50 protein-coding genes and 1 tRNA gene (2 of these 51 running past the window's edge) are annotated in these 56,390 nt (G+C 64.3%); 40 read left to right on the top strand and 11 right to left on the bottom strand.

The window, feature by feature from the left end:
* Positions 1 to 393, bottom strand: partial view of a LysR family transcriptional regulator gene (locus AAFG50_RS24355; RefSeq protein ID WP_028171593.1) — the beginning only. It extends 498 nt beyond the left edge of the window; the window shows 393 of its 891 coding nt (coding positions 1-393); it begins with the start codon at positions 391 to 393; its stop codon lies off the left edge, out of view.
* A 97-nt stretch (positions 394 to 490) separates the two neighbouring features.
* On the opposite strand from AAFG50_RS24355, the gene AAFG50_RS24350 reads away from it, so the two are divergent.
* The 9 genes from AAFG50_RS24350 to AAFG50_RS24310 all read left to right on the top strand — a co-directional run bounded on the left by AAFG50_RS24350 (position 491) and on the right by AAFG50_RS24310 (position 8,636).
* Complete coding sequence (locus AAFG50_RS24350; RefSeq protein ID WP_028171594.1) at positions 491 to 1,471, top strand: nitronate monooxygenase; 981 nt, start codon at positions 491 to 493, stop codon at positions 1,469 to 1,471.
* Between the two features lie 17 nt (positions 1,472 to 1,488).
* Positions 1,489 to 2,565, top strand: a complete 1,077-nt coding sequence (locus tag AAFG50_RS24345; protein ID WP_028171595.1) for a nitronate monooxygenase family protein — start codon at positions 1,489 to 1,491, stop codon at positions 2,563 to 2,565.
* Between the two features lie 77 nt (positions 2,566 to 2,642).
* Positions 2,643 to 2,930, top strand: a complete 288-nt coding sequence (gatC, locus tag AAFG50_RS24340; protein WP_011087850.1) for an Asp-tRNA(Asn)/Glu-tRNA(Gln) amidotransferase subunit GatC — start codon at positions 2,643 to 2,645, stop codon at positions 2,928 to 2,930.
* 18 nt (positions 2,931 to 2,948) lie between these two features.
* Positions 2,949 to 3,161 carry a hypothetical protein gene (locus AAFG50_RS24335; RefSeq protein WP_027547180.1) on the top strand — a complete coding sequence of 71 codons (213 nt, stop codon included), beginning with the start codon at positions 2,949 to 2,951 and terminating at the stop codon, positions 3,159 to 3,161.
* Complete coding sequence (gene gatA / locus AAFG50_RS24330) at positions 3,158 to 4,633, top strand: Asp-tRNA(Asn)/Glu-tRNA(Gln) amidotransferase subunit GatA (protein ID WP_028171596.1); 1,476 nt, start codon at positions 3,158 to 3,160, stop codon at positions 4,631 to 4,633. Before AAFG50_RS24335 ends, gatA begins: the two co-directional genes overlap by 4 nt.
* Positions 4,624 to 4,926, top strand: a complete 303-nt coding sequence (locus tag AAFG50_RS24325) for a hypothetical protein (RefSeq protein WP_028171597.1) — start codon at positions 4,624 to 4,626, stop codon at positions 4,924 to 4,926. Before gatA ends, AAFG50_RS24325 begins: the two co-directional genes overlap by 10 nt.
* A complete protein-coding gene (gatB, locus tag AAFG50_RS24320) occupies positions 4,923 to 6,401 on the top strand; it encodes an Asp-tRNA(Asn)/Glu-tRNA(Gln) amidotransferase subunit GatB (protein ID WP_028171598.1) in 1,479 nt (492 codons plus the stop codon). Before AAFG50_RS24325 ends, gatB begins: the two co-directional genes overlap by 4 nt.
* 1,562 nt (positions 6,402 to 7,963) lie before the next feature.
* Positions 7,964 to 8,230, top strand: coding sequence for a hypothetical protein (locus AAFG50_RS24315; RefSeq protein WP_028171599.1), 267 nt, complete (start codon positions 7,964 to 7,966; stop codon positions 8,228 to 8,230).
* A 196-nt stretch (positions 8,231 to 8,426) separates the two neighbouring features.
* Complete coding sequence (locus tag AAFG50_RS24310; protein WP_011087842.1) at positions 8,427 to 8,636, top strand: hypothetical protein; 210 nt, start codon at positions 8,427 to 8,429, stop codon at positions 8,634 to 8,636.
* 133 nt (positions 8,637 to 8,769) lie between these two features.
* On the opposite strand, the gene AAFG50_RS24305 is transcribed toward AAFG50_RS24310, so the two are convergent.
* Positions 8,770 to 8,862 (bottom strand) — tRNA-Ser (locus AAFG50_RS24305).
* Positions 8,863 to 9,358: 496 nt separating this feature from the next.
* On the opposite strand from AAFG50_RS24305, the gene AAFG50_RS24300 reads away from it, so the two are divergent.
* The 4 genes from AAFG50_RS24300 (at position 9,359) to AAFG50_RS24285 (ending at position 17,446) form a co-directional block, all read left to right on the top strand.
* Positions 9,359 to 11,974 carry a tetratricopeptide repeat protein gene (locus tag AAFG50_RS24300; protein ID WP_162185840.1) on the top strand — a complete coding sequence of 872 codons (2,616 nt, stop codon included), beginning with the start codon at positions 9,359 to 9,361 and terminating at the stop codon, positions 11,972 to 11,974.
* Between the two features lie 853 nt (positions 11,975 to 12,827).
* A complete protein-coding gene (locus AAFG50_RS24295; RefSeq protein ID WP_028171600.1) occupies positions 12,828 to 14,435 on the top strand; it encodes a porin in 1,608 nt (535 codons plus the stop codon).
* A gap of 306 nt (positions 14,436 to 14,741) precedes the next feature.
* The gene (locus AAFG50_RS24290; protein WP_039184646.1) at positions 14,742 to 15,734 is read left to right on the top strand and encodes a formylglycine-generating enzyme family protein; all 993 of its coding nucleotides are present in this window, start codon (positions 14,742 to 14,744) and stop codon (positions 15,732 to 15,734) included.
* Between the two features lie 29 nt (positions 15,735 to 15,763).
* Positions 15,764 to 17,446, top strand: a complete 1,683-nt coding sequence (locus AAFG50_RS24285) for an arylsulfatase (RefSeq protein WP_162185865.1) — start codon at positions 15,764 to 15,766, stop codon at positions 17,444 to 17,446.
* Between the two features lie 17 nt (positions 17,447 to 17,463).
* On the opposite strand, the gene AAFG50_RS24280 is transcribed toward AAFG50_RS24285, so the two are convergent.
* Positions 17,464 to 19,875 carry a lytic transglycosylase domain-containing protein gene (locus tag AAFG50_RS24280; RefSeq protein ID WP_039184643.1) on the bottom strand — a complete coding sequence of 804 codons (2,412 nt, stop codon included), beginning with the start codon at positions 19,873 to 19,875 and terminating at the stop codon, positions 17,464 to 17,466.
* A 281-nt stretch (positions 19,876 to 20,156) separates the two neighbouring features.
* Between AAFG50_RS24280 and dapA the strand changes: the two genes are divergently transcribed.
* From dapA to AAFG50_RS24260, 4 genes are read left to right on the top strand one after another with little or no spacing between them, the layout of a single operon-like run.
* On the top strand, positions 20,157 to 21,047 hold the full coding sequence (dapA, locus tag AAFG50_RS24275) for a 4-hydroxy-tetrahydrodipicolinate synthase (RefSeq protein WP_028171604.1): 891 nt from the start codon (positions 20,157 to 20,159) through the stop codon (positions 21,045 to 21,047).
* A gap of 57 nt (positions 21,048 to 21,104) precedes the next feature.
* A complete protein-coding gene (gene mscL, locus AAFG50_RS24270) occupies positions 21,105 to 21,521 on the top strand; it encodes a large conductance mechanosensitive channel protein MscL (RefSeq protein ID WP_027547170.1) in 417 nt (138 codons plus the stop codon).
* 58 nt (positions 21,522 to 21,579) lie between these two features.
* Complete coding sequence (smpB, locus tag AAFG50_RS24265; protein WP_011087830.1) at positions 21,580 to 22,053, top strand: SsrA-binding protein SmpB; 474 nt, start codon at positions 21,580 to 21,582, stop codon at positions 22,051 to 22,053.
* 4 nt (positions 22,054 to 22,057) lie between these two features.
* A complete protein-coding gene (locus AAFG50_RS24260) occupies positions 22,058 to 22,639 on the top strand; it encodes a peroxiredoxin (protein WP_028171605.1) in 582 nt (193 codons plus the stop codon).
* An 8-nt stretch (positions 22,640 to 22,647) separates the two neighbouring features.
* On the opposite strand, the gene AAFG50_RS24255 is transcribed toward AAFG50_RS24260, so the two are convergent.
* Positions 22,648 to 23,322 (bottom strand): uracil-DNA glycosylase, encoded by a 675-nt coding sequence (locus AAFG50_RS24255; protein WP_028171606.1) that lies wholly within the window; start codon positions 23,320 to 23,322, stop codon positions 22,648 to 22,650.
* Positions 23,303 to 23,947 (bottom strand): NYN domain-containing protein, encoded by a 645-nt coding sequence (locus tag AAFG50_RS24250; RefSeq protein WP_011087827.1) that lies wholly within the window; start codon positions 23,945 to 23,947, stop codon positions 23,303 to 23,305. The genes AAFG50_RS24255 and AAFG50_RS24250 overlap by 20 nt, the downstream gene beginning before the upstream one ends.
* Before the next feature lie 326 nt (positions 23,948 to 24,273).
* Here AAFG50_RS24250 and rpoZ point away from each other — a divergent pair, with 326 nt between their 5' ends.
* The 15 genes from rpoZ to AAFG50_RS24175 all read left to right on the top strand — a co-directional run bounded on the left by rpoZ (position 24,274) and on the right by AAFG50_RS24175 (position 40,538).
* Positions 24,274 to 24,666 carry a DNA-directed RNA polymerase subunit omega gene (gene rpoZ, locus AAFG50_RS24245; RefSeq protein WP_008133017.1) on the top strand — a complete coding sequence of 131 codons (393 nt, stop codon included), beginning with the start codon at positions 24,274 to 24,276 and terminating at the stop codon, positions 24,664 to 24,666.
* A 208-nt stretch (positions 24,667 to 24,874) separates the two neighbouring features.
* Complete coding sequence (locus AAFG50_RS24240; RefSeq protein WP_271612323.1) at positions 24,875 to 27,163, top strand: bifunctional (p)ppGpp synthetase/guanosine-3',5'-bis(diphosphate) 3'-pyrophosphohydrolase; 2,289 nt, start codon at positions 24,875 to 24,877, stop codon at positions 27,161 to 27,163.
* 44 nt (positions 27,164 to 27,207) lie between these two features.
* A complete protein-coding gene (locus tag AAFG50_RS24235) occupies positions 27,208 to 27,960 on the top strand; it encodes a pyridoxine 5'-phosphate synthase (protein WP_011087825.1) in 753 nt (250 codons plus the stop codon).
* Positions 27,957 to 28,376, top strand: a complete 420-nt coding sequence (gene acpS / locus AAFG50_RS24230) for a holo-ACP synthase (RefSeq protein ID WP_028171608.1) — start codon at positions 27,957 to 27,959, stop codon at positions 28,374 to 28,376. The genes AAFG50_RS24235 and acpS overlap by 4 nt, the downstream gene beginning before the upstream one ends.
* A gap of 249 nt (positions 28,377 to 28,625) precedes the next feature.
* Entirely contained in the window at positions 28,626 to 29,390 is a 765-nt protein-coding gene (gene lepB / locus AAFG50_RS24225; protein ID WP_011087823.1) for a signal peptidase I, read from the top strand.
* Positions 29,387 to 30,208, top strand: a complete 822-nt coding sequence (gene rnc, locus AAFG50_RS24220) for a ribonuclease III (RefSeq protein ID WP_011087822.1) — start codon at positions 29,387 to 29,389, stop codon at positions 30,206 to 30,208. The genes lepB and rnc overlap by 4 nt, the downstream gene beginning before the upstream one ends.
* Positions 30,198 to 31,124: a GTPase Era gene (era, locus tag AAFG50_RS24215; RefSeq protein ID WP_028171609.1), complete on the top strand. Its 927-nt coding sequence runs from the start codon at positions 30,198 to 30,200 to the stop codon at positions 31,122 to 31,124. The genes rnc and era overlap by 11 nt, the downstream gene beginning before the upstream one ends.
* A 21-nt stretch (positions 31,125 to 31,145) precedes the next feature.
* On the top strand, positions 31,146 to 31,526 hold the full coding sequence (locus AAFG50_RS24210; protein ID WP_011087820.1) for a hypothetical protein: 381 nt from the start codon (positions 31,146 to 31,148) through the stop codon (positions 31,524 to 31,526).
* A 137-nt stretch (positions 31,527 to 31,663) separates the two neighbouring features.
* Entirely contained in the window at positions 31,664 to 32,416 is a 753-nt protein-coding gene (gene recO, locus AAFG50_RS24205) for a DNA repair protein RecO (RefSeq protein ID WP_011087819.1), read from the top strand.
* A 100-nt stretch (positions 32,417 to 32,516) separates the two neighbouring features.
* The gene (locus AAFG50_RS24200; RefSeq protein ID WP_028171610.1) at positions 32,517 to 32,801 is read left to right on the top strand and encodes a hypothetical protein; all 285 of its coding nucleotides are present in this window, start codon (positions 32,517 to 32,519) and stop codon (positions 32,799 to 32,801) included.
* Between the two features lie 60 nt (positions 32,802 to 32,861).
* Positions 32,862 to 35,117 carry a DNA topoisomerase IV subunit A gene (gene parC / locus AAFG50_RS24195; protein WP_011087818.1) on the top strand — a complete coding sequence of 752 codons (2,256 nt, stop codon included), beginning with the start codon at positions 32,862 to 32,864 and terminating at the stop codon, positions 35,115 to 35,117.
* Between the two features lie 350 nt (positions 35,118 to 35,467).
* The gene (locus AAFG50_RS24190) at positions 35,468 to 37,018 is read left to right on the top strand and encodes an ABC transporter substrate-binding protein (RefSeq protein WP_028171611.1); all 1,551 of its coding nucleotides are present in this window, start codon (positions 35,468 to 35,470) and stop codon (positions 37,016 to 37,018) included.
* A 4-nt stretch (positions 37,019 to 37,022) separates the two neighbouring features.
* Positions 37,023 to 38,567: a GMC family oxidoreductase N-terminal domain-containing protein gene (locus tag AAFG50_RS24185; protein ID WP_028171612.1), complete on the top strand. Its 1,545-nt coding sequence runs from the start codon at positions 37,023 to 37,025 to the stop codon at positions 38,565 to 38,567.
* Positions 38,568 to 39,575: 1,008 nt separating this feature from the next.
* A complete protein-coding gene (locus tag AAFG50_RS24180; RefSeq protein WP_028171613.1) occupies positions 39,576 to 40,124 on the top strand; it encodes a 2'-5' RNA ligase family protein in 549 nt (182 codons plus the stop codon).
* Between the two features lie 156 nt (positions 40,125 to 40,280).
* Positions 40,281 to 40,538, top strand: coding sequence for a hypothetical protein (locus AAFG50_RS24175; protein WP_028171614.1), 258 nt, complete (start codon positions 40,281 to 40,283; stop codon positions 40,536 to 40,538).
* A 128-nt stretch (positions 40,539 to 40,666) separates the two neighbouring features.
* Here AAFG50_RS24175 and AAFG50_RS24170 read toward each other — a convergent pair whose 3' ends face one another.
* The gene (locus tag AAFG50_RS24170; RefSeq protein ID WP_049832399.1) at positions 40,667 to 41,488 is read right to left on the bottom strand and encodes an alpha/beta fold hydrolase; all 822 of its coding nucleotides are present in this window, start codon (positions 41,486 to 41,488) and stop codon (positions 40,667 to 40,669) included.
* A gap of 328 nt (positions 41,489 to 41,816) precedes the next feature.
* Between AAFG50_RS24170 and AAFG50_RS24165 the strand changes: the two genes are divergently transcribed.
* Both AAFG50_RS24165 and AAFG50_RS24160 read left to right on the top strand, forming a co-directional pair.
* Positions 41,817 to 42,458 carry a hypothetical protein gene (locus AAFG50_RS24165; RefSeq protein ID WP_028171616.1) on the top strand — a complete coding sequence of 214 codons (642 nt, stop codon included), beginning with the start codon at positions 41,817 to 41,819 and terminating at the stop codon, positions 42,456 to 42,458.
* A gap of 199 nt (positions 42,459 to 42,657) precedes the next feature.
* Positions 42,658 to 43,728, top strand: a complete 1,071-nt coding sequence (locus AAFG50_RS24160; protein ID WP_074076892.1) for a c-type cytochrome — start codon at positions 42,658 to 42,660, stop codon at positions 43,726 to 43,728.
* Positions 43,729 to 43,753: 25 nt separating this feature from the next.
* Here AAFG50_RS24160 and chrA read toward each other — a convergent pair whose 3' ends face one another.
* Positions 43,754 to 45,139, bottom strand: a complete 1,386-nt coding sequence (gene chrA, locus AAFG50_RS24155) for a chromate efflux transporter (RefSeq protein WP_028171618.1) — start codon at positions 45,137 to 45,139, stop codon at positions 43,754 to 43,756.
* On the bottom strand, positions 45,139 to 45,957 hold the full coding sequence (locus tag AAFG50_RS24150; protein ID WP_028171619.1) for a chromate resistance protein ChrB domain-containing protein: 819 nt from the start codon (positions 45,955 to 45,957) through the stop codon (positions 45,139 to 45,141). The genes chrA and AAFG50_RS24150 overlap by 1 nt, the downstream gene beginning before the upstream one ends.
* A 206-nt stretch (positions 45,958 to 46,163) precedes the next feature.
* Here AAFG50_RS24150 and dmeF point away from each other — a divergent pair, with 206 nt between their 5' ends.
* The 3 genes from dmeF (at position 46,164) to AAFG50_RS24135 (ending at position 48,448) form a co-directional block, all read left to right on the top strand.
* The gene (dmeF, locus tag AAFG50_RS24145) at positions 46,164 to 47,123 is read left to right on the top strand and encodes a CDF family Co(II)/Ni(II) efflux transporter DmeF (protein WP_028171620.1); all 960 of its coding nucleotides are present in this window, start codon (positions 46,164 to 46,166) and stop codon (positions 47,121 to 47,123) included.
* Positions 47,124 to 47,210: 87 nt separating this feature from the next.
* Positions 47,211 to 48,041: an N-acyl homoserine lactonase family protein gene (locus AAFG50_RS24140; protein ID WP_011087810.1), complete on the top strand. Its 831-nt coding sequence runs from the start codon at positions 47,211 to 47,213 to the stop codon at positions 48,039 to 48,041.
* Positions 48,042 to 48,091: 50 nt separating this feature from the next.
* On the top strand, positions 48,092 to 48,448 hold the full coding sequence (locus AAFG50_RS24135) for an EamA family transporter (protein ID WP_231166497.1): 357 nt from the start codon (positions 48,092 to 48,094) through the stop codon (positions 48,446 to 48,448).
* Here AAFG50_RS24135 and AAFG50_RS24130 read toward each other — a convergent pair.
* Entirely contained in the window at positions 48,445 to 48,636 is a 192-nt protein-coding gene (locus AAFG50_RS24130) for a hypothetical protein (protein ID WP_028171621.1), read from the bottom strand. The genes AAFG50_RS24135 and AAFG50_RS24130 overlap by 4 nt on opposite strands.
* Positions 48,637 to 48,667: 31 nt before the next feature.
* Entirely contained in the window at positions 48,668 to 49,825 is a 1,158-nt protein-coding gene (locus AAFG50_RS24125) for an MFS transporter (RefSeq protein WP_028171622.1), read from the bottom strand.
* Positions 49,826 to 50,000: 175 nt separating this feature from the next.
* On the opposite strand from AAFG50_RS24125, the gene AAFG50_RS24120 reads away from it, so the two are divergent.
* Positions 50,001 to 51,260, top strand: a complete 1,260-nt coding sequence (locus tag AAFG50_RS24120; protein WP_028171623.1) for an adenylate/guanylate cyclase domain-containing protein — start codon at positions 50,001 to 50,003, stop codon at positions 51,258 to 51,260.
* Positions 51,261 to 51,343: 83 nt separating this feature from the next.
* On the opposite strand, the gene AAFG50_RS24115 is transcribed toward AAFG50_RS24120, so the two are convergent.
* Positions 51,344 to 52,588, bottom strand: a complete 1,245-nt coding sequence (locus AAFG50_RS24115) for an MFS transporter (protein WP_028171624.1) — start codon at positions 52,586 to 52,588, stop codon at positions 51,344 to 51,346.
* Between the two features lie 170 nt (positions 52,589 to 52,758).
* On the opposite strand from AAFG50_RS24115, the gene AAFG50_RS24110 reads away from it, so the two are divergent.
* Positions 52,759 to 54,111: an Nramp family divalent metal transporter gene (locus AAFG50_RS24110; protein ID WP_011087805.1), complete on the top strand. Its 1,353-nt coding sequence runs from the start codon at positions 52,759 to 52,761 to the stop codon at positions 54,109 to 54,111.
* A 628-nt stretch (positions 54,112 to 54,739) separates the two neighbouring features.
* Positions 54,740 to 56,390, top strand: the 5' portion of a protein-coding gene (locus AAFG50_RS24105; RefSeq protein ID WP_231166496.1) for an adenylate/guanylate cyclase domain-containing protein. 1,373 nt of this gene lie beyond the right edge of the window; only the first 1,651 of its 3,024 coding nucleotides appear in the window; its start codon is at positions 54,740 to 54,742; the stop codon falls past the right edge of the window.

Below are 56,390 nucleotides of genomic sequence, written 5' to 3'. Positions count from 1 at the left end.
AAGGTCGGCCGTTGTTGCCGTGCGCAAGGAGAGGCGCACGGCCGGGAAGCAGCGGTGGAAATCGGCCAGCAGCGGCGGCAGTCGCACGGCGGCTGTCGTTTCCATCGAACCGATCGCCAGAGGTCCCTTCGGCTCGCCATCGTCGCGCGCGGCGAGCACGGCCTCGCGCGATAGCGCGGCCATCCGTTCCGCGTAGGGCAGGAGGCGTTTGCCGGCGCCGGTCAGCGTCATGCCGCGGCTGTGGCGCTCGAACAGCGGCGTGCCGATCTCCGCCTCCAGCGCCTTCACGCGCTGGGTGACGTTTGATTGCACGGTGTTGAGCTCTTCGGCGGCGCGAGTGATGCCGCCGGTACGCGCGACCGCGGCGAAGGTCTGGATATCGCTGAGTTCCATGGCGTCGTTTCGCTTTTGTGATGGCAGCGTTCGCTACAATTCATTTTTCGAGAATGCTAGTCGCGCTTAGTCTCGCTGTCCAGATCGGGGAGAAGCCATGCCCATTGCGACGCCGCTGACGAGCTTGCTGGAGATCAGGCATCCCATCCTGCTGGCGCCGATGGATGTCATCGCGGGCAGCCGTCTGGTGGCGGCTGTCAGCCGCGCGGGAGGCTTCGGCATTCTGGGCGGCGGCTATGGCGAGCGGGCGTGGCTGGAGCGGGAGACCGCAAAGCTCTCCGGTCTGCGTGCGCCGTTCGGGATCGGCTTCATCACCTGGAGCCTCGCCAAGCGGCCCGAGCTGCTCGACATCGCGCTCGCCGCAAAGCCGTCGGCGATCATGCTGTCCTTCGGCGATCCTGCGCCGTTCGCACCGAAGATCAGATCCGCGGGCGCGCGCCTGATCTGCCAGGTGCAGGACGAGGCGATGGCGCGGCAGGCGCTCGACGCCGGCGCCGATATCCTGATCGCGCAGGGCACGGAGGCGGGCGGTCACGGCGCGTCACGGACGACCGTCGATCTCGTGCCCGCCGTGGTCGATCTCGCCGCGGGCCGCGTGCCCGTCGTCGCGGCCGGCGGCATCGCAGACGGGCGCGGTCTCGCCGCCATGATGATGCTCGGCGCGGGCGGCGTGCTGCTCGGCACGCGCTTCTATGCGAGCCAGGAAGCCGACGGCGCCGAGGAGGCCAAGCGGCGCATTTGCGCGGCCAGCAGCGGCTCGACCGTGCGCGGCATCATCTTCGACCTGTCGCGCAACAATGTCTGGCCGGCGCCCTTCACGGGAAGGTGTCTGCTCAACGACCACGCCAGGCGCTGGATCGGCCGCGAGGTCGAGATGATGCAGAATGTCGCCGCAGTCGCGGCGGAGTATGCCGCAGCAAAGGCGGCCGGCAATTTCGATGTCGCCGCCGTGATCGCGGGCGAGGCGGTTGGCCTGATCCATGATATTCCGCCGGCGGCCGAGATCGTCGAGCGTATTGCGATTGAGGCGGAGCACCTGCTTGCCGGCCGGCGCAACTCCATCACGTCCGTCGCCTGAACTGAGAGAGACACACCATGTGGCCTGACCGTCGACTGATCGACCTCTTCAAGACCGAATTCCCGATCGTGCAGGCGCCGATGGCCGGCGTGATGGATGCGGAGCTGGTGATCGCCGCCGCGCAAGGCGGGGCGCTGGGCTCGCTGCCCTGCGCGATGCTGTCGGCGGAGAAGGCGCGCGAACAGGTTGGTCTCATCCGCCAGCGCGTGAAGGCGCCGGTCAACATGAACTTCTTCTGTCACACGCCGGTCGATCTCACGCCGGAGGCCGAAGCGCGCTGGAAGCAGCGGCTCGCCGGTTACTACCGGGAGCACGGCCTCGATCCGGCGGCGCCCATCAACGCCGCGAACCGGGCTCCGTTCGATGCGGCCTTTTGCGAAGTCGTCGAGGAGCTGAAGCCGGAAGTCGTCAGCTTCCATTTCGGCCTGCCGGAGCAGGCGCTGCTCAAGCGCGTCAAGGCGGCCGGCTCTCTCGTCATCTCGTCCGCCACGACGGTGAAGGAAGCCGTCTGGCTCGAGCGGCACGGTGCCGACGCCGTGATCGCGCAAGGCGCCGAGGCCGGCGGCCATCGCGGCATGTTCCTGACCGACAAGATCGCCGAGCAGCCCGGCACCTTCGCGCTGGTGCCGCAGGTCGCCGATGCCGTGAAGGTGCCGGTCATCGCAGCGGGTGGCATCGCCGACGGGCGCGGCATCGCCGCCGCCTTCGCGCTCGGCGCCTCCGGCGTGCAGATCGGCAGCGCCTATCTGCGTTGCCCGGAATCCAAGGTGAGTGCGGCGGGCCGCGCTGCGCTGGCCGAGGGACGGGACGATTCCACCGTCATCACCAATGTCATGACCGGCCGGCCGGCGCGCGGGGTCCAGAACCGCCTGATGCGCGAGGCCGGTCCGATCTCGCCGGATGCACCTCCGTTTCCCCATGCGGCAACCGCGCTGGGGCCGCTCAAGGCCGCCGCCGAAAAGCAGGGCAGGGTGGATTTCACCAATCTCTGGGCCGGCCAGGCCATCGCCCTCGGCCGTGAGCTCCCTGCCGCCGAATTGACCCGGGATCTGGCCAAATCGGCCCTGGCCCGCATGAAGGCGCTCGCTGGATAGGCGGGAAGCCCCGGTTGCGGCGCAAAACCGGCCTCTGCTATACGGCACATAGGTTTTGCCGTGAGAGGCCTTATATAATGTCCGTCGACGCCGCTACCGTCCGCCGCATCGCGCATCTGGCGCGCATCGCGGTTTCCGAGGGCGAGGTTCCGCATCTGCAGGGCGAGCTCAACGCCATGCTCGCCTTCGTCGAGCAGCTCTCGGAGGTCAATGTCGAGGGCGTGGAGGCCATGACCTCGGTCACCCCGATGCAGATGAAGAAGCGGCAGGACGTGGTCAATGACGGCGAGATCGCGGACGATATCGTTGCCAACGCGCCCGCGACCGAAGGCCACTTCTTCCTGGTGCCGAAGGTCGTCGAGTAATTTTTAGGACGTGGTCCGATGTGCCTGCTTTGCGACGATGAGAAGGCCTACCAGGCCTATATGAACTATCTCGACAAGATGGAGCGGCAGGGCAAGGCTGCCGACCCCAATGTCGCCGTCAATGCCGTGCTCGACGAGATCGAGGCGGCTGCGAAAGCGGCCGCCAAGAAAGACGACCCGGCCAACGACAAGACCCTGTCTCCATTCTTCTGCAGCCCGATCAATAAATGACCGATTTGACATCGCTGACGCTCGCCGAGGCCCGCAAGGGTCTCGCGGCCAAGACTTTCACGTCACTCGAACTGACCGACGCGCATCTGTCCGCGATCGAAGCCGCGCGCGTGCTCAATGCCTTCGTGATGGAGACGCCGGACCGCGCGCGCGATATGGCGCGCGAGGCGGACGGCAAGATCGCCAAGGGCGACGCCGGTCCGCTCGCCGGCATCCCGCTCGGCATCAAGGACCTGTTCGCGACCAAGGGCGTGCGCACCACGGCCTGCTCGAAGATCCTCGGCAATTTCGTGCCGACCTACGAGTCCACCGTGACCTCGCAGCTCTGGCGCGACGGCGCGGTGATGCTCGGCAAGCTCAACAATGACGAGTTCGCGATGGGCTCGGCGAACGAGACCTCGTGCTTCGGCCCCGTCGGCAATCCGTGGCGACGTGAAGGCTCCAACACCACGCTGGTGCCGGGCGGCTCGTCCGGCGGCTCGGCCTCGGCCGTGGCGGCGCTGCTGTGCATGGGCGCGACCGCGACCGACACCGGCGGCTCGATCCGCCAGCCGGCGGCGTTCACCGCGACCGTCGGCATCAAGCCGACCTATGGCCGCTGCTCGCGCTGGGGCATCGTCGCCTTTGCATCTTCGCTCGACCAGGCAGGTCCGATCGCGCGCAGCGTGCGCGACAGCGCGATGCTGCTGCGCTCGATGGCCGGCCACGATCCGAAGGACACGACGTCCGTCGATATTCCCGTGCCGGACTATGAGGCCGCGATCGGCAAGTCCGTGAAGGGCATCAGGATCGGCATCCCCAAGGAGTACCGTCTCGACGGCATGCCGGCCGAGATCGAGAAGCTGTGGAGCGAGGGCGCGGCGTGGCTCAAGGCCGCCGGCGCCGAGCTCGTCGAGGTGTCGCTGCCGCACACGAAGTACGCGCTGCCGGCCTATTACATCGTGGCGCCGGCGGAGGCGTCCTCCAACCTCGCGCGCTATGACGGCGTGCGCTACGGCCTGCGCGAGCAGGGCAAGAACATAATCGAGCTGTACGAGAACACCCGCGCCGAAGGTTTTGGCGCGGAAGTGCGCCGCCGCGTCATGATCGGCACCTATGTGCTCTCGGCCGGCTATTACGATGCCTATTATCTGCGCGCCCAGAAGGTCCGCACGCTGATCAAGAAGGATTTCGAGGATTGCTTCGCCAAGGGCGTCAACGCGATCCTGACGCCTGCGACGCCGTCGGCGGCCTTCGGCATCGGCGAGAAGGGCGGCGCCGACCCGGTCGAGATGTATCTCAACGACATCTTCACGGTGACGGTGAACATGGCGGGGCTGCCCGGCATCGCCGTGCCCGCCGGCAAGGACGCACAGGGCCTGCCGCTCGGCCTGCAACTGATCGGCCGTCCCTTCGACGAGGAGACGCTGTTCTCGCTCGGCGAAGTGATCGAGCAGGCCGCCGGCCGCTTCACGCCCGCGAGGTGGTGGTGAATGTCGCAGCGTTCATCGCGAGCCTCGACGGCGCGGCGCCGGCGCCGGACCTGAACGCGCCGCTCACAGGTCTCTGGTGGGCCGCCAAGGGCGACTGGGGCCGGGCGCACAAGATCGTTCAGGACGAGAGCAGCCGCGAGGCGGCCTGGGTGCACGCCTATCTGCACCGCGTCGAAGGCGATCTCGGCAATGCCGGCTACTGGTATCGCCAGGCCGGACAGGTCGCGGCAAAGGATTCATTGGAAGCGGAGTGGCAGCGGATCGCTGTCACGCTGCTCGGGAGCAAGACATGAGCACGGCCACGCACAAGCTTCTCAAAGGCGCCACCGGCGATTGGGAGATGGTCATCGGCATGGAGATCCACGCCCAGGTGACGTCGAACTCAAAGCTGTTCTCGGGCGCGTCCACCGCGTTCGGCGGCGAGCCGAACAGCCACGTGTCGCTGGTCGATGTTGCGATGCCGGGCATGCTGCCCGTCATCAACGAGGAATGCGTCAGGCAGGCTGTCCGGACCGGGCTTGGTCTCAACGCAAAGATCAATCTGCGTTCGGTGTTCGATCGCAAAAACTATTTCTATCCGGACCTGCCGCAGGGCTACCAGATCAGCCAGTACAAATCGCCCGTCGTGGGCGAGGGCGAGGTGCTGGTCGAGCTCGACGGCGGCCGCAGCGTCAGCATCGGCATCGAGCGCCTGCATATCGAGCAGGATCCAGGCAAAATGCTGCACGACCAGTCGCCGTCGCTGTCCCTCATCGACTTCAACCGCTGTGGCGTGGCGCTGATGGAGATTGTCTCAAAACCGGACATCCGCGACGCCGAGCAGGCCAAGGCCTATGTCACCAAGCTGCGCTCGATCATGCGCTACCTCGGCACCTGTGACGGCGACATGGAGAAGGGAAATCTGCGCGCCGACGTCAACGTCTCCGTGCGCAAGCCCGGCGGGCCGCTCGGCACCCGCTGCGAAATCAAGAACATGAACTCGATCAACTTCATCGGCCAGGCGATCGAGTATGAAGCGCGGCGCCAGATCGAGATCCTCGAGGACGGTGGGCAGATCGAGCAGGAGACGCGCCGGTTCGACCCCGACAAGGGCGAGACGCGGTCGATGCGGTCGAAGGAAGAGGCGCACGACTACCGCTACTTCCCCGATCCCGACCTGCTGCCGCTGGAGTTCAGCCAGGAGTTCGTCGACGAGCTGAAGGCGAAGCTGCCCGAGCTGCCGGACCAGAAGAAGACGCGCTTCGTCGCCGATTTCGGCCTGTCAGCTTACGACGCGAGCGTGCTGGTCGCCGAGCGCGAGAGCGCGGTGTTCTACGAGACCGTGCTCGACAAGCTCGGCAACCGCGCGCGCGACGGCAAGATGGCGGCGAACTGGGTGATCAACGAGCTGTTCGGTCGTCTCAACAAGGAAGGCCGGGATATTACGGGCTCTCCCGTCACCGCCGAGCAGCTCGCCACGATCATCGATCTGATCGGCGAGGGCACGATCTCCGGCAAGATCGCCAAGGATCTGTTCGAGATCGTCTGGCAGGAGGGCGGCGATCCCCGCGCACTGGTCGAAAGCCGCGGCATGAAGCAGGTCACCGACCTCTCGGCGATCGAGAAGGTGGTCGACGACATCATCGCGGCCAATCCCGACAAGGCCGCGCAGGTCAAGGACAAGCCGCAGTCGCTCGGCTGGTTCGTCGGCCAGGTGATGAAGGCGTCCGGCGGCAAGGCCAACCCGCAAAGCGTCAACGAGCTGCTCAAGTCCAAGCTCGGCATCTAGCCTCACGCGTTCGGACGAGGTGACGGACATGCTTCGTCACCTCGCTATGGGTTCGCGATGCGACGCTCGCGCGCGTCCTCGGCGGCAATCTTCGTCCCGACGACTGCGATGCGGCGACCGAATCGCCGTCACGCGATTCGCGCAAAACGGCGGCTTGCACGGGCTCCGACGAGCGCTCGCGCCGTTAAGCATGAAAATATTTTCGTTGCCAAAAACTGCGACTCAGAGTCCGCGAAACGCCTTCGCGGGGCGATCCTGCGCGTCGCGACGCGCGTCATCGCGTCGATCACGCGCAATGCGTGAGTGCAGGAAAATACTTTCTGCATAGTGTTTTCTTGCAATCATTACTCTCGCAAACATCGATGATGCGCCCACTCTCCGCGATCGGACGAACACGTCATGCAGTGTGCTTGCATCGCGCTCGCCAAGCGCACGCGCCTTGCTGCGTCAACACTTCTTTAAGCGAGAAGCTGTTTTTTTCGTCGTGTTGGTGTATTCGGGATGAGTGTGCATTCGATCCCCGACTGCATGCAGCGATTAAAGCCATCTCACACATCGGAGGGCAACATGGCCAAGAAAGCGAAGAAGGCGAAGAAGGCGAAGAGCGCAGTGAAGAAGACTGCGAAGAAGACCCGCAAGGTCGCGAAGAAGAAGAAGTAACTTCGACTTCTGAAGTTGCCGGCTCCCAGAGAGCCGGCACGTCATCAGCGCCTCCCAGAGGTTCTGGTCGACGATAGAGGGTGTCGGCGAGACATCAGGTCAACGGTCGGATCGCTCTTTTCGCGGTCCGGCAGAAGAAACGAGTTTTCTTCGTTCGGTGCGGTGCCGGTTCTCCGGTTCTGCAATTTCACAAGCGGCCTTCGGGTCAACGTGAAATCTGGTCCTGACGTGTTCGCCGACGCCCTCGTTCTCTGAGGCCGGGGTATTGCCGGCATTCCCTTTTCATATATTGCTGATCTGGTCGTGGCGTGACCGCGCTGCCGCTGAGCGCTGCCTCGGGGCAGGCGAGGGCTGCGGCTTTGTCGTTGCGCGACGTCCGTGCGCCGTTTTCCCTATTTGCAGTGCCATCGCCCGGCGGCGACCCGGTGCGTCGCGGCTTCTCGATGGATGGGGCGCCCGCCTGCCGCCTTCGCTGAAGCTTCGGCGTTCCAGGACCGCAAGCCCCGGCAGTGCCTTGGCGTAGCCGGGTCATGGGTGACGACAGGAAGTGGCGGAGTGTACGCCACAGCGCCCCGCCACCGCGCGCGATGGTTATCGTTGTCCGAAAATCGCAGGGTAAACCGAATCTGACAAATCGCAGAAGTGCCCGTCAAATGGGGACTTTTGGCATTCCGTGCGCGGCCGCGGCCAAGGCGCGTTTACGTCTGCTTCATCGCGATACTTAAACTGCCATTCAAATTTGCCCGCCATCATCGCTTCCAACAAGCCGGCAAACGGCCTGGGCAAGAAGACTTGGGGAAGAGTTGAGCAGCGCATGATCCCAGAAGGGATCACGCAAATCAGAGTTGGACGGGAGCCGCGCTCGGGGGAACGAGGCGGCATAAGAAAACAGGGGATGCGTTATGTTTCAGGGTACTTTCGATCTGGAGACCGCAACGCCGATCGACGCGAGCGCGCTGTCGGACGTGCTGTTCGAGCGCGGGATCTATTGGGCGAGCGGCCGCGCCGGCCTCGTCGATCTCGTCGCCGCGCACAAATGGTTCAACCTCGCCGCCCTGAAGGGCCGCAAGGACGCCGTGGCGCTGCGCCAGGAAGTTGCCGGACAGATGTCGGACGCCGAGATCTCGGCCGCACAGCGCGACGCGAGGGCGTGGGTTTCCACCCACTAGAGCCATTTCTGTTCCGATGGCATCGGAACAGGGCTCTGGTGTCTTGTTCTGAGATGTTTTCCCGACGCGAACCGGTATCCGCTTCGCTTGAAAACGCTTCGAGCTGAGGATCGCAGCCGGCCCCGTGTTTCCACGGGCGTGCCTGGTTGCGCTGAATCAAGTTCCTTCGTCGTGACGCCGCCTAGACCCGCGCGGCATGAGCGCTGCCGACACGAATGGACAATGGCTGCCGATTCAGATCGCGCCCGACGATTGCGATCTGGAACTCGGACGGCCGCACAAGACGGGCATCGTGCCCTGGACCTTTCCATGCCGGCGCAGGTCCGGCGTCTGGTTCAACGTCTGGGCCGACGAGCCGGTGCTGATTTCGCCCTCGCATTGGCGAATCTGGCGGTCCGGCCGCTAGGTGCGGACACACATAATATAGGGAGAGCGAGAATCGGGCTGAGCTCAGCCGCGCGGATCCCTGCACCAAGCTTTGTCCGGCGCGGCGATCGCTTTCAGGTGAAAGAACGGCAGGCCTTGATTCTGCTGCTGGGTGGCGGAGAGGGAGGGATTCGAACCCTCGATACAGCTTGAGACCGTATGACGCTTTAGCAAAGCGTTGCCTTCAGCCACTCGGCCACCTCTCCGGTGCGAGCCTTATGCCTCTAATTACTTGGGCCGGTCAATTTGTAAGCGCGTGTTTGCGCTCGAATATTCCCAGCGATTTTCGAAATGGAGCCGGTTTGCTTCCGGGGTGCGAACCGTTACGCGCGAGAACGGACGCGGGAGGCTGGAATGTCCGGCGTATGCAGCAAGGATGTTCTTGCGTATGGGAGCATTCTTTCTGGCGTAAGTGGCTGGATTTACTGCAAAATCAGTGCATTTTGTGAGAGGGAGCCTATCGACAGGTTCGAATCCCTTGGCCTTCCCAGCATGTCGGCAATGCATTGATTTTACTTTGTTTTGTGCTGAGTGCCTGTTGCCGCACGTGGAACGAGCTGCTCCCTGATCGTATTCGCTCGGACGGTCCGCCGATTCTGCTAACGATGCTCTCGGCGGAACAGGCGCCCAGCGGCAGAGCCGGATGGGCCTTCGCGGGATCGGTTGCTATGGTCAACGAGTTGAATCGAGGGAGGAATGGGCTTGGCGAGTGAGTTGCAGGCCAAATTTCGGCGTGCTGTCGATGCCTTTCAGGCCAGGGACCTGGCGAAAGCGGAGAAGATACTCGAGCAGATCAGGAGATCCTCCCCGAAAATCTTCGACGTCGAGCACTTCCTTGGCGTGATCAAGCTGGTCCAGGGCCGATTTGCCGACGCTGAGATCCATCTCAAAGCAGCGGTCGGCCTGAATGGAAACAGTGATGAAGCGCTCAGCAATTACGGCTACGCGCTCAAGAGCCTGAATCGCCCCCAGGAAGCGCTGGTCTATTTCACCCGCGCCCTGGCGGTGAATCCGCACAATCCTCTCTCGTACCACAACAGAGGTACGATACTCGCCGAATTCTCGAGGAACTATTCGGAGGCGATCGAGCAGTTCGACAAGGCGGCGTTCTACAATCCGAACTTTGCCGATGCATATTCAAGCAAGGGCAATTGCCTCGAAAAGCTCAAGCGCTATGAGGACGCCCTCGTTGCCTACGACAAGGCGTTGTCGGTCAAGCCCGATCTCGAGCATGCGTGGCTTGGTCGAGGGAATGCCTTGAGGAATCTCAAGCGCTACGACGAAGCGTTTGCCACTTACGACAAGGCGCTGTCGCTCAAGCCCGATTTTGCGAATGCGTGGATCGGCCGAGGGGATGTCTTCAACAGTCTCAAGCGCTACGACGAAGCGCTTGCTGCGTACGACAAGGCACTGTCGATCAAGCCCGATCTCGAGGGTGCGTGGGTTGCCCGTGGCCATGTCTTCTGGATCCTGAAGCGGTATGAGGAGGCGTCGACTGCCTATGACAAGGCGCTGTCGATCAAGTCCGATCTGGAGAATGCGTGGCTTGGCCGGGGCAATGTGTCGTTTGACCTGAAGCGCTATGACGAAGCGTCCGCCGCGTTTAACAGGGCGCTATCGGTCCGGCCTGATCTGGCGGAAGCATGGCTTGGCCAGGGCAATGTTCTCAACGAGCTCAAGCACCATGACGATGCGCTCGCCGCATTCGACCGCGCGCTCTCGATCAAGCCTGACCTCGCGGAGGCATGGCTTGGTCGAGGCAATGTCGCGTGGGGCCTCAAGCGCTATGAGGAGGCTCTCGCCGCCTATGACCGGGCGCTCTCGATCAAGCCTGACCTGGAGGGGGCGTGGATCGGTCGGGGCAATGTCTTCACCGAGCTCAAGCGCTATGAGGAAGCTTTTGCTGCTTATGACAAGGCGGTGTCGATCGAGCCGGACCTGGAAGGCATCGAGGGGCTGCGCCTTTTTGCAAAGATGAACTTGTGCAATTGGGACAATCTGGAGGGAGAGATCGGTCATTTGACGGGGGCGATACGGGCCGGGAAGGCCAATAGCTCTCCTTTTGCGTTGCTGTCGTTGACTGACACTCCCGACGATCATCTGCGATGCGCCAGGGCGTGGGTGAGCGCGAAGCTCCCGCAATTGTCCAAACCGGGTTCAAGGGGTGGGATCCACAAGCACGACAAGATTCGGATCGGATATGTTTCACCCGATCTTCGTCAGCATCCGGTCGGGTACCTGACCGCCGCGATGTTCGAGAACCACGATACCAGCCGATTTGAGACCTACGCCTTTTCGATCGGTCCGAACGACGGCAGCGACCTGCGCAGACGACTGGAAGGGGCCTTCCACCGCTTCATCGATTGCCAGGACAAGAGTGACGGTGAAGTCCTGGAGGCGATCAAGGAGGCAGAGATAGACATTCTCGTCGATCTTGCGGGGCACACACAGAATGCCAGGCTGTCGCTATTCGTTTCCGGTCCCGCTCCGATAGCCGTCAATTTCCTCGGGTTCGCGGGGACGGTGGGCAGCAAGGAGCTGTCGAATTACATCATTGCCGATCACGTCGTCTTGCCGGAGTCAAACAACCAGTTCTTTGCAGAGAAAGTGGTTCGTCTGCCCGGCAGTTTCATGCCCCGCGACAACAAGGGGGAGGCAATCGATGACATAAGGCTCGAGAGGGCTGATCACGGGTTACGGCAGGAATGGATTGTATTTTGTTGTTTCAACCCTGCCTACAAGATCAATCGGTCCGTCTTCGATAGCTGGGTGAATATTCTGGGGAAGGTGGATCATTCGGTGTTGTGGTTGTCCGACATGGGAGAGGCCGCAAAATCGAACCTGCGAAAAGCAGCCAAGGACCGGGGCGTCGATCCGGATCGCCTGGTGTTCGCAAGGCGCCTTTCATCATCCTCCGAGCACCTGGCGCGGCATCGCCTTGCCGACCTCTTCCTGGATACGCTGCCCTACAACGCACATACGACGGCGAGCGATGCGCTGTGGGCCGGCCTGCCGGTCGTGACGCAAATTGGAAACAGTTTCGCAGGCCGCGTCGCGGCGAGCTTGCTCAACGCAGTCGGCTTGCCCGAATTGGTCGCGCGAACACGCGACGAATATGAAGCGCTCGCAATCGAGCTGGCGCTGAACAGGCAAAAGCTCCAGGGGATTCGCGAGAGGCTGCGAGAGAACCGTTTGACGACATCGTTGTTCGATGCGGCGCGCTATACCAGGCACCTGGAAGCGGCCTACGAGGCCATGCATCAACGGCATCAGGCGGGACTTCCGCCGGATCACATCGACATTCGACCGCTCGGATGAGGAAGGCTGCCTATGCGCGTCTGCTGTTGCTCGTGCAGACCACCAGGCCGCGCTTAACTCCGGCCATGCCGTCTCCAGTCGCCTTATCCCGAATGCCGATATTCCTGTCTTTCGTTGGCCTGACCGATGATCGCGTAGCTTCGTTCATCTTTGACCGGCGACCTGTCGTCACGCCCTGCCGTGCGGCGGAGGCGCGCCGGTTAAACTGGGTTTCCTCGCGGGTTCCCGCCGCCCGCCCGGAATGAAGAACCCGGACCCCGGCTGAGGAAGAAGAGGGGCTGGCGAGACTCCGTCGCCGCCGGCCGGGGGCGACCGTTTCGGCCTGCCGCGTGACATCCCGGCGCCGATGTTGCCGTGGTCGCGCTCTTTCCAGATCAGTCGATTCTTGAAGGGGCGGCGGATCCTGCCAAGTCGCTCGCCGATTCTACGATTCGATGGCGCCAGACCGCAGCTTCGCGACGCCCGTCCCCGCGGCGCCCCAGGTGAGGAATTTCGATGGCAGTCGGAACCGTCCTAAAAACCACAGTAAAAACAATATGTTGCGAGGCCGTTCTGATCACATCTGCGTGTTATTTGTGCAACACCCATCGGAAAACGCGCTCCATTGGCCCGTTTCGGAGCGTTCTGTTGTTGTGTGTGCAAGGACGTTCGGTAATTGTGACTGAGCGACGGAGGGGGGCATCCCGAGGTCGTCCCGTTTTAGGTGGTTCGCTTAAGTCCCTCGCGTTCAGCGGGTGTGTCCGAAGGCGCGAAGCGACTAAGCGGTGAGTTAAGGGACAAGGGAACCAACCTTAGGGTGTCTTCACCCAGCGGATCCGGAACCTTCCCTATAGAGCAAACTTGGAGGTTTAACATGAAGTTGGTTAAGAGCCTTTTGCTCGGTTCAGCGGCGGGTCTGATCGCCGTTGGCGGAGCACAGGCAGCCGATCTCCCCGTGAAGGCCAAAGCGGTCGAATACGTGAAGATCTGCTCCCTGTACGGTGCCGGATTCTACTACATCCCGGGCACTGACACCTGCATCAAGCTGGGTGGTTACCTGCGCGCTGAAGTCGCGCTGGGCACCAACTCGGACTTCACCCTGAATCAGAACGTCTCGACCCAGGGCGCCAACGGTGCACGCAACCGTCTGACGAACTACTACACCGCTCGCGCTCGTGAAGACCTCAACATCGACACGCGCACCGCGACCGAATACGGCGTGGTCCGCACCTTCTTCGATGGCGTGTTCTCCTGGACGACCGGCAACTACGTCGGCACCGGCAGCGCGACCGGCACCACCGCCTACAGCGGCGCGCTGGCGACTGCCACGACCCCTGGCGCGACCACCACGTCGCTCTTTGGCTCGGGCGGTGGCTCGGTGAACGGCACCGACGGCAACACCTCGGCCGGTTCGCTCGGCGTGTACTACGCCTTCATCCAGTTCGCCGGCTTCACCATGGGTAAGGCCGTGTCGCAGTTCGACGCGCCCTGGACCAACTATCCCGGCAACAACTTCGACGGTCTCGTCGGCGGCAGCGGCACGGTCACTGGTATCAACCAGTTCTCGTACACCGCTGACTTCGGGCAGGGCATCACGGCGGCGTTCTCGGCGGAAGATCCGACCTCGTACATGCAGGCCGGCAATCTCAACATGACCGGCGCGACCGCGTCCAGCGTGCTCGGTGCCTCCTACGGCTCCAACGCCATCGGCGGTTCGCGTTCGCCGAACCTCGTCGCTATGGTGCGTGTCGACCAGGCCTGGGGCCTGTTCCAGGCATCGGTTGCGGCCAAGGACAACCACGTCGCTTACTACGGCGCCACCGAGCCGACTGGCCACCCCGACGACAAGTGGGGTTGGGCGGTTCAGCTCGCTCTGTCGATCAAGAACATCCCGACTGGTGCGGGTGACGTGATCAACATCTCGGGCGTCTACACCGATGGCGCGACCCGCTACAACTTCCAGAACCTCGCGGGCAGCACCTACGTGATGTTCGGCAGTTCGGGCACCGCCTACCAGAGCCTCGGCTACGCCTCGGCTCCGGACACCGTGTTCATCACGGGTAGCTCGCAGGAAACCGTCAAGACCTGGGGCTTCCGCGGTGCTTACACCCATAACTGGGATCCGTACTGGAACACGGCGATCTACGGTGCTTACGCTCAGGCGCAGTTCGGCACCTTGGCCAAGACCACGCTTTGCGGCGCTGGTGGTGCTGGTGGTGGCGTGATCGGTGCTGGGTTCGCCGGCGTGACTGCCTGTAACCCGGACTTCGCGATCGGCCAGGTGGGCATCATCACCCGCTGGACCCCGGTCAAGAACCTGACGTTCTCGGCTGACCTTGCCTGGACCCATCTCGACCAGAAGTATGCTGGTACGGTGACCCCGGCCGCTCTGGTCCCCGTTCCCGCCAAGCCGGTCGCGGCCTACGAGCTGAAGGATCAGAACTCGCTCGTTATGCTCCTCCGCGCTCAGCGCAACTGGTAAGTTCGGTCTAACGACCTGACAGAGAGCCCCGGCGGGAAACCGCCGGGGCTTTTCTTTTGGTGCATGGCTTTGCGCCCCAGCAATGTCGGCCGAGCCGGCGCGTCGCTTCCGTGACCGGTCGCGTGCACGCCTCAGGTCGCGGCCGCTGCTCAAGCCGGACGACGGCGCATGTCCGGCGCTTGCCACCGATGCTCTCGGCAGCGACTCTCTGCGCTGTCTGCTTATGGCCCTGAAACGGACCATTGATCTGGATCAACCCGGAGGAGTGCCACCAGGCCGCTGATGCGATGGCCCCCGGGGGTCGTCATGTATCTGGCTGATACGAAATCGTTGTCTGGCTCCGGACAATCGTTCGAAGATCCAGCAGGTGAGGGGATGCTTTATGTGCCGGGCGGCACGTTTCGCATGGGTTCGGATCGGCATTATCCGGAGGAAGCGCCGGCCCATCTCGTTACCGTTGACGGATTCTGGATGGATCGCACGCCGGTCACCAACCGCCAATTCCGCAAATTCGTGAACGCGACCGGCTACGTCACTTTCGCCGAAATTACACCTGATGCGAAGGACTATCCGGGCGCTCTGCCGCACATGCTCAAGGCCGGGTCACTGGTCTTCACGCCGCCTAAGCGAGCCGTAGATTTGCGCAACTGGGGGCACTGGTGGACGTTCAAATTCGGCGCCGACTGGCGCCGTCCCTATGGTCCGCGCAGCAATATCAGCGGGCTCGACGACCACCCGGTCGTCCACGTCGCCTACCGCGACGTCGAAGCCTATGCCAAATGGGCCGGCAAGGAATTGCCGACCGAGGCCGAATGGGAATTCGCCGCACGCGGCGGACTGGACGGCGCGGAATTCGCCTGGGGTGACGAGCAATTCCCCGGCGGCAGGCATATGGCAAACACCTGGCAGGGCAATTTCCCGCACCAGAATCTCGCGGCTGATGGCTTCGAACGTACTTCGCCCGTCACCGCATTCCCGGCCAACGGGTACGGCTTGCACGACATGATCGGCAATGTCTGGGAATGGACGGCCGATTGGTATTCGCAGAAGCACGAAGCCGACGCCCCGAAAGTCTGCTGCATCCCGAACAATCCTCGCGGCGGGCCCGAGGGCGCGAGCTACGATTCTTGTCAGCCGAACCTCAGGATTCCACGCAAGGTGCTTAAAGGCGGCTCGCATCTTTGCGCTCCCAGCTACTGCCGCCGCTATCGTCCGGCCGCGCGTCGTGCCGAGCCGATCGACACCTCAGCAAGCCATGTCGGCTTCAGGTGCATCGCCAGGAAGAGGATCACGTCATGAGTAACGATCGGATTCCGGAAAAGCCTGAGATGAGCACGGGACCAATCGGCGGAGGACTGAAACGCCGCGATCTCTTGTTGAGTGGTAGTTCTCTCGTCGCCGCTTCGGCGCTCTCGGCCGTCGGATTGACGAGCCCTGCGCAAGCGCAGCAACCGGCGCCGGCGCCGGCGCCCGCTACGCCCGGGCAACGGCCGAACATCGTCGTCATCATGGGTGACGATATCGGCATCTGGAATATCGGGGCCTACCACCGCGGGATGATGGCCGGGCGGACGCCAAACCTCGACAAGATCGCCGCCGAAGGCATGCTGTTCACCGATTACTACGCCGAGGCGAGTTGCACGGCGGGTCGCGCCAACTTCATCACCGGCGAGCTGCCGATCCGCACCGGCATGACCACAGTCGGCCAGGCCGGCGCTCCCACCGGCTTGCCGGCGGAGGCCGTGACCATTGCCGCGGCGCTGAAAGGTATGGGCTACGCCACCGGCCAGTTCGGCAAGAACCACCTTGGCGACAAAAACGAGTTTCTGCCGACGGTGCATGGCTTCGACGAGTTCTTCGGCTACCTGTATCACCTCGACGCGATGGAAGATCCGGCCCACCCCGCTTATCCGCAGGAGCTGTTGAACACAGTCGGTCCGCGCAACATGGTTCACTCGTGGGCGACCAACGTGGACGACGCCACCGTGGATCCGCGCTGGGGCAAGGTCGGCAAGCAGAGGATCGAGGACGCCGGAACGCTCTATCCCAAGCGGATGGAAACCGTGGACGATGAAATCCGCGACTTCGCGCTCAATTTCATCGACAGGGCCAGGGCCGACAACAAGCCATTCTTCCTGTGGCTCAATCCGACCCGCATGCACATCGTTACGCACCTGTCGCCGAAGTACCAGGCGATGCGCAACTCCAAGAATGGTTGGTCCATCCATGAAGCCGGCATGGCGCAGCTCGACGACGACATTGGCATCGTGATGCAGAAGCTGAAGGATATGGGCGTCGATGACAACACCATCGTGGTATTCACGACCGACAACGGCACCGAGGTCTTCACCTGGCCCGATGGCGGACAGACGCCATTCGCGCAGAGCAAAGGCACGATCATGGAGGGCGGCTTCCGCGCGCCGGCGATGGTCCGCTGGCCGGGCAAGGTGCCGGCCGGCAAGGTCGAGAACGGCATCATGTCCGGACTGGACTGGTTCCCGACTTTCCTGGCCGCTGCCGGCAACCCCAACATCGTCGACGAGCTCAAAAAGGGTAAGCAGATCGGTGACCGCACCTACAAGTGCCATCTGGACGGCTACAACCAGCTGGACATGATCACTGGCAAGGGGCCGTCAAATCGGCACGAAATCTTTTATTTCGGCGAAAGCGAGCTGGGGGCCGTGCGCATCGACGACTACAAATATCGTTTTATCGACCAGCCCGGAGGCTGGCTGGGTGATAAAAGCAAGGTTGACGTGCCCTATTTGACCAACCTTCGCCTCGATCCTTTCGAGCGCACGGGCTGGCCCGACAGCGGGACCAAATACGGGGCGCAACAATACTTCGACTGGTTCAAATACGAATTCTGGCGCTTCGTGTTTGTTCAGCAGCAGGTGGAAAAGCTGGCGATGACGGCGATCGAGTTTCCGCCGATGCAGAGGGGTGCAAGCTTCAATCTAGACGCTGTGAAGGCCAAGATCGAAGCGGCGCGAGCGGCAATCGCCAAGTAGCGCAGCTTAAGGCGCCGCTATTCCACGCTGCCGGTGCCGCGGCGCAGGTCGGCCTCGATCTGCAACCGCGTGCCGCCGCCGAAGCGGGCGCGGTAGACCTGAAGGTTCTCCATGATCCGCTGCACGTAATTGCGCGTCTCGGAGAACGGAATGAGCTCGACCCAGTCGACCGCATCGACCTTGGGATCGCGCGGATCGCCGTAGCGGTCGACCCACTTCTTCACGCTGCCGCGGCCGGCATTGTAGGCGGCAAACGTCATGATGTAGGAGCCGCGATAATCCTCGAGCAGCCCACCGAGCTCGGCCGAGCCGAGCGTGGCGTTGTAGGCCGAATCGTTCTTCAGCCGCCCCAAATCGTAGGTCGCGCCATGCCGCTTGCAGACATAGCGTGCGGCATCCGGCGTCACCTGCATCAGCCCGTAGGCCTGTGCCGGCGAGACCACCGAGGGATTGAACGCGCTCTCCTGCCGGGCGATGGCGTAGACGATGCTGCGCTCGACCTCGGGGCCGATCGGCGTGAATTGCGGAATGCCGTTGACGGGATAGGCGTAGAAATCGAACGGAAGGCCGCGGTTGAGCGCGGCCTTGCCGACCAGCAGCATGCCGCGCGCATCGCTGTAGCGCTGGGTCAGCTCGCCAAGGCCGGTCAGGGCTTCGGGATCGCCGTTCTCGCCCATGTCGGCGAGCATGGGCACGGCCATCTCGCGCTCGTCGAGCTCGTAGAGCAGTTGCGCCGCGCGCACGATCTCCAGCCGTTCAGCGCCGCGCCCGCGCGGCTGGCTGTTGAGCTCGATCTGCGGCAGGCCGAGTTTTGCGCGTGCGAGCTGGCCGTAATAGCTCGTGGATTGTTCGGCAGCCCGCGCATAGGCGTTGCGCGCCTCCTGCTGGCGGCCCGCCGCTTCCGCCGCGCGGCCCTGCCAATAGCCGGCGCGCGCCAGCGTGGTCGGATTGACGCTGCCGACGCCGATGCGGGCAAAATGCTGGGTGGCGGTCGCGGGATCGTTGAGAAAGCGCAGCGCGATCCAGCCTGCCGTGAACTCCTGCTCGGTCTTGTAGATGTCGCGCGAGGGCAGCGCCGCGTCGCGCGCGATCAGATAGGCGCTGCGGAACTCCTCGGTGTCGATCATCTTGCGCGCGAGCAGGCGCCGCTCGATCCACCATTCGTCGAGATTGTAGAGCCGGTTCGGATCCTTCGGCGCCGACAGCATGAGCTGGGCGGCCTCGGCAAACTTCTCCTCGCGGCGCAGCAGCTGGATCTTGCTGAAGAGGAAACCGGGGTCATTGTGCAGCTCGCGCGGCACCGCCTCGAGCAATGCGCGCGCGTTCGGCGCCTTCTTGACCGAGGCGATGCGGGCCTTGGCCAGCGCGACATAGCCGGCGCCGAGGCGTTTTGCGGCGCGCAGCGCGGCCTCGTTTTCGCTGCCGTAGAGCAGGGTGTCCATCCGCGCCTTCTGATCGCCCGGCGTCAGCAGGGCGCCGAACTGGTCGAGCGCGTTGTTCTCGGTGTCCTCCGACATCGGATCGCTGCGCCAGGCCTCGCGCACCAGCCGCTCGGCATTGGCGCGGTCGCCGCGCGCCAGCATCGCCTTGGCGAGCGTGAAGCGGCCCTTCGCGGACACCGGGGATTCGTTCTCGAACCACGACCACGCAACTGAATCGTCGCGCCTGTCGTCCCACATCGCAGCCTCGAGGCGGCGGCGCAGGAAGGTCTGCGACGGCCAGCTCGGATTGGCGGAGAGGAAGGCGCGATAGCGCTCGACGGTCGCGCCATTGTCCTCGCTGCGCAGGATGATCCATTCCGCGAGCTTTCGCGCGACGGGATCCGAGATCGTGGCGGCGGCGTTGGTGGCGTCGCCCGCCTTGCGCTTGCGCACGAGTTCGATGACGCTCTCCAGCGTGTCCTTGTCGGCTTGCGACGTCGACGAGGTCGCAGCGATCGCGGCCGGCGTCACCGGCCTGCGAGGTGCCGCGTGCTGGCGGGTCGCGGGCGCCAGCACAGGAGCTGCGATCGGTTTGGCGGCCGGAGGGGCAGCGGGTCTGACGGTGGCCGTCGCGGCCGGCGCGGGTGCCGCTTTGGGGGGAGAGCCGGTGGCGGTCGGCTGCGATTTTGGCGCCGGCGCCGCTGCCGCAGGCTTGGGCTTGTTCTTGGCGGGGTCCTTGGCGGGTTCCTTGCCAGCGTCCTTGCCGGCATTCTGGGCTGGTTTCTTCGCGGCATCCTTGGCCGGGGCGCCAGCCGCCCCCTTGCTTGCGCCCTTCGCTGTGTCCTTGCCGGTTCCCTTGGTGGTTTCCTTAGCTGTTTCCTTGGCCGATCCTTTGCCGGATCCCTTCGCGGCGTCCTTGGCGGCTGGCTTCGCAGTGTCCTTGGCCCCTTCCGCAGGTGTCTCATTGGACTTGGCCCAGGCGGCGCAGCCGACAGACAGCCCTGCCATCAGGCACACGACCAGACCGGTGGATCGCCATGTGGCACGAGGAAATGAGGTCACGGCGTTTCGTCGCCCCGAATCAGTCAAGTGGCTCAAGATCTAGCTGAATTTGATTGAATATGCGGACAAAATACCAACAGCCGCTTACCTCGGGCGGGTTTGCACCATCACCGCGGCAAAATCGCGGCCTAAACGGTGCGTCGCACGGGAGCGGCCCTTTTACCGGCGGGATAGACCCGATATGAATGGGGCTTGCTCTCAAAACTCGCCGCGTACGGAGGAAGTCCATGGCAGCCAAGACGAAATTCCGGGGGTCGTTCACCGCCTTGGTCACGCCGTTCAAGAACGGCTCGCTCGACGAGGCAGCGTTCCGCTCCCTGGTCAACTGGCAGATTTCCGAGGGCACCAACGGACTGGTCCCGGTCGGCACGACAGGCGAGAGCCCGACGCTCAGCCATGACGAGCACAAGAAGGTCGTCGAGTGGTGCATCGAGGAGGCCAAGGGCCGCGTGCCCGTGGTTGCCGGTGCCGGCTCCAACTCGACCAAGGAGGCGATCGAGCTGGCCCAGCACGCCGAGAAGGCGGGCGCGGACGCCGTGCTGGTGGTGACGCCTTACTACAACAAGCCGACCCAGGAAGGGATGTACCAGCACTTCAAGGCGATCAACGATGCGATCGGGATTCCAATCATCATTTACAACATCCCGCCGCGCTCGGTGATCGACATGTCGGTCGACACCATGAAGCGGCTGTGGGAGCTGAAGAACATCGCCGGCGTCAAGGACGCCACCGCCAGCATGGTCCGCGTGTCGCAGCAGCGTGCCGCGATGGGCGAGGACTTCAACCAGCTCTCGGGCGAGGATGCGACCATCCTCGGCTACATGGCCCATGGCGGCCACGGCTGCATCTCGGTGACCTCGAACGTCGCGCCGCGCCTGTGCTCGGAGTTCCACACCGCCTGGCAGAAGGGCGATCACGCCACCGCGCTGAAGCTGCACGACAAGCTGATGCCGCTGCACAACAACCTCTTCATCGAGAGCAATCCGGCGCCGATCAAGTACGCGATGTCGCTGCTCGGCAAGCTTGACGAGACGCTGCGGCTGCCGATGGTGCCGGTGACCGAGCCGACGCGCGTTGCCGTGCGCAGCGCCATGGTTCACGCTGGCCTGATCAACTGACGCGGCAGCCTTTCCGGGGAGCCTTTCATGAGCGGGGTCGATGAAAAGGGCAGGCGGATGCTCAAGGAGTTCCGCGAATTCGCCATGAAGGGCAACGTCGTCGATCTCGCGGTCGGCGTCATCATCGGCGCGGCCTTCGGCGCCATCGTCACTTCGCTGGTCGGCGACGTGATCATGCCGTTGATCGGCGCAGTCACCGGCGGCCTCGACTTCTCGAACTACTTCACCCCCTTGTCGAAGGCGGTCACCGCCACCAACTTAGCGGATGCTAAAAAGCAAGGCGCGGTCTTGGCTTGGGGCAGCTTCCTCACGCTGACGATCAACTTCATCATCATTGCCTTCGTGCTGTTCCTGGTGATCCGCGCCATCAACACCCTGAAGCGCAAGGAAGAGGCGGCACCGGCCGCTCCGCCGAAGCCGTCGGCCGAGGTCGAGCTGCTGACCGAGATCCGCGATCTCCTCAAGAAGTCTTGACGCGTACGCTTCGTCCAAACTGTTAGCGTTCGCGCGATCTCACTCAGGTTTGTCTGCCATGGCTGATAAGAACGAACGACCGATCAAGGTCATGGCGGAAAATCGCAAGGCCCGCTTCAACTATGCGATCGAGGATACGATCGAGGCGGGCATTGCGCTGACCGGCACCGAGGTCAAGTCGATCCGCAACGGCAAGAGCACGATCGCGGAATCCTACGCCGATTCGAAGAACGGCGAGATCTGGCTGATCAACGCCACCATTCCCGAATACCTCCAGGGCAACCGCTTCAACCACGAGCCCAAACGGCCGCGAAAGCTGCTGCTCCATCGCCGGCAGATCAACAAGCTGATCGGCGCGGTGGACCGCGAGGGCATGACGCTGATCCCGCTCAAGCTCTACTTCAACGAGCGCGGCCGCGCCAAGCTGCAGCTGGCGGTTGCAAAGGGCAAGAAGCTGCACGACAAGCGCGAGACCGAGAAGAAGCGCGACTGGAGCCGGGAGAAGGGGCGCCTGCTGCGGGCGAGGGGATAGCGGGATGAATCAGAAGAACCTGCTCGAGGTCGACTGGAGCCAGATTCCGGCGCCGGCCGATGATGGCGGGGCCGCGCATCTGCCGGGCATGACGCTGCCCGCGATCGGCCTGCTCGCGACCGACGACACATCAGTGATGCTGTCGGCGCTCCCCGGCCGAACCGTGGTGTTCGCCTATCCCCGCACCGGCGAGCCCGGCAAGATCTCGCTGGTCGACGATTGGGACATGATCCCGGGCGCGCGCGGCTGCACGCCGCAGACCTGCGCGTTTCGCGATCTGTTTGCCGAGCTGAAGGCCGCCGGCGCCGCCCACGTGTTCGGCCTCTCGACCCAGAGCAACGAATACCAGACCGAAATGGCCTCGCGCCTGCATCTGCCGTTTCCGGTGCTGTCGGACGAGAAGCTGGCGCTGACGCGCGCCCTCAAACTGCCGACCATGGAGGTCGCAGGGCTGACCCTGATCAAGCGCCTCGCGCTGATCATCGACGACGCCAAGGTCACGCATGTGTTCTATCCGGTGTTTCCACCCGACCGGAACGCCGGCGATGTCCTGGACTGGCTGAAGGCCAATCCCGTCAAAGACTAGTCCAAGGGCTAGTCGAGGTCGGCCTTCACCTTCGCGAACACGGACCGGAACATGTCCGGCGTCAGCACGCCGGTGTTCGTGTTGTAACGCGAGCAGTGATAGCTGTCGTAGAGCCTGAACGCGCCGGCCTGGTGCACCGCGCCGTGGCCGAAAGGGGCTTGCGAGCCCTTCAGATTCAGCGGCTTGAGCACGGTGTCGTGCGCAATCCGCCCGAGCGCGACGATCGCGCGCAGGTTCGGCATCGTCGCCAGATTCGCCGCGAGAAACTGACGGCAGGTGTTGATCTCGGCGGGCAGCGGCTTGTTCTGCGGCGGAACGCAATGCACCGCATTGGCGATGCGGCAGTCGACCAGCTTCAGCCCGTCATCGGGCCGCGCCTGATAGGCGCCCTTGGCAAAGCCGTATTCTAGCAGCGTGGCGTAGAGCAGGTCGCCGGCATAGTCGCCGGTGAAGGGACGGCCGGTGCGGTTGGCGCCCTGCATACCCGGCGCGAGGCCGACGATCAGGAGACGCGCCTTGACGTCCCCGAAGGGGGCGACCGGGGCGTTATGCCACGACGGCTCGCGCGCGCGATTCGCCTCGCGAAAGGCGACCAGGCGCGGACAGAGCGGACAGTCACGGTCGGGGACGAGGGTGGGGGGCTGGCGGCCTGACCGGGCCGCCTCACTCCTCAAAGTCGTCATCGCCCCTCGGCGCCATCGTGGTCGCGCGCTGGAGGAATTGCGGGGCGTGGTGGCGGGCCTCGCGCTCGCCACGATCGCGCGGGGCGGGGCGTTCGGACGGGTCGCGGCCGAGCTTGGATTGCAGCTCGACGAGGTCGGTGAAGACGTCGGCCTGGCGGCGCAGCTCGTCGGCGATCATCGGCGGCTGGCTGGCGATGGTCGAGACCACCGTGACCCGCACGCCGCGGCGCTGGACGGCCTCGACCAGGGAGCGGAAGTCGCCGTCACCGGAGAACAGCACCATCTGGTCGATGTGCTCGGCGAGCTCCATCGCGTCCACGGCGAGCTCGATGTCCATGTTGCCCTTGACCTTGCGGCGGCCGGAGGCGTCGATGAACTCCTTGGTCGCCTTGGTGACGACGGTGTAGCCGTTGTAGTCCAGCCAGTCGATCAGCGGGCGGATCGAGGAGTACTCCTGATCCTCGATGATGGCGGTGTAGTAGAAAGCCCGCAACAGCGTCCCGCGGCTCTGAAACTCCTTCAGCAGGCGCTTGTAGTCGATGTCGAAGCCCAGTGTTTTCGCCGTCGCGTAGAGATTGGCCCCGTCGATGAAGAGCGCGATCTTGTTGGTAGGAGAAGGTGACATTCAGTTTGCTCGCGAAGTGCTCGTGATTGATCGTTTATTGTTGGCGCGGCAGCAGGCCGCGCAGTTCTAGAGTGCCGCCGAAACCCGTCGAAACCGCAAATCCGGAGAAGTCGGGGCAATCAAGGTATAGTTATGGCGAACTCTCAAACACCCGGGGCCGCCCTCGGTGGCAGCCCTGGAAATCGCCCATCCCAGCCCCAATGTGGGGGTAGCAGAGCCATTTGGCGAGGCCAAATCACAAATTGGCCTTGCGAAATTGTCTTGGCCCCTATAACTAGCCCCAATCATCCACATATTTCGTCCCACCCACAACGGAGCGACAGTCCATGGCTCGCGTCACCGTAGAAGATTGCATCGACAAGGTCGATAACCGGTTTGACCTGGTCCTGCTGGCCGCCCACCGTGCCCGCATGATTTCGTCGGGTTCACAACTAACGGTTGACCGCGATAACGACAAGAACCCTGTTGTGTCTTTGCGTGAAATTGCCGACACGACCATCTCGCCGGAGGACCTCCGCGAGGAGCTGGTGCACTCGCTCCAGAAGTTCGTCGAGGTCGACGAGCCCGAGCCCGACACGGTGCCGCTGATCGGTTCCGCCGGCGCCAGCGTCGATGCGGACGATACCGAAGTTGCCGTTGAGCGCATGACCGAAGAGGAGCTCCTGAAGGGCCTCGAAGGCCTCGCGCCGCCGGAAGAGCAGCCCGAGGAAGACGAGTAGATCGTCCCGTCGCAATCGTCGAATTCTTGTGATCTTATCAAAGGCCCGAACCTGCGTTCGGGCCTTTGCTTTTGTTGGCGTTTTCGTGGTTACCATAGTGTTGCCGGTTCGTGCTGCGCACCTGTCACCGAATTGATCGGACGCGCGTCGGATCGGAGCTAAGATGTATACAACGGGCGTCTTGAGGTCCGTTTGAAGGCAGGACGGCATGGTGTATCGACGCCGCAGACTAACGCAGATGCAGGCCGCAACCGAATCGGTTGCCGTGGCCCCGACTGCGCCGGTGGCGCGCCCGGCCAAGCCGCGTGCGCGCATGATGCGTCAATATGACCTCGTCGAGCGCGTCAGGTCCTACAATCCCAACACCAACGAAGATCTGCTGAACCGCGCCTATGTCTACGCCATGAAGGCGCACGGCTCGCAGACGCGGGCCTCGGGCGATCCGTATTTCTCGCATCCGCTCGAAGTGGCGGCGATTCTCACCGACCTGAAGCTCGACGACGCCACCATCGTGGCCGCGCTGCTGCACGACACGATCGAGGACACCGAAGCGACGCGGGCCGAGATCGACCAGATCTTCGGACCCGAGATCGGCGCGCTGGTCGAGGGCCTGACCAAGCTGAAGCGGCTGGAGCTGGTGTCGCGCGAGGCCAAGCAGGCCGAGAACCTGCGCAAATTGTTGCTGGCGATTGCCGACGATGTTCGCGTTCTCCTGGTGAAGCTCGCCGACCGCCTGCACAACATGCGCACGCTGGAATTCGTGCCGCCGGAATCGCGCAGGCGCATTGCCGAGGAGACCCTCGACATCTACGCGCCGCTCGCGGGCCGCATGGGCATGCAGGAAATGCGCGAGGAGCTGGAGGACCTGTCCTTCCGCACGCTCGACCCCGAGGCCTATTCGGTGGTGATGCAGCGGCTCGACGCGCTCGCCGAGCGCAACCGCAATCTGATCGGCGAGATCGAGGCCCAGCTCTCCAACAATCTGCGCCACCGCGGCCTTGGCGCGCGGGTTTATGGCCGCCGCAAGAAGCCGTTCTCGATCTGGACCAAGATGGAGCGCAAATCGGTCGGCTTCGAGCAATTGTCCGACATCTTCGGCTTCCGCGTCGTCGTGAACGACATCGAGGCCTGCTACCGCGCGCTCGGCATCGTCCACACCACCTGGCCGGTCGTGCCGGGGCGTTTCAAGGACTACATCTCGACGCCGAAGCAGAACGACTACCGCTCGATCCACACCACCGTGATCGGTCCGGGCAACCAGCGCGCCGAGCTCCAGATCCGTACCGAGGCGATGGACCAGATCGCCGAGCGCGGTATCGCCGCGCACGTGTTCTACAAGGAAGGCGCGGGCTCGCCGACCGAATTCCTCAAGCGCGAATCCAACGCGTTCGCCTGGCTGCGGCACACCGTCGGAATCCTCTCGGAGAGTGCCAACCCCGAGGAATTCCTCGAGCACACCAAGCTCGAGCTGTTCCACGACCAGGTGTTCTGCTTCACCCCGAAGGGCAAGCTGATCGCGCTGCCGCGCCACGCCAACGTCATCGACTTTGCCTATGCGGTGCATACCGACGTCGGCAACAGCGCGGTGGGCTGCAAGATCAACGGCAAGTTTTCGCCGCTGTCCTCGGAGCTCCAGAACGGCGACGAGGTCGAGGTGCTGACCTCGGAGGCGCAATCGGCGCCGCCGTCCGCCTGGGAGACGCTCGCGGTCACCGGCAAGGCGCGCGCCGCGATCCGCCGCGCCACGCGCACCGCCGTGCGCGACCAATATGTCGGTCTCGGCCGGCGCATCGTCGAGCGCCTGTTCGAGCGCGCCAAGATCGAATACGCCGACGACAAGCTCAAGGGTGCGCTGCCGCGGCTTGCGCGCACCTCGATCGAGGACGTCATGGCGGCTGTGGGGCGCGGCGAGATCAAGGCCTCCCACGTCGCGCGAGCGATGTATCCCGACTACAAGGAGGAGCGCGTCGCCCGCTACGGCATCAAGAAGGGGCTCGCCGCCAAGCTCAAGGAGAAGGTGGTCTCCGAGCCGCCGCGAACCCCGGTCGCGATCCCGATCCGCGGCATCAATTCCGACCTGCCGGTGAAGTTCGCGCCGAACGGCGGCGCGGTACCCGGCGACCGCATCGTCGGCATCGTCACGCCGGGCGAGGGCATCACCATCTACCCGATCCAGGCGCCGGCGCTGAAGGATTTCGAGGAGGAGCCCGAGCGCTGGCTCGACGTGCGCTGGGACATCGAGGACACCGCGCCGCAGCGCTTCCCGGCCCGCATCAGGGTCGAGAACGTCAACGAGCCCGGCGCGCTCGCGCAGATCGCGACCGTGATCGCCGAGCACGACGGCAACATCGACAACATCAGCATGCAGCGCCGCTCTCCGGACTTCACGGAGACGACGATCGATCTCGAAGTCTACGACCTGAAGCACCTGAGCGCGATCCTGGCCCAGTTGCGCGCGAAGGCGGTCGTCGCCCGCGTCGAACGTGTTAATGGATAGGCGTCTTTCGTATTCGCCTGTCCTTCGAATTTGTGAGCCTTGCAATGCCCGCTTCTCCGCTCCGCCTCGGCGTCAATGTCGACCATGTCGCGACCCTGCGTAACGCGCGCGGCGGCCGCAATCCCGATCCGGTGCGCGCCGCCCTGCTGGCGATCGAGGCCGGCGCCGACGGCATCACCGCGCATCTGCGCGAGGATCGCCGCCATATCCGCGACGAGGACATGGCGCGGCTGAAGGCCGAGATCTCCAAGCCGCTCAATTTCGAGATGGCGGCGACCGACGACATGATGCGCATCTCGCTCGCCACCAGGCCGCACGCGGTGTGCCTCGTGCCGGAGCGCCGGCAGGAGGTGACGACCGAGGGCGGACTGGATGTCGTCGGCCAGCACAATGCGCTCGCGCCCTACATCGCCCGGCTGAACGATGCCGGAATCCGCGTCTCGCTGTTCATCGCCGCGGACCCCGCGCAGATCGAGATGGCGGCGCGGCTGCGCGCGCCTGTGATCGAGATCCACACCGGCGCCTGGTGCGATGCCGTCGTCGACGGCCACACCGAGAAGGCCGACGCAGAGTGGAAGCGGATCGTGGCGGGTGCGAAGCTGGCGAAGGACGCGGGGCTGGAGGTTCACGCCGGCCACGGGCTCGACTATGCGACGGCGGAGACGATCGCAGCTCTGCCCGACATCATGGAGCTCAATATCGGCTACTACATGATCGGCGAAGCGCTGTTCGTCGGTCTCGCCGAGACGGTGCGCAGCATGCGCGCGGCGATGGACCGCGGCCGGAGCCGGGCATGATCATCGGCATCGGCTCCGACCTGATCGACATCACCCGCGTCGGCAAGGTGATCGAGCGCCATGGCGAACGCTTTCTCGACCGCATCTTCACCGCGGCCGAGCGGGCCAAGGCGGAGCGGCGCGCCAAGAACGAGAAGATGGTGGTGGCGACCTACGCCAAGCGCTTTGCCGCCAAGGAGGCCTGCTCGAAGGCGCTCGGCACCGGGATCAGGCGCGGCGTCTGGTGGCGCGACATGGGGGTGGTCAACCTGCCGGGCGGACGGCCGACCATGCAGCTGACCGGCGGCGCTCTGGCCCGGCTCCAGGCCCTGACGCCTGATGGCTTCGAGGCGCAGATCGACCTGTCGATCACCGACGACTGGCCGCTCGCACAGGCCTTCGTCATCATTTCGGCCGTTCCGCTGGCCAAGTCCTGACCGTTCCCAGGTCATTTTATAATTCTTGTTAAGAATCAATATCTTATGCAGTTTTGATGCGATCCTTGATTGCGTGGCCTCCGACAACCGTCTAAAAGTCCGCGGACGCAAATCAGGCTGGGCGAATTCGGCTTTACGCCGGAATTGGCCCTCATTATCAGAATCAGGACAATCTCCTTGGGCCGCGAAGCGATGGGCTGTTCGCGGGAGGAGGGCGCTCTGTGACCGCCGGCCGGAATTGAGAGAGCAATGAGCGTGACTTCGGGAACGAAAACTGAAAGCGGCGTCGGCGAAACGATCCGGGTCGTGATCCACGCTCTCCTGATCGCGCTCGTGATCCGCACCTTTCTGTTCCAGCCCTTCAACATCCCGTCCGGCTCGATGAAGGCGACGCTGCTGGTCGGCGACTATCTGTTCGTCTCGAAATATTCCTACGGCTATAGCCACTACTCGATCCCGTTCTCGCCGCCGCTGTTCTCGGGGCGGCTCTGGGGCTCGGACCCGAACCGCGGCGACATCGTCGTGTTTCGCCTGCCGAAGGACGATTCCACCGACTACATCAAGCGCGTGATCGGGCTTCCCGGCGACCGCGTCCAGATGAAGGACGGGCTGCTCTACATCAACGACACCCCGGTCGAGCGGCAGCGCATGAGCGAATATGTCGGCGAGGATCCGTGCGGCTCCGAAGGCGGCGGCATCTCCCGGGTGAAGCGCTGGAAGGAAACGCTGCCGAACGGCGTGTCCTATGAGACGCTGGACTGCGCCGACAACGGCTACATGGACACCACCAACGTCTACACCGTGCCGGCCGGCCATTTCTTCATGATGGGCGACAATCGCGACAATTCCACCGACAGCCGCTTCCTCGGCCAGGTCGGCTACGTGCCGCAGGAGAATTTGATCGGCCGAGCCCAGATGATCTTCTTCTCCATCGCCGAAGGCGAGCATGCCTGGATGTTCTGGCGCTGGCCGTGGGCGGTGCGCTGGAATCGCTTCTTCAAAATCGTCCGATGAAAGACGAAGCCAAGGACATCACGACCCAGCCGACCGAAGCGCAAGCCGCTCCTGACGGCGAAGCTGTGACCAAGACGCCTGCCAAGAAGAAGCGGGCGCGGAGCAGCAAGGCCAAGGGCACGGATGCGAACGCGGCGCTTGAGGCGCGCATCGGCCACAGCTTCGCCGACCCGAACCTGCTGATGCAGGGGATCACGCATGTCTCGGCGCTGAAATCCGGGCGCAAGCGCGGCGACAGCTATCAGCGGCTGGAATTCCTCGGCGACCACGTGCTCGGGCTCGTCGTGTCCGACATGCTCTACCACGCCTTCCCGAACGCCGACGAAGGCGAGCTGTCCAAGCGCCTTGCCGAACTCGTGCGCAAGGAGAGCTGTGCCGACGTCGCCAAGTCGCTCGGGCTGCTCGACGACATCAAGCTCGGTTCGGTCGGCCCCAGCGCCGACGCCCGCCTGCGCAAGAGCGTGCTCGGCGACATCTGCGAAGCCGTGATCGGCGCCATCTTCCTCGACGGCGGCCATGCGGCGGCGGCCGAATTCGTCAAGCGCAACTGGACCGAGCGCATGCACAAGCCGCGGCGTCCGTTGCGCGATCCCAAGACCGTGCTGCAGGAATGGGCGCAGGGGAAGGGCCTGCCGACGCCTGTTTACCGCGAGGTCGAGCGCACCGGCCCGCATCACGATCCGCAGTTCCGCGTCGCGGTGGACCTGCCGGGACTGGCGCCAGCGGAAGGTATCGGCGGCAGCAAGCGCGCGGCAGAGAAGGTGGCGGCCTCGGTGATGATCGAACGTGAAGGTGTTGGCGGCGGCAATGACGGTTGAAGCAAGCGGCGAGGCGCCCGCCGCGACGCGCTGCGGCTTCGTTGCGCTCATTGGCGCACCGAATGTCGGCAAGTCCACGCTGGTCAACGCGCTGGTCGGCGCCAAGGTCACGATCGTCTCGCGCAAGGTGCAGACCACGCGCGCGCTGATCCGCGGCATCGTCATCGAGAACAACGCGCAGATCATCCTGGTCGACACGCCCGGCATCTTCTCGCCGAAGCGCAGGCTCGACCGCGCCATGGTCTCGACCGCCTGGAGCGGGGCGCATGACGCCGATCTCGTCTGCGTGCTGCTGGACGCCAAGACCGGCATCGACGAGGAGGCCGAGGCGATCCTCGCCAAGGCGGCAAGCGTCAATCACGACAAGATCTTGGTGATCAACAAGGTCGACCTGGTCCAGCGCGAGAAGCTGCTGGCGCTGGCGCAGGCGGCCAACGAGCGCATGCCGTTCGCCAAGACCTTCATGATCGCGGCAATCACCGGCGACGGCGTCGACGACCTCCGCTCGACTCTTGCCGAGATGGTGCCGCCGGGGCCGTTCCTCTATCCCGAGGACCAGATGTCGGACGCGCCGATGCGGCACTTGGCGGCCGAGATCACGCGCGAAAAGATCTATCGCAAGCTGCACCAGGAATTGCCCTACCAGTCCACGGTCGAGACCGACAAGTGGGAGGAGCGCAAGGACAAGTCGGTGCGCATCGAGCAGACGATCTTCGTCGAGCGCGAAAGCCAGCGCAAGATCGTGCTCGGCAAGGGCGGCGCCACCATCAAGTCGATCGGCGCGGACTCGCGCAAGGAGATTAGTGAGATCCTCGGCGTGCCGGTGCACCTGTTCCTGTTCGTCAAGGTGCGCGAGAACTGGGGCGACGATCCCGATCGCTATCGCGAGATGGGCCTGGAATTTCCCAAAGAATAAGCAAGAACAGATCGGTATCCGATGAGCGTGCCCACGAACGTCCGGCGCTTCGAAGCGCTGCTCTATGCGTCGTTGATGCTGGATGCGCTGTCGGTCGCGGTGCAGGACCGCACGCCCAATGCCGAGATGACCGAGCAGATGATCATGACGGCGACCCTGCTCGCCGGCGGCATGATCCTGCTGCTGGTCTATTTCGTCTGGCTGGCTGCGCATTGGCGCAAGAACTGGCCGCGCTGGGTGCTGGCCGCAGCCCTGGTGCTGTCGGTGATCTCGCTCGGCCAGATCATCGGCGAGAAGGGCATGGAGCTCGACAGCGCCATCGAGATCGTCTCCTGCGTGCTGACCACGATGGGCCTGTATTTCTCCTTCAGCGGCGACGCGCAGGGCTGGTTCAACGCGTGAGGTTTTGCGCGGTGCCGTAGGGTGGGTAAAGGTGCGCCCTTGCGCGCCGTGCCCACCACGATCGCGGTGGATCAAAATTGGTGGGCGCGCTTCGCTTTGGCCACCCGACGGTCGCTCAAAATGCTAGACTTCCTTCAATGGAATGGACCGACGAAGGCATCGTGCTGGGGGTGCGGCGGCATGGCGAGAGCAGCGCCATCGTCGAACTGCTGACGCGCGCGCACGGCCGCCATCTCGGTCTCGTGCGCGGCGGTGCCGGCTCGCGGATGCGGCCCTTGCTGCAACCGGGCAACAGCGTTAGCGCTGTGTGGCGGGCGCGGCTCGACGAGCATCTCGGCACCTACGCGGTCGAGGGCCTGAAGCTGCGTGCGGCCACGCTGCTGGCCTCGTCCCACGGCGTCTACGGCGTCACCCATCTCGCCTCGATCGCGCGGCTCCTTCCCGAGCGCGATCCGCACGAGGAGATATTCGGGCTGCTCGAACATTCGCTCGACGATTTCGACGACATCGGCAGCGCGGCCGTACACGTGATCCATTTCGAGCTGGCGATGCTCGCCGAGCTCGGCTTCGGGCTCGCGCTGGACAACTGCGCGGTGACCGGGGAGACCACGGACCTTATCTACGTTTCGCCGAAATCCGGCGGCGCGGTGTCGCGCGGCGCGGGCGAGCCATGGCGCGACCGGCTGCTGCGCCTGCCGCCGTTCCTGCGCCACGGCGAAACCGCGACCGAGCTCACCGACCAGGATCTTCAGGACGGTTTTCGGCTGACCGGATTGTTCCTGCTGCGCCACGTGCTGGAGCCGCGCGGGCAGGTCCATTCCGACGCGCGGGCCGGCTTCATCAATGCCTTGACGCGGCAGCAGGCGAGGGCGGCGATCCCGGCGCCATGACGTCAGCGCGCCTCTGTATTGTCTGATCAGATGGCATGTCCCGGAACCAAATCGGGTTTCCTGGATTGGCCCGTGGGGTTCCAACCCGGGGATAAACCTGATGCTGATCAAGGGACTTATTGTGTCGGCAGCGCTGATTGCGCTGGCGCCGGACGCCCTCGCAGGCGAGCAAACAGGACTGGTTCGCCGTGCCTCCTGCACGGTCGTCAGGTTCTATGTAGCCAAATATTCGGCAGCAGCCGCAGAGGCATGGGCCCGGTCCAAGGGCGCGACGGAAGCAGAGATCGAGACTGCCCGGCGCTGCTTGACCAACGCGCCGACCACGACACAGGCCCAAAATCGCCAGGCCACCCAGACCGTGACCGCCGGCTGGGCGGGGCAGTAACCGCCCACAGGGAACCAATCCATCCTTGCCCGATTCGCTTCCACGGTTTAACCGGGCGGCATGGGAAAACGATTGATTCCGCCGGAACCGGCCGAAATCCATGAGGTGCCGCTGCGTGAGGCGCTGGAAGAGCGCTATCTCGCCTATGCGCTCTCCACCATCATGCACCGTGCGCTGCCGGACGCACGCGACGGCCTGAAGCCGGTGCACCGGCGCATCCTCTACGGCATGCGCCTGCTCAGGCTCGACCCCGGCACGGCCTTCAAGAAATCCGCCAAGATCGTCGGCGACGTGATGGGCTCGTTCCATCCGCATGGCGACCAGGCGATCTACGACGCCATGGTGCGGCTCGCGCAGGATTTCTCCTCGCGCTACCCGCTGGTCGACGGCCAGGGCAATTTCGGCAATATCGACGGCGATAACCCCGCCGCCTACCGCTACACCGAAGCGCGCATGACCGATGTCGCGCGGCTTCTGCTCGAGGGCATCGACGAGGACGGCGTTGAATTCCGTCCCAATTACGACGGCCAGTCGAAGGAGCCGATCGTCCTGCCCGGCGGCTTCCCGAACCTGCTCGCCAACGGCGCGCAGGGCATCGCGGTCGGCATGGCGACCTCGATCCCGCCGCACAATGCCGCCGAGCTCTGCGACGCGGCGCTGCATCTGATCGAGAAGCCCGACGCGAAATCCAAGGCGCTGCTGAAGTGGGTGAAGGGCCCGGACTTTCCGACCGGCGGCATCTGCGTCGATTCCAAGCAGGCGATCGCCGAAGCCTACACCACCGGCCGCGGCTCGTTCCGCGTCCGCGCCAGGTGGGAGCAGGAAGAGGGCGCACGCGGCACCTGGGTCGTCGTCGTCACCGAGATCCCCTTTCTGGTGCAGAAGTCGCGCCTGATCGAGAAGATCGCCGAGCTTCAGGATCAGAAGAAGCTGCCGCTGGTCGGCGATGTCAGGGACGAGTCGGCCGAAGACGTCCGCATCGTGATCGAGCCGAAGTCGAAGAACGTCGATCCGGCGCTGATGATGGAATCGCTGTTCCGGCTGACCGAGCTGGAAAACAAGATTCCGCTGAACCTCAACGTGCTGATCAAGGGCCGCATCCCCAAGGTCGTGGGGCTCGCGGAGTGCCTGCGCGAATGGCTCGACCATCTGCGCGACGTCCTGATCCGGCGCAGCAACTACCGCAAGGCGCAGATCGAGCATCGGCTGGAAGTTCTCGGCGGCTTCCTGATCGCCTATCTGAACATCGACAAGGTGATCAAGATCATCCGCACCGAGGATGAGCCGAAGCCGGCGCTGATGAAGGCGTTCAAGCTCACCGAGGTGCAGGCCGAAGCCATCCTCAACATGCGGCTCCGCTCGTTGCGCAAGCTCGAGGAAATGGAGATCCGCACCGAGGACAAGAACCTCCGCAACGAGCTCAAGGGCATCAATGCGGTGCTCGCCTCGGAAGCCGAGCAGTGGAAGAAGGTCGGCGAGCAGGTCGGCAAGGTCCGCGACATGTTCGGACCGAAGACGCCGCTCGGCAAGCGCCGCACCACCTTTGCCGATGCGCCCGAGCACGATCTCGCCGCGATCGAGGAGGCCTTCGTCGAGCGCGAGCCGGTGACGGTCGTCGTGTCCGACAAGGGCTGGATCCGCACCATGAAGGGGCATGTCGAGGATCTCTCGGGCCTTGCCTTCAAGCAGGACGACAGGCTCGGCTTCGCGTTCTTCGCGGAGACGACCTCGAAGCTGCTGCTGTTCGCCACCAACGGCAAGTTCTACTCGCTCGATGTCGCGAAACTTCCGGGCGGCCGCGGTCACGGCGAGCCGATCCGCCTGTTCATCGACCTCGAGCAGGAGGCGGCGCCCGTCGCCCTGTTCGTCAACAAGGGTGGACGCAAATTCCTGGTCGCGAGCCACGAGGGCCAGGGCTTTGTCGTCAACGAGGACGATTGCGTCGGCACCACCAAGAAGGGCAAGCAGGTCCTCAACGTCGACATGCCGAACGAGGCACGCACGGTCACCGAGGTGGTCGGCGACACCGTCGCGGTCATCGGCGAGAACCGCAAGATGCTGGTGTTCCCGCTCGACCAGATCCCGGAGATGGCCCGCGGCCGCGGCGTCCGCTTGCAGAAATACAAGGACGGCGGTCTCTCCGACGTCGTCGTGTTCGACGCCAAGGCCGGCCTGACCTGGAAGGACTCCGCGGGCCGCGAATTCTCCGCGACCATGAAGGAGCTCGCGGAGTGGCAGGGCACCCGCGCCGATGCCGGCCGCCTGCCGCCGAAGGGTTTCCCGAAATCGAACAAGTTCGGCCGGGGGATCGAGTAGGGGACGGGGCGGACTCCTGCGCCGTCTCGGGGGGTACGCAACATCGTAACCACGCTTTCAGTGTCGTCCTGGCGAAAGCCAGGACCCATTATCACCGGCCGCAATTATTGCGACGGCTCGTGGTTGCCAGCCGCGCTCAACACTTCTCCCTGGGGTAATGGGTCCTGGCTTTCGCCAGGACGACGGGAAGGAGGCTGCTTGCGCAACGACGAGAGACGACAGCGTCGCTCTCCGCACCCGCAAACGCGTGGCTGATAGTCGCGAGCGCATACGTGACGCCGCCGTATGGGCACGAACATTGCTTTTTCTTGACGACTGCAAACGACAAGTCAAAAGGCAAATAAGCAACAATGTTCAAGCCAAAGTCATTCATTCCGGCGCTGTTCGCCCTCGCGCTGGTTGCCGGGCCCGCGCATGCAGCGGGCAATCTCGTCGCGGTGCTTGAGGCGGAGATCGTCACGCTCGATCCGCATTTCTCCACGGCCTATATTTCGCGCACGTTCGGCTACATGGTGTTCGACACGCTGTTTGCGAAGGATTCCAAAGGCGAGATCAAACCGCAGATGGTGCAGGACTGGAAGGTCTCGCCCGATGGCTTGACCTACAGCTTCACGCTGCGCGACGGCTTGAAGTGGCATGACGGCCAGCCGGTCACGGCGGCCGACTGCGTCGCATCGCTGCGCCGTTGGGGTACCCGCAGTGCGCTCGGCCGCCGCATCTTCGCGATCACGGCCTCGCTCGAGCCGACGGACGCCAAGACGTTCGTGCTGACGCTGAAAGAGCCGTCCGGCCTCGTCATCGACGCGCTCGGCAACCCCGTCAGCCCGGTCGCCTTCATGATGCCCGAGCGCATTGCCAAGACGCCCGGCGACCAGCGCATCACCGAGATCGTCGGCTCCGGCCCGTTCGTCTACAGCAAGGCCGATCACCGCACCGGCGACCGCATGATCCTGAAGAAGTTCGCCGACTATGTGCCGCGCCCCGAGCCCGCCGACTTCCTCGCCGGCGGCAAGCGCGTCAATGTCGACTCGCTCGAGATCCGCGTCATTCCGGACGGAGCGACCGCGGCTTCCGCGCTCCAGGCCGGCGAAGTCGATTTCATGCAGTACGCGCCGTTCGATCTGCTGCCGACGCTGGAGAAGAACTCCCGCGTGAAACTGCTCAATTTCACCGGCGGCAACATGTTCGCCGGCGCCTACCGCCTCAACGCGGCGTCGAAACCGTTCGACGATCCGGCGATCCGGCGCGTGCTGTGGAAGCTGGTCGACCAGCGCGAAGTGCTGGATGCGCTCGGCCTCGATGCCAAATACGCCACGCCCTGCGCGACCTTCTTCACCTGCGGCACCACCTATGACAGCAAGGCCGGCACGGAAGCCGCTGCAAAGCCGTCGATCGAAGCGGCGCGCGCCGCGCTGAAGGCGACGAAATATGCCGGCGAGCCCGTGATCGTCATGGAGGCCAACGACCTCGAAGCCCCACGCGTCTCGGCGCAGGTGCTGGCCGAGCGGCTGAAGCAGGCCGGCTTCAACGTCGATCTCCAGGTGATGGATTGGGCGAGCGTGCTGGCGCGCCGTGCCAAGAAGGAGGGCTGGAGCGTCTATGGCGTTCACGCCGGCGGCTTCGATCTCGGCTCGCCGCTGACCAACGTCATGGTGGCGTTCAACTGCGCCGACTTCACGGGCTGGCAATGCGATGCGCGCATCACGCCGCTCATGGAAGCCTTCGCCAAGGCGCCTGCCGAGGAGGACCGCAAGACAATCGCGGCCGAGATTCAGACGGTGATGTACGATCAGGCGCCCGGGATTCCATGGGGCCAGTTCGCCCAGCCGGCGCTTTATCGCGCGATGCTGCGCAATCTGATACCGTCCGCCATCCCGGTGTTCTGGAACGTAGAGAAGTAACGCGATGTACGATGTCATTGTTGTCGGCGGCGGCTCCGCCGGCGCCGCTGTTGCGGCGCGGCTCTCCGAGGATCCCGCAAGGCGCGTGCTGCTGCTCGAAGCGGGTCTCGACTGGCGCGCTGATGAAGCGCCGTGGGAAGTGAAGACGCCCAATCCGATCCCGATCATCCACAAGCGCGAGTACCAGGAAAAATGGCAGTGGCCTGATCTGCTGACGCGCCGCGTGGCGGGGCAGGAGCCGCGCTTCTATTGGCGCGGCAAGGGGCTGGGCGGCTCGTCGATGATGAACGGCCAGATCGCGATCCGCGGCGTTGCTGACGCCTTCGACGAATGGGCGGCCAATGGCTGCACCGGCTGGTCGGCGAAAGAGGTGATGCCGCTGTTCTCGGTGATCGAGGACGACATGGAATTCGGCCACACCGAGGGACATGGACGCGGCGGCCCGCTGCCAGTCTATCGCGCGCCACCTGAGAAATGGGGCCCGATCGATCGCGGCTTGCGCGATGCGGCGCTGGCGAGCGGCTATCCCTGGTGCGCCGACGTCAACGGCCCGGACGGCGAGGGCGTTGCTTGCTATCCCATCAACAGCCGCGACGGCCGCCGCATCACCACCAATGAGGGCTATCTCGAGCCCGCGCGCGGCCGTGCCAATCTGGAAATTCGCGGTCACGCGCTGGTCGATCGTGTGCTGATCAGTGACGGCCGCGCGACCGGCGTCCGCGTCCACATCGAGGGGCAGGGCACGAGCGACATCGGTGCGCGCCAGATCGTGCTGTGCGCCGGCGCGATCCACAGTCCGGCGATCCTGCTGCGCTCGGGCATCGGCCCGGCCGAAGAGTTGAAGGCGATGGGGATTGCGGTCGAGCGCGATCTGCCGGTCGGTCGCCACTTCTTCGACCACCCGCTGTTTCGCGCCACGATCCAGCTCCGCGAAAATCTCCGGCCGACCGATCCGGACACCCGCCACACCAATTGCTGCGTGACCTATTCCTCGGGCCTCGCCAACGGCGGCAAGCGCGACATGATCCTGATCGCGTTCAACCACCGCGGCATCGGCGTGCCCGGGGCGATCGGCGCCGGGCTGTTCAACGCCTATTCTCGCGGAACGCTCAAGCTCGCCTCGACCGACCCCAGTATCGATCCCGTTGTCGAGGAGAACATGCTGGCCGATCCCCGGGACATGCTGCGCATGATGGATGCGGTGAAGCGGCTCGCGGTGATTACGTCCCAGCCGGCGCTTTCCGGCATCGCCGACTGGATCCGGTTGACCGACACGGATCTGACCTTGCCGCAAGCCGCGGCCTTGCCGGATCACGAACTCGACGCGCTGCTGCGTCGTGAGACCGGCGACATCCAGCACGCTGCCGGCAGCTGCCGCATGAGCGGCGTCAACGACGCCGATGGCGTCGTCAACCCTGATGGCACGGTGAAGGGCATCGCGGGCTTGCGCGTCGCCGATGCATCGATCATGCCGTCGGACTGCCGGGCCAACACCCACTTCACGACGGTGGTGATCGGGGAAGCGATCGCGCAGATGATGATGCGGTAGTTGTCACAATACAGGTGTCATGCCCCGCGAAGGCGGGGCATCCAGTACTCCGAGGCACCAGTGGGTTCGCACAATGTCCGCCGCGGAGTACTGGATCGCCCGCCTTCGCGGGCGATGACAGTGAGAGTGGGGCTAGACTTGCCGTCGTGCCAATACACGTTTCAAACAGCGGGCGAGCGTTCGCCTTCTCGCGGCGGATATCACCCGAGTTTTGCTTCTCGCGCGCCCTCGTAGAGACAAGGGCGCAGGGAAGGCCGGGCGCCGGCTGGCACCCGCAAGTCCGTGCGCCACAAAAAATGCACACGGGGTGGACTACAGGTCTCGCCGGATCGCCCGGCCTTCCCTGCGCGAATGGTTTTAACGGTGTCCTTCGTGCTCTCCCCGGGGAGCGATGCACTATTGCCCCCGTCGCCTCACGGATGGCTGATGCGCGCGTCCGGTCGGACCGCAACATCACCGCAAGACTTGACGCACAGACCCCGGGCGTCAGGACCACACGACTTCTCCGTCCGCGCACGTCTTCGCTGGGAATCCGAGAGGTGGCGTGTGCTCGCTCCCGAAGCCATGCGAAGACGCTGTCAGCGCCGGGTCGTATGCGCAAGAGCCATTGCTCACGGTGTCCCGCCCTGCAATGCCAATCGCGCCCGACGCCGTCGCGTCCATCGCTGCCCGGCCTGCGGTTCGTGACGATCGCGATCCGCCCCTTGTCTCAGGCCAGGGTGTTTCGCATGTACGACAAATCCGAATTTCGGTAAAGTGGAATATTTTCGGGCCGGGGCTTGACACGTCGTGAGGTCGCGCGGCGCGGCTGTATTGCCCGACAGGCAATCGTCGATGGGGGCGTAGGTGACGAGCTTTCGGCCAGAGGGCGTGTGATCATCAAAGCCAGCTTCTGGAGGCTAAGCGGAAGTCGGCCCGCCTCGTCATCATCGACGGCTTGCGATCCGTTGCGGATCTTCGAGGGGCGGTCCAAGATGACGGACTTCACCGGCTTGAGCAGGGCGTTCGATGGCAGTCGCAATCAATATACGAGCCGATAACGATTCCGCGGACGAGATCGAACAGCTATGGGACCAAGTTGCTGCGTTGGAGGACGGGCCGTCGATGCGCACTCTGGCGTACCGACCACATCTGACATTCGCGATCTATGATGCGCCCGAGATTGACGAAGAGACGGCGTGGAAAGCAATGCTGTCTGCAAGCGCAGGCGAAACACAATTGCCCGTCACATTCAGGCGATTGAGGTGGTTCGCGGGCCCGCCACTTGTATTGTGGGCTGAGCCCGAACCGAGCGAGACCCTCAGAAGGTGGCACGCTTCAATCAGCGCTGCCATCGACCCGGCCCAATGTCGGCCACATTATCGGCCCGGTGCGTGGACGCCCCATTGCACACTTGGCACACGCATCGCCGATAGAAACAGCAAAGACGCCATTGCGTTTGCGCAGTCGTTCGACCGGCGCATTCAAGTCAATTTCGACGTCGTGGATTGCGTCGTGTTTCCACCTGTGCGGGTCGTTGCGCAGCGGGAACTGCCGAAGGGGCGTTCCGTTGCGTAGCGATGCTGATCCACCCGCGAAGTTGCTTCCTGCTGCTTACAGGTCTGCTCAACGGAGGCTAGCAGCCGGGATTGCTCAGGTCGAATGTTTCGCATTCTGACCGATAGCGGTTCTACGGCCAGCATTTAGATTTAGACCGAAGAGGGAGCCGACAGGATGGCGGTCTATTTCTGGGTCTTTGGTGTAGCGGTCTTCGCCGGGCTTGAGATTTATCTTGGAATGCACGCCCTGCGAAACTTAGCTCCCGGCGTTGAACGCAAAGACATAACGTTCTTCCGTAAATTTTCGGGGCAGGTGGACAAGAACTTCTTCAACGATGAGGGACAAAAATACCGCGCGTGGATGATGAGAAATGAAGTGGCACACGGTCTTTGGATTTTTGCAATAGGACCGTTTGCAATCTCAGTCAGATGAGTAAGGCCACCGCTGTTTTTCCGCGCGTTATTCCGCTCCTGGCCCTTAGCGGAGCCTTCGCGATACAGTGCTCTACGGCAGCTTTTGACCCAAGGCGGACATACTGCATATCGCCGAGACGTGGGGACTCACGCGGCTTGCAGTATCAACTCGCTCACGCGCTCTGGTGCATCGAGCATGGCCATGTGCCCCACGTCCGGCAGTTCGAATGTGGCCCAAGACTTGTCGCTCTTGCAGTCTGCCAGAGCCTTGTCGAAAGCCGGCTGTGGAAATCTAGGGAGGCGGATGTATGTTTTCTTTGCTACCTTTTGAAGCGCCCCGGAAACCTTGACCTGCTGGAGATAGGTGCCGACTGGATGCGGAGTAGCTTTAGCTTCGGCGAATGCTCGATCGGGTTCGGCAACAATTGCGGCGGTCGTAATCTTGGTTAATCCACGAACGCCTGCCTCGCCCTTGTCCATGGTCGTTTGAATGGCTTTGCGAACGCCCTCGGCTGCGAAGTCCGCCACCCTTTGTCCGTCGACCGGAATGTAAGCATCAAGCCATACAACCGATGAGACTTTATCGCCGATGGTTTCGAGTGCGCCCGAGCATACGAAGCCTGCATAGGACCATGCCACGAGACAGACGTTCTCGAGACTTTCCCATTTAATCAGGTTGACGACGTCGGCGATGTGAGTGTCCAGATTGACATCCTTACTCAGCAAATGCGAGCGGTCGGCCAAACCTGTGAGTGACTCAGCGAACACCTTGTGGCCGCCCTGTTCGAGCCGGTCAGTGACCCGGCGCCATATCCAGCCGCCGCAAAAGGCCCCGCTGACAAAGACGAAGGTCTTTCGCGCCGATTGGGCGCGGGCGGCACCGATCACGCCGGAGGCCGCTGCTGCCGCGAGACTGCCGGCTGCAGCACTGCGAAGCACGCGGCGGCGGGTAATTCCGCTATTTGTCATGACAAAATCCTTTGTTTAAGGAGGATCGGGACTGAAGCGGATTGCAACCTGGAGGATATCTGCGCGTCGGTTCGCGGCCAAGGTCTGTAATTGGCCCTTAGCCGAAGGTCGATTGAGCACGTGTCATGTCGGCTGTCAGGGGCAAACCGGACGCCGATCGAACTTGGCATCCACCGCTGCTTTTGATCCGAAGCGGACTCGCTTGTTTTCTACCGGCAAATCGACGAGCCGACTTGTTGCAAGCTCTTTCGTAGGCAGAGAGTTGCCTGATACCATCCACAACGCGTTGGGCTGTCTGGATGCGATAAGAAAACTCCGGGGTCGCCGCATGAAAGACGTCGAAATCGTTTCGGAAGACCAATGGCACGCTGATTGGCGGCAGGAACGCCGGTTGACGCTGCTGTTTGAACCGTCGATCAAGGAGGATGCCTGGTGTGGACCGCTCGTCGAAGAGTTCTGGTTGCCCCATTGGCAGAATCGGCTCGATTTCGTCACACAGGCCGCTGATTTCTGTGCTGACGAAGACGAGTATAAATTGAGGGACCTGGACAATATCGTAATCCAGCGACGTGGGGGGAATGCCGAGTTGGAAGGCAGCGCCTTCGATCTCCGCGAGCTCAACGAGGCCCGAGAGCTTGGACTGCAGCACTATTCGAGCCATACCCCGGTCTTCGCCGATATCCGCCTCACCGCAATCACATTCGATCATCTCAGGGAACAGTTGCAAGCCGCTGTAATCGACAAACCCGAAGCGGATCGCGTGCTCTTGGCGTGCGGTTTCATGGCCGGCGACGTAGCCATTCCGCGTCCGCGGCCCGTCAAGCCACATCAGAAGCTTTCCAACACGATCTCTATCGCCCGGAAGACGCCGCGCATCTGGTTCGAAATCGCTCGCGCCTGTGAGACGAAATCGCGCTGGGTTCCGCTTGAAATGAAAACCCTCGGACGCTGGATGGCGATTGAGCGGTAAGGAGCGCTTGAGCGGTCCACGAAACCACCCGCCTCGGATGATCCGAAACGGGTCGGAGAGGCAGGTCCGCTGTTGGCCCTTAGCGACCCTTCGAGGCGCCCCGTGTCGAAGTCTGCTTTTGATCCAGACCGGACCAGGCACCCAAATCCCCAATTGACGCCAGCTTACCCCGGCCCTTGAATGCTTCCCGGAACGCCTGATGGAGGAACGCCTGCCCGCAGACTTCTGCGGCACTGCCTCGCGAGCGGCCGATCTTCACGCTGTCGGCTTCGAAGGTCCAGGTCCGCCGATGCGCATGGAGGTCTTGGCCATGAGGATTTCTTCAGCGCTTTTCGCCCTTTCGCTGACGTCGCTTGCTTCAGCGGGTGCGCCTGCACAAAGCCAGGACGGCCCGCCCGCATGGGCCTATCCGGTAAACCCGCCGAATTTCCAACGCGCCCCCGACGACGGCACGATCCGGCGAGTCCCCGACAGCGCCGCCGGTTTTACGCTCACGCAACTGCGCGATCTGTTCGCCGCGCCCGACTGGCATCCGGAAGACCATCCGGCGATGCCTGAGATCGTCGCAAAGGGGAGAACGCCTGACGTGTTCGCGTGCGGCGTCTGCCACCGGGCAGACGGACCGGGCGGCCCTGAGAATGCCAGCCTGTTTGGCTTCTCCGCGGAATACATCATCCAGCAAACGGTGGAGTTCAAGTCGGGCCTGCGCAAGAATTCGGTGCCCCGCGTCGCCACCGACCTGATGATCAAGACGTCCAAGGCCATCACCGATCAGGAGCTCAAGGAGGCTGCGAACTATTTTGCGTCAATCAAGCCGAGATCCAACATTGCGGTCGTAGAGACCGAGACCGTGCCGAAGACACATGTCAGGGACTTGTTCCTGGCGCCGATGGACGGCGGCGAGAAAGAGTCCATCGGCCAGCGCATCATCGAGATTCCGGAAAACGTGGAACACTTTCTCAGCCGGGACTCGCGCGCTCGTTTCATCGCCTATGTCCCGGTTGGCAGCATTGAGAAAGGGCGGGCGTTGGCGGCGAGCAGCGACCTCCGCGTCCAGTGCGCCGCCTGTCATGGTGCCGACCTCAAAGGGACTGCCGTGGCGCCAGGGATTGCGGCCCGTTCGCCCACGTACATGTTCCGTCAGCTTTACGACTTCAAGTCGGGCGCGCGGAAGGGCGCCAATAGCGACGTCATGAAACCGGCTGTTGAAAACCTCGGCATCGACGACATGATCGCGCTGGTCGCCTACACGGCGTCGCTCATGCCTTGACGTTTCCAGGCTGCTCGTACACGCCCTAGATCACCCCCACCAGCCGCAGCGCCACGCCTGCGGCGCAACTGCCCGCCAGCACCGTGAGCATGCCGAGCTTGAAGCGGAAGATCGCGGTTGCGGCTGCGACCGACAGCACGAGCGCTGGAATGTCGACGCTGGTCAGCACCGGCATGTCGAAGTTCAGCGGGAAGGCGTGCACCGGTACGGTCTCGCGGAACAGCGTGTGCAGCGCGAACCAGATCGAGAGGTTGAGGATCACGCCGACGACGGCGGCAGTGATCGCGCCGAGCGCGCCGGCAAGGCCGGTGTTGCCGCGCAGGCGCTCGATATAGGGGGCGCCGACGAAGATCCAGAGGAAGCAGGGCGTGAAGGTGACCCAGGTCGCGAGCAGGCCGCCGAGCGTTGCCGCCAGCATCGGCGACAGGCCGCTTGGATCGCGATAGGCCGCCATGAAGCCCACGAACTGGAGCACCATGATCAGCGGACCCGGCGTGGTCTCGGCCATGCCGAGGCCGTCGAGCATCTCGTGCGGCTTCAGCCAGTGATAGTGCTCGACCGCCTGCTGGGCGACATAGGCCAGCACCGCATAGGCGCCGCCGAAGGTGACCAGCGCCATCTTCGAGAAGAACAGGGCGATCTGGCTGAAGACGTTGGCCTGGCCGAGCGCGGCGAGCAGGGCAATTACCGGCACCAGCCACAGCGCAAGCCACAGCGCGCCCACGCGGATCGCGCGGCCGGTGTCGGGTTTGATGTGATCGGGCACGGCGTCGCCGAGCATGCTGTCGATCACGGCGCTGCTGCCGCGATGACCGTGACCGGCCGGAGCAAATTCCGGACGGCCCTGTCTGGCGCCGATATATCCGATCAGGCCGGCGGCGATGATGATGATCGGGAAGGGGACTGCGAAGAAGAAGATCGCGACGAAGGCGATAGCCGCGAGCGCGATCATGATGCGGTTCTTCAGCGCGCGCTTGCCGACGCGCACCACGGCCTCGACGACGACGGCGAGCACGGCGGCCTTCAGGCCGAAGAACAGCGCCTCGACGAAGCTGACATTGCCGAAAGCCGCGTAGATGTAGCTGAGGGCCATGATGGCGATGATGCCGGGCAGGATGAAGAGCCCGCCCGCCATCAGCCCGCCGGCGGTGCGATGCATCAGCCAGCCGACATAGGTCGCAAGCTGCTGCGCCTCCGGCCCCGGCAGCAGCATGCAGTAGTTCAGCGCATGCAGGAAGCGTCCTTCGGAGATCCACTTCTTTTCTTCGACCAGGATGCGGTGCATCACCGCGATCTGGCCCGCGGGCCCGCCAAAGCTCAGGCAGGCGACGCGCAGCCAGACGCGGAAAGCTTCATTGAAGCTGATGCCGTGACCGGCATCAGCTCCTGATTGAACGTTACGGGTATCCATTACGCCTTCACTTTGTTGGTCGGCCAGTTGTGGGTCTCAGCCGTGGCGTCGCGGCACCAGCGGTAAAAGGCGTCGTAGAGCAGCAAGCCGGCCTCGAGCTGTTCGAGGTCGTCGTCATACATCCGCGACAGCCCGAGCGACGCCGCGAGCAGTCCGGGGGCCTCCGGCGCCAGATCAGGCCGCGCGGTGTCGGCGCCGCGCACCAGCGTTGCGAGCCGGAGCAGGGCCGGGGTGGCAATCCCGAACTCCTCGATCATGACGTCGAAGGTGCAGAGCTCGCCGCGGTGGCTCCAGAACACGTTCTCGATGTCGAACGGGGCTGCATTGAACCGCTCGCCGACCGCGACCACTTCGGACGGCGCCACATACAGGAACACCGCGTTGGGATCGACGAAGCGGCGGATCAGCCAGGGGCAGGCGATACGGTCGACCTTCGGCCGCGCCCGGGTCACCCAGACGGTGCGTCCCTTGGCGTCGCGGGGCGGCAGCTTGCGGGTGTCGAGGAGCGGCAGCTTGGCCTCCTTCCAGCCCTCGAAACCGCCGTCGAGCGTCTCGGCCTGAACGCCAAGCTGGCGGAGCCAGGCCGCGGTGCCCTGCGCAAGCTTGGCGCCGCGCAGGCAGGAGACGATGACGGAGCGGCCCGCGAAGGCGGCGCCCCAGTCGGGAACGTTCTCGTGGCTGAGCCTGATGGAGCCGGGGATCAGCCGCCGGTCGGCGGCAAAGTCCTCCTCGGTGCGCACGTCGATCAGGACAGGAGCGTTGGCCGTGCCGATCAGGCGCGCCAATTTATCGGATGATATGGTCGTGAATGTAGACATGATGCGTCCTCGCATAAACCAAACGGGACGCGATACTTGGGCATGTCGCCTCGTGGGGAGATCGCTCAAATCCCCATGAGCCGCATTACAACGAAACCGCGCCAAGCTGTCAACCGCCGGTTTTGCCGCTAATGAGCGTTAGAAAGATGTGCTGCCGGGGCCTATATTGGCCCCTTGCGGATTCTGTTTTCCGGAGAGTTGAGCCGATGCATTCCCATTCCATCGAGCAATGGACCCATGACCACGCTTTCCTGGGCGAGAAGCACGACGAGAACGAGCGGCGCACCTGGCTCGTGGTGGTCCTGACGCTGGTCATGATGGTCGGCGAGATCGTCGCCGGCTCGCTGTTCGGCTCGATGGCGCTGCTCGCCGACGGCTGGCACATGGGCACGCACGCAGCCGCGCTCGGCATTGCCGCGTTCGCCTACCGCTTCGCGCGCCGGCACCTGGGCAATGCGCATTTCACCTTCGGCACCGGCAAGTTCGGCGATCTCGCCGCCTTCTCCAGCGCGATCATCCTCGGGCTGATCGCGGTCGAGATCGCCTATGAGAGCGTGCTGCGGCTCTTCACGCCGGTGCCGATCGTCTATGGCGAGGCGATCGCGGTGGCGGCGCTCGGTCTTTGCGTCAACCTCGCCAGCGCGTGGCTGCTGCGCGGCAGCCACGATCATCACCATCACGGCCATGACCACGGCCATGCGCATGATGAACACGACGATCATGACCATCACCACCATCGTCATCACGACAACAATCTCCGCGCCGCCTATGTCCACGTCATGGCGGATGCCGCGACCTCGTTACTCGCGATCGGCGCGCTCGCGGTGGCGATGTATTCGGGATGGGTCTGGGCCGATCCGGCCGTCGGCCTGATCGGCAGCGTCGTGATCGCGAGCTGGGCGTTCGGCCTGATCAAGAGCTCTGGCGCGGTGCTGCTCGACGTGCGCGCCGACGAGAAGCTGGAGCGGGTGATCCGGGCACGCATGGAGGTCGGCGAGGATCGCGTCACCGACCTGCATCTCTGGCAGGTCGGCCCCGGCCATTGTGCCGTGCTGGTGTCCGTGGTGTCGGACAAGCCGAAGCAGCCGGCCGTCTACAAGAAGCGGCTCGCCGGGCTGAAGGGCCTCAGCCACGTCACGGTCGAGGTCGAGACCTGCCCGCACTGACGTGATCCGCGGGGCCGGAATTCTGCGGCGCGGCCGGGGTTGATCCTCCGTCGTAGCTTCCCAAACGCTTCCCAAGGAGGACCAAGGATGACGTCCAGGATCAAGCTTGCTTTTGCCGCCGCCGCTCTCGCCTTGTTCAGTCATGCAGCGATGGCGCAATCGGAAAAGCCCGGCGTCGAAAGGCTCTACGTCCTCAATTGCGGCGAGGGAACCGCCGGCGACATCTCGCGCTGGACGCCCGGTCTGAACGAAGGCAAGTCGATGGACTTCGTCGACAGCTGCTATCTCGTCAAGCATGCCAAGGGCTGGTTCCTGTGGGACACCGGCATCGCCGATTCCGTCGCCGCCATGCCCAATGGGCTGGTGCCCGCCGATCCCAAGGCCGTGACCTGGCGGCGGCCGAAGACGCTTGCCGCCCAGCTCGAACAGCTCGGCGTCAAGCCCGACGACGTCAAGGCGATGGCCGTCTCGCACACCCACCCCGACCACTCCGGCAATGTCGAGCTGTTCCCGCAGGCCGTCCTCTACGTGCAGAAGGCCGAATATGACTGGCCCGGCGCCAACAACGAGCCGCGCTTCAAGCCTTCGCATCCCGTCGAGCAGCTCGCGGGCGACAAGGACGTGTTCGGTGACGGCAGCGTGACCATCCTGTCGACGCCTGGCCATACGCCGGGACACCAGTCGCTGCTGGTGAAGTTGCCGAAGACCGGTGCGGTGATCCTGTCCGGCGATGCCGTGCACTTTAGGGATAATTGGGATAACCGCCGCGTGCCCAGCATGAACGTCAACAAGGACCAGAGCGCGGCCTCGATGCAGAAGATCGCCGATACGCTCTCCAGGGAGAAGGCGCAGCTCTGGATCAATCACGACAAGGCCCAGCGCGACAGCCAGAAGATGGCTCCGGAGTTCTACGACTAGCTTCTCCTACCCGCTTGTTGCCACACTACAACGTGTTGTCGCGCCCGCTGATGCAGCGATCGAGCGCGCTCGGCTTTCTCACGGTCGGCATGGGCGCGGGCGCCGTCGTGCTGGTGCTGGCGGGGCTCGTGAAAGGCAGCTTTGCGGCGCTCGATCACTTCACGACGGCGCAGTGGATCGCCGGCATCTATCTCGGTGCCGGCGGCGGCGCGCTCGCCTTCATCCTCTGGGTCATGGCGCGGGCGACGCCGACCCGGGTCGCCAATACCATGACGGTCAATCCGATCGCCGCGACCTTGCTGGCAGCGCTGCTGATCGGCGGGCCGATCACGGCAAATCTCCTGGTCGGGCTGCTCGCCGTCTTCGCCGGAATCTGGATTGCGACCAGCGAGGCGAAGCCGGCCTAGCTGTGTGGCGCAGTCGCTGCGGGCGGACTTGCCTCCGGCGTCTTCTTCGGCTTCAGCGTGCCGGCATAGAACGACAGCAGCCACACCAGCATGACGGCAAGGAGATAGACGACCCAGGCCTGCGGCGGCGTGGTCGCCCAGCGCAGGAGGCCCTTGAATGTGCGGGGCGGGCTGTTGTCTTCGGTCATGGCCCGCTTGTGCGCGAAAGCGGCGGTGCGGTCAATCGGGCCGGCGCTCGGCGCGGATCAGGAACAGCGCCGCCAGCGCCGAGAGGCTCAGCGCGGAGGAGACGATCAGCACCTTGGCGCCCATGACGTCGATGAGCAGGCCGAACGCCAGTGGCGCCACCGCCTGTGCCATCCGCGCCGGCGCGCCGATGATGCCGAGGCGGTAGCCGAAATCCTTCGGCCCGAAGATCGACAGCGGCAGCGTGCCGCGGGCGATCGTCAGGATGCCGTTGCCCGAGCCGTGGAGCAACGCGAACGCGCTCGCCGCGGCGCCGCCGAAGATGGCGACGACGGCAGCTCCAATCGGATGGGTCACGCAGGCGAGCCGGGTCGACCACAGCGGATGAAAGCGGCTCAGAACGCTCGCTTCGAGGATGCGCGCGAGCACTTGCGCCGGACCGATCAGCGCGCCGGCCGCGATCGCCTCGACATGGGTCGCGCCGGTTGCCTCCACGATGCGCGGGAAATGCACCGCCATCGCGCCGGTGACGGTCCAGGCCGCGGCGAAGACGAAGGCGAGCAGGATCATGGTGCGGTCGAGCGGCACATGCGGCTTCGCGGCCGTCGCCGCCGCCTGCTTGGCGCCCTTGATCGCCGGCAGCATGAAGAAGTTGAGGGGCAGGCCGATCAGGATGTTGGCGGCGGCCCAGGCAAAGCAGGTCTCGCGCCAGCCGATATGGGCGAGGCCCCAGGCGGTGAGCGGCCAGCCGACGGTGGAGGCGAAGCCCGCCATCAGCGTGATGCCGGTGATGGGCCTGCGCGCCTCGGTGCCGTAGATGCGGCCGAGCGCGGCGAAGGCGGCGTCATAGAGCCCCATCGCCATGCCGATGCCGAGCACGAGCCAGGCGACCGCCATCACCAGAACGGATTGCGACAACCCAAGGAGCACGAGGCCGGCGGCAATGGTCAGGTTCGAGGCCGACAGCACCTGCTGGCCGCCGACGAGATCGATCTGCCGCCCGATCCGCGGGCCGAGCATCGCGGAGATCACCAGCGAGGCCGAGAACGCGCCGAAGATCCAGTTGGAGGAGACGCCAAGGTCGTGCGCCATGGGATCGGCGAGCAGGGCCGGCAGATAGTAGCTGGAAGCCCAGGCCAGGGTCTGCGTGGTGCCGAGCGCCAGGATGATCGGGAGCTGGCGCTGGCTCATCCGCGCGTGCTTCCGATTCTGGCCGACAAAGTCATCATCGCCGGCATTTGCCGCCGGCGCAGCGAGTGCGTCAACCGCGATCGCGGCATATTCGACCTGCAGGGGACGGGAGCCTTGTACGGCTCGCGCGAGGCTTGCGCCTTCCACTCGTCACGAATGCACGGCATAATGGCGCATGCAATTGACCTCGCGCCTCGCGCTGATGAACTGGCTGACCGGCCAGGGGCTCACGGGCCTGCCCGAAAACGAACTGCTCCGCGGCTTCTGCGAGCGCTGCCGCGCCGAGGGCCTGGAACTCTCGCGCGCCCTCGTCGTCATCGACACGCTGCATCCGATCTATGAGGGCCGCGGTTTCCGCTGGAGCGACCGGGCGAGCAACGAGAGCGACGCGTTCGAATACGGCTCGACCGCCGAGGGCGACGCGGCCCAGCACTGGCGCCGCTCGGTGTTCTTCCACATGCTCGAGCACGGCCACGACGAGATGGTGATCGATCTCGCCGACGCGCCGTCGCTGGATTTTTCGCAGATCGGCGAACTCGCCGAGAAGGGCCATAAGCATTATCTCGCCTTCGTGCACCGCTTCGGCGAGAACGGCGCGCTCGGCCTGATGGATTGCCTCTATTCCTGCTGGACCACGCGCCGCGACAGCGGCTTCAGCGAAGCCGAGTTGGAGTCCCTGCGCGATCTCGTGCCGGTGCTGGGGCTCGCGATCAAGTCGGCGCAGCAGGTCGATATCGCGCGCACGCTCGGGCGCGTCTATCTCGGCCGCGGCGCCTCCGAGCAGGTGCTGGGCGGCCGCATCTCGCGCGGCGTCACCGAGCGCATCAAGGCAGTGCTGTGGTACTCGGATTTGCGCGGCTCGACCGGGATCAGCGAGAGCATCGGTCCCGACGAGATCATCCCGTTTCTCAACGACTATGCGCAGGCCGTGATCGATGCGATCCACGATGCCGGCGGCGACGTGCTGAAGCTGATCGGTGACGGTGTGCTCGCGATGTTCATCGGCGAGGACATGGCGCATGCGCGACGTGCTGCGCTCCGCGCCGAGCATCTGTTCCGCCAGAACGTCGCAGCGCTGAACAAGCGGCGGGAGGCGGACGGCCGTCCCACCACGTCGGCTTATATCGGGCTGCATGTCGGCGAGGTCTTCTACGGCAATATCGGCAGCGAGGATCGGCTCGATTTCACGGTGGTGGGTCCGACGGTGAACGAGGTCAGCCGCATCGCCTCGATGAGCCGCTCGGTCGATCGCGAGCTGTTGGCGTCGGCGGAGTTCTACAAGGGGCTCGATGCCGCCGGCCGCCGCTATCTCGTCTCCACCGGCCGCTACGCGCTGCGCGGCATCGGCCGCGCGCAGGACCTCTACACGCTCGATCCGGAGGTTGACGCCAGCGAGCCGGTGACGGGGAGCTATGAGCGGTATCTGGCGAGTTAGGCATCACTCCTCGCCTACGTCGTCCTGGCGAAAGCCAGGACGACGAGGAGGATGCTGCGCCACTTTCCGCAATCGCGACGCAGCTAACACCTCACCGCCACTTCGTCCCCCACCATGTCCGGCTGCCGGTCGAGTGACGCGGCCGGTGACAGCAGGATCACGAGCGCCTGCATGCCGAACACCGCCGCCGCGAGATAAAGGCACGCCTCCGCGCTCCAGAGCCCGCCGACGATTGCCCCCAGCGCCGAGCCGAGCGGGCGGGCGCCGTAGCTCATGATGTTGATGGCGGAGACGCGGCCGAGCAGGCGCGGCGGCGTCACGGACTGGCGCAGAGTGGTGGTCGAGATCACCCACAGGATCGGCCCGACGCCGAGCAGAAAGAAGCTTAAGGCCGCAAGCCAGGGCGAGGGGACCAGCACCGTCAGCGCCATCACCAAAGAGGCGGCGAAGCCGGTGACCGGGCCGAGGCCGACAACCGTGCCGAAGGCGACGCGCTGCATCACGCGCGTCGCGAGCAGCGCGCCGATCACCATGCCGACGCCGTACATCGTCAGCACCGTGCCGACGCCGGCGGCGGTCAGCCCGAGATGGCGCACGGCATAAGGCACGAACACGGCGATCTGCAAGAACCAGCCGGTGTTGAAGATGAACTGGGTGATGAAGACCGGCCGGAGCAGTGGATGGTGAAACACGAAGGCTGCGCCTTCGCGGATGTCCTGGAACGGATGGCGCCGCGGCGCCGGCGTGCGGGCGGGCTCGTAGATGCCGGAGAGCAGCACCACGGCAATGGCCGAGAGCGCCGCGGCAAAGCCGAAAGCCAGGCTCGCGCCCCACCAGCCGACCAGCGCGCCACCAAGCGCAGGCCCGCTGGCAAAGGCGATGGTGCGCGCGAGCTCGATCCGGGCATTGGCGGCTGGCAACAGGTCCGAGCTCACCAGCGAGGGCACCAGGGCCGGTGCGGCCACGCTGTAGACGACGGTGCCGCACACGGCAGCGAAGCCGAGCAGGGCCAGCAGCGGCAGATTGAGGGCGCCGAGCGCGAGCAGCAGCACGATCGCCGCGAGGGCTGCGGCCCGCAGCGCCTCGGCGCCCGCCATCAGCGCGCGGCGGGAGATGCGGTCGGCGAGCAGGCCGGCCGGGATGGCGAAGAGCACGAACGGAAGTGTCAGCGCCATCTGCAATAGACCGGTCTGGCCTTCAGCGACCCCGAGCGTCAGCACGGCGACGATGGGGGCTGCGGCCAGCGCGATCTGCTCGGCCGATTGCGCCGCGAGATTGGACCAGGCGAGGCGGCTGAAGGTGTCGGGGAGGCGAGGCGGATTTGACATGGCTCATTTCCTGCAGAGTCGGATTGGCGCCAGTATCCGCGCCCGAGACCGGCCAAACCCACCCGCTTCCCGACAGGCCCGGGGCAAAACAGGTCCGTGCCGGGAACCGATGCGGCCAGATGCAGTTGCAAATGAGTTGCAATAAGCTTCGACTTCGGTATTCTGATCACATGGATGCCCGATCGCCCGATTTAACCACCGACGCCGCCGGCTGGCGCACCGACGTGCCGACCACAAAAAGCCTGGCCGAGGTGAATGCCTCCGTCGCCCTCCCCACGGCGGGGGTGTGGTGGCGGCGGCTGCTCGCCTTCGTCGGTCCGGGCTATCTCGTCTCGGTCGGCTACATGGATCCCGGCAACTGGGCGACCGACCTCGCTGGCGGATCGAAGTTCGGCTACACGCTGCTCTCGGTCATCCTGCTCTCCAACCTTATGGCGATCCTGCTCCAGTCGCTGGCGGCGCGGCTCGGCATCGTCACGGACCGCGACCTCGCGCAGGCCTGCCGCGCGACCTATTCGCCGGCGGTGAACTTCCTGCTCTGGCTCGCCTGCGAGGCGGCGATCATCGCCTGCGATCTCGCCGAGGTCATCGGCACGGCGATCGCGCTCAAGCTCCTGTTCGGCATCCCCCTGATCGGCGGCGCGCTGATCGCCGCGCTCGATGCCTTCCTGCTGCTGCTATTGATGAACCGCGGCTTCCGTTTCCTGGAAGCCTTCGTCATCGCGCTGCTCGCGGTGATCGCGGTTTGCTTCGCGGTCCAGATCGTGGCCGCGGCGCCGCCGGTCGCGGAGGTCCTGCATGGCTTCATGCCGAAGAGCGAGATCTTCACCAATCCGGAGATGCTCTACATCGCGATCGGTATCATCGGTGCCACCGTGATGCCGCATAATCTCTATCTGCACTCCTCGATCGTGCAGACGCGCGCCTATGAGCGCAACGAGACCGGCCGGCGCGAGGCGATCAAATGGGCGACGACGGACTCGACCATCGCCCTGATGCTGGCGCTGTTCATCAACGCCGCGATCCTCGTGGTCGCCGCGGCAACCTTCCACAAGAGCGGCCATTCCGATGTCGCCGAGATCGGCCAGGCTTTCGAGCTCTTGTCACCGCTGCTCGGCCTCGGTATCGCCTCGACGCTGTTTGCCATCGCGCTGCTGGCCTCGGGCCTCAACTCGACGGTGACCGCGACACTTGCCGGCCAGATCGTGATGGAGGGTTTTCTCGATCTGCGCCTGCCAAGCTGGGCGCGCCGCCTGCTCACGCGCGGCATCGCGATCATTCCGGTGATCATCGTCACGGCGATCTACGGCGAGCGCGGCACGGCCGATCTCTTGGTGTTCAGTCAGGTCGTGCTGTCGATGCAGCTGCCCTTCGCCGTCATCCCGCTGGTCCGCTTCGTCTCCGATCGCCGCAAGATGGGCAAGTTCGCGATTTCCCCGTACGTCGCTGCGATCGCGTGGATCGTCGCGGGCGTCATCGTGGTTTTGAATCTGAAGCTGCTGGCGGATACGCTGTTGGGGTGAGCCGAGGCGGCCGCTTGCTCCGCCTGGCCACAACAGCCGCGCCCGGTGGCATTTTGGGCTAGCGGCCTGATTTTCCCAAGAGCACGAAAGGGCGGATGGGCACACGCCTGAACCTCGATTTTGTGAACTGCCTCACTTTTCAATTTATGCGGGGCGCGTATACTGCCCACCAATTGCTACTAGGACGAGTGTTGTAGGGCGTAGTGTCATGTTGTTTGTTTCAGGATTGATTTTACTCCCCGCGGGATGATCGGCGGCCCGCGCCGGATAAAGTGCGCCGACCGCATTTTCTCCGGATACATCTATCGGTTCTGCGCGAGCCCGGTCGGCACGCGAATGGTTGGTTAGATTCATTGCTTTGATTGACGGCTTGTTTTTTCGCTGCGCGGGTTCACGTCCGGGAGGGGACGATGATCAGGCCAGGAAGCATCGGTTGTTTCGGTAAATTCATTGATGAATGGGGGCTGCCGTGACCAGGTGTCCCACGTGTTCAACGCGTGTTGCCCGCGAAGATCGGTTCTGCTCGCAATGCGGCGCGGATCTCAAGCGTCGCGTGGTGGAGCCCGGTACCCAGGATCGGGGCGCACAGGTCGTCCAGCTGCGTGATCATCCGCCGTTACGATCAAAGATGCTGACCGAGAATAAGCACGTCAGCGTGCTTTTCGCCGATGTCTGCGACTCGACCGCATTGCTGCAGCATTCCGACCCCGAAGAAGCCCGCAACTACCTCGGCAAGGCGCTGAACCAACTGGCCGAGGCGGTCGAGACCTATGGCGGCACGGTCAGCCAGTTGCTCGGCGATGGGCTCGTCGCCTTGTTCGGTGCGCCCCTGGCGCAGGAGGATCACGCCTTACGTGCGTGCCTTGCCGCCCTCAAGATGCAGAGAGCAACCGTTCCCGGCCATGATGTGCAAGGCGTTGCAAGTCCGACGCTGCGCATCGGCATCAATTCGGGAGAGGTGCTGGTCGGGGTTGTCGGACAATACGATTGGTCGCACTACGGAGCAGATGGCAAGACGATTCACCTTGCGTCCCGGCTCGAAAAGATGGCACCGCCCGGCGGCATTCTGGTCAGTGCCGCGACGCAGCGGCTTGTCGCCCAGCAGATCGAGACGCGGTCGGTAGGGACCCGGCAAATACGGGGATTGGACGAGCCGATCGAACTCCACGAGGTCGTGGTCGAGACCGAAAGTTCGGCAGCGGCGCCGCTGACGCGCAAGCAACGCTGGGCGCCTCTGGTCGGACGCGAAGATTCCTTACGGATTCTGGCAGGGGACCTTGAGGTCGTCCGAAAGGGTGGAATGCGAACGATCGGGCTGTGCGGCGATGCCGGGATCGGAAAGTCCCGCTTGGTTGCCGACTGGACGGCCGCCCTCGCAAGCGAGGGCATGGACGTCTGCGTTTCGCAGGCGAGAGGCTATGCAAGCACGCGCGCCTACAGCGCCGCCGCGGACCTGATCGCGAGCCTGGTTGGGCTGGTGCAAATGAACGTGACGGACGTACGGCAGTCCGCCAGGCAGGCCTTGATCGAGGGATGGCCAGCCGAGGGCGCCGAACATCTCGCGGCGGCCAGCGACCTGTTGGGGCTGGCGGCGCCCGATCAGGCCTGGCTGGCGCTGAACCCGGTACAACGACGGCGCCGCATTGGCGAAGCACTGCTGTGGCTGGTGCGCAGGCGCGCGCGGTCTGGCCCGTTCGTGCTGGTGCTCGAGGACGTTTTCCTGGCCGATCGCGAGAGCCGGAGGTTGTTCGAGGCCTTGCTTCCGAAGCTTCAGGAGCTGCCGGTTCTGGTCTGCGTTAGCTATCGGCCCGATTTCGAGCACCAGTGGCGGCAGGCGCCGTGGTTCGTAGAGCGCATGATCGAGCCTCTACACGACGGCCAGATGCTCAGGCTCGCGCGTGCCCTGCTGGGGGACGATCCATCCGTGCTCGGCGTCATGAACGAGCTGGTCGCCCGCGCCGACGGTAATCCCTTCTTCCTCGAGCAACTGGTCATCACCCTCATCGATGACGGATCGCTCGAGGGAACGCCGGGAGCGTACCGCCTCCAGAGGCCTCTCGGAGAGCTGCGCGTGCCGGGCTCGATCGCCGCGGTCATCGGCGCGCGGACCGACAGGCTGCCCGAAGCCGCCAAGTCTGCGCTCGAGGCTGCGGCCGTTCTTGGCGATCCCATCACGCGCGACCTGATCGCCACGATGCAGGCGGTGGACATCGCGCGCGCCGAAGAATTGCTCGCTCTTTGCGTCGCGTCCGGCCTCCTGTCGTGTCCGGAGCAGACGA

It is taken from the genome of Bradyrhizobium sp. B039, assembly GCF_038965675.1.
Lineage (GTDB): Bacteria > Pseudomonadota > Alphaproteobacteria > Rhizobiales > Xanthobacteraceae > Bradyrhizobium > Bradyrhizobium diazoefficiens.
This window is presented reverse-complemented; position numbering and strand designations above follow the sequence as displayed.

What these genes read in the sequence shown, in the direction of transcription:
- AAFG50_RS24135 (WP_231166497.1), top strand. Translation starts at nt 48,092, where the DNA reads ATGCAGCGATCGAGCGCGCTCGGCTTTCTCACGGTCGGCATGGGCGCG.
- AAFG50_RS24120 (WP_028171623.1), top strand. Translation starts at nt 50,001, where the DNA reads ATGCAATTGACCTCGCGCCTCGCGCTGATGAACTGGCTGACCGGCCAG.
- dmeF (WP_028171620.1), top strand. Translation starts at nt 46,164, where the DNA reads ATGCATTCCCATTCCATCGAGCAATGGACCCATGACCACGCTTTCCTG.
- AAFG50_RS24150 (WP_028171619.1), bottom strand. Translation starts at nt 45,957, where the DNA reads ATGTCTACATTCACGACCATATCATCCGATAAATTGGCGCGCCTGATC.
- AAFG50_RS24280 (WP_039184643.1), bottom strand. Translation starts at nt 19,875, where the DNA reads ATGGCAGGGCTGTCTGTCGGCTGCGCCGCCTGGGCCAAGTCCAATGAG.
- rnc (WP_011087822.1), top strand. Translation starts at nt 29,387, where the DNA reads ATGAAAGACGAAGCCAAGGACATCACGACCCAGCCGACCGAAGCGCAA.
- gatC (WP_011087850.1), top strand. Translation starts at nt 2,643, where the DNA reads ATGTCCGTCGACGCCGCTACCGTCCGCCGCATCGCGCATCTGGCGCGC.
- AAFG50_RS24185 (WP_028171612.1), top strand. Translation starts at nt 37,023, where the DNA reads ATGTACGATGTCATTGTTGTCGGCGGCGGCTCCGCCGGCGCCGCTGTT.
- AAFG50_RS24115 (WP_028171624.1), bottom strand. Translation starts at nt 52,588, where the DNA reads ATGTCAAATCCGCCTCGCCTCCCCGACACCTTCAGCCGCCTCGCCTGG.
- AAFG50_RS24180 (WP_028171613.1), top strand. Translation starts at nt 39,576, where the DNA reads ATGGCAGTCGCAATCAATATACGAGCCGATAACGATTCCGCGGACGAG.
- acpS (WP_028171608.1), top strand. Translation starts at nt 27,957, where the DNA reads ATGATCATCGGCATCGGCTCCGACCTGATCGACATCACCCGCGTCGGC.
- gatA (WP_028171596.1), top strand. Translation starts at nt 3,158, where the DNA reads ATGACCGATTTGACATCGCTGACGCTCGCCGAGGCCCGCAAGGGTCTC.
- AAFG50_RS24260 (WP_028171605.1), top strand. Translation starts at nt 22,058, where the DNA reads ATGAATCAGAAGAACCTGCTCGAGGTCGACTGGAGCCAGATTCCGGCG.
- AAFG50_RS24310 (WP_011087842.1), top strand. Translation starts at nt 8,427, where the DNA reads ATGAGCGCTGCCGACACGAATGGACAATGGCTGCCGATTCAGATCGCG.
- AAFG50_RS24110 (WP_011087805.1), top strand. Translation starts at nt 52,759, where the DNA reads ATGGATGCCCGATCGCCCGATTTAACCACCGACGCCGCCGGCTGGCGC.
- smpB (WP_011087830.1), top strand. Translation starts at nt 21,580, where the DNA reads ATGGCTGATAAGAACGAACGACCGATCAAGGTCATGGCGGAAAATCGC.
- AAFG50_RS24345 (WP_028171595.1), top strand. Translation starts at nt 1,489, where the DNA reads ATGTGGCCTGACCGTCGACTGATCGACCTCTTCAAGACCGAATTCCCG.
- AAFG50_RS24250 (WP_011087827.1), bottom strand. Translation starts at nt 23,947, where the DNA reads ATGTCACCTTCTCCTACCAACAAGATCGCGCTCTTCATCGACGGGGCC.
- AAFG50_RS24350 (WP_028171594.1), top strand. Translation starts at nt 491, where the DNA reads ATGCCCATTGCGACGCCGCTGACGAGCTTGCTGGAGATCAGGCATCCC.
- era (WP_028171609.1), top strand. Translation starts at nt 30,198, where the DNA reads ATGACGGTTGAAGCAAGCGGCGAGGCGCCCGCCGCGACGCGCTGCGGC.
- AAFG50_RS24175 (WP_028171614.1), top strand. Translation starts at nt 40,281, where the DNA reads ATGGCGGTCTATTTCTGGGTCTTTGGTGTAGCGGTCTTCGCCGGGCTT.
- AAFG50_RS24235 (WP_011087825.1), top strand. Translation starts at nt 27,208, where the DNA reads ATGCCCGCTTCTCCGCTCCGCCTCGGCGTCAATGTCGACCATGTCGCG.
- dapA (WP_028171604.1), top strand. Translation starts at nt 20,157, where the DNA reads ATGGCAGCCAAGACGAAATTCCGGGGGTCGTTCACCGCCTTGGTCACG.
- AAFG50_RS24165 (WP_028171616.1), top strand. Translation starts at nt 41,817, where the DNA reads ATGAAAGACGTCGAAATCGTTTCGGAAGACCAATGGCACGCTGATTGG.
- lepB (WP_011087823.1), top strand. Translation starts at nt 28,626, where the DNA reads ATGAGCGTGACTTCGGGAACGAAAACTGAAAGCGGCGTCGGCGAAACG.
- AAFG50_RS24315 (WP_028171599.1), top strand. Translation starts at nt 7,964, where the DNA reads ATGTTTCAGGGTACTTTCGATCTGGAGACCGCAACGCCGATCGACGCG.
- AAFG50_RS24335 (WP_027547180.1), top strand. Translation starts at nt 2,949, where the DNA reads ATGTGCCTGCTTTGCGACGATGAGAAGGCCTACCAGGCCTATATGAAC.
- AAFG50_RS24210 (WP_011087820.1), top strand. Translation starts at nt 31,146, where the DNA reads ATGAGCGTGCCCACGAACGTCCGGCGCTTCGAAGCGCTGCTCTATGCG.
- mscL (WP_027547170.1), top strand. Translation starts at nt 21,105, where the DNA reads ATGCTCAAGGAGTTCCGCGAATTCGCCATGAAGGGCAACGTCGTCGAT.
- parC (WP_011087818.1), top strand. Translation starts at nt 32,862, where the DNA reads ATGGGAAAACGATTGATTCCGCCGGAACCGGCCGAAATCCATGAGGTG.
- AAFG50_RS24190 (WP_028171611.1), top strand. Translation starts at nt 35,468, where the DNA reads ATGTTCAAGCCAAAGTCATTCATTCCGGCGCTGTTCGCCCTCGCGCTG.
- AAFG50_RS24160 (WP_074076892.1), top strand. Translation starts at nt 42,658, where the DNA reads ATGGAGGAACGCCTGCCCGCAGACTTCTGCGGCACTGCCTCGCGAGCG.
- gatB (WP_028171598.1), top strand. Translation starts at nt 4,923, where the DNA reads ATGAGCACGGCCACGCACAAGCTTCTCAAAGGCGCCACCGGCGATTGG.
- chrA (WP_028171618.1), bottom strand. Translation starts at nt 45,139, where the DNA reads ATGGATACCCGTAACGTTCAATCAGGAGCTGATGCCGGTCACGGCATC.
- rpoZ (WP_008133017.1), top strand. Translation starts at nt 24,274, where the DNA reads ATGGCTCGCGTCACCGTAGAAGATTGCATCGACAAGGTCGATAACCGG.
- AAFG50_RS24200 (WP_028171610.1), top strand. Translation starts at nt 32,517, where the DNA reads ATGCTGATCAAGGGACTTATTGTGTCGGCAGCGCTGATTGCGCTGGCG.
- AAFG50_RS24255 (WP_028171606.1), bottom strand. Translation starts at nt 23,322, where the DNA reads ATGACGACTTTGAGGAGTGAGGCGGCCCGGTCAGGCCGCCAGCCCCCC.
- AAFG50_RS24125 (WP_028171622.1), bottom strand. Translation starts at nt 49,825, where the DNA reads ATGAGCCAGCGCCAGCTCCCGATCATCCTGGCGCTCGGCACCACGCAG.
- AAFG50_RS24285 (WP_162185865.1), top strand. Translation starts at nt 15,764, where the DNA reads ATGAGCACGGGACCAATCGGCGGAGGACTGAAACGCCGCGATCTCTTG.
- AAFG50_RS24290 (WP_039184646.1), top strand. Translation starts at nt 14,742, where the DNA reads ATGTATCTGGCTGATACGAAATCGTTGTCTGGCTCCGGACAATCGTTC.
- AAFG50_RS24295 (WP_028171600.1), top strand. Translation starts at nt 12,828, where the DNA reads ATGAAGTTGGTTAAGAGCCTTTTGCTCGGTTCAGCGGCGGGTCTGATC.
- AAFG50_RS24170 (WP_049832399.1), bottom strand. Translation starts at nt 41,488, where the DNA reads ATGACAAATAGCGGAATTACCCGCCGCCGCGTGCTTCGCAGTGCTGCA.
- AAFG50_RS24140 (WP_011087810.1), top strand. Translation starts at nt 47,211, where the DNA reads ATGACGTCCAGGATCAAGCTTGCTTTTGCCGCCGCCGCTCTCGCCTTG.
- AAFG50_RS24240 (WP_271612323.1), top strand. Translation starts at nt 24,875, where the DNA reads ATGGTGTATCGACGCCGCAGACTAACGCAGATGCAGGCCGCAACCGAA.
- AAFG50_RS24130 (WP_028171621.1), bottom strand. Translation starts at nt 48,636, where the DNA reads ATGACCGAAGACAACAGCCCGCCCCGCACATTCAAGGGCCTCCTGCGC.
- recO (WP_011087819.1), top strand. Translation starts at nt 31,664, where the DNA reads ATGGAATGGACCGACGAAGGCATCGTGCTGGGGGTGCGGCGGCATGGC.